Below are 57671 nucleotides of genomic sequence, written 5' to 3' on the forward strand. Positions count from 1 at the left end.
CCCCCCCCCCCCCCCCCCCCCCCCCCCCCCCCCCCCCCCCCCCCCCCCCCCCCCCCCCCCCCCCCCCCCCCCCCCACGGCCCTTGGGCTCTAGACATACATGGACATCCAACTATAGGATGGTAGACATATTCACTGCTGCCTCCTGGGCGGTCCATACGAGCAAGGAACGGGTTAGCACAATGGTTGAAAATGCGACGGTTCACGAGTTGACGCACTTCGTCGGTGGCAAGCGTGTTCCCGGGACATCTGATCGATTTGCGGACGTGTTCGATCCCAACACCGGCAAGGTGCAGGCCCGCGTCCCCCTCGCGAGCAAGGCCGAGACCGAAGCCATCATCGCCAATGCCGAAGAGGCGCAGCAGGTGTGGGCAGCATACAACCCGCAGAAGCGCGCCCGCGTGCTGATGAAGTTCCTGCAGCTCGCTCAGGCCGAGATGGATTCTCTGGCCCGCCTCCTCTCGTCCGAGCACGGCAAGACCGTCGCCGACGCCAAGGGTGACATCCAGCGTGGCCTCGAGGTCATCGAGTTCGCCGTCGGCGCTCCGCACCTGCTCAAGGGTGAATTCACCGAGAGTGCCGGCACCGGCATCGACGTGTACTCCATGCGTCAGCCGCTCGGCGTCGTCGCAGGCATCACGCCCTTCAACTTCCCCGCGATGATCCCGCTGTGGAAGGCCGGCCCCGCCCTCGCCGCCGGTAACGCCTTCATCCTCAAGCCCTCCGAGCGTGACCCCTCCGTCCCGCTGCGACTGGCCGAGCTGTTCCTCGAAGCCGGACTGCCTGCGGGTGTGTTCAACGTGGTCAACGGTGACAAGGAAGTTGTCGACGTCCTGCTCACCGACGATCGCATCAAGGCTGTCGGCTTCGTCGGCTCCACGCCGATCGCTCAGTACATCTACGAGACGGCCGCAGCTCACGGCAAGCGCGCACAGTGCTTCGGTGGCGCCAAGAACCACGCCATCGTCATGCCGGACGCCGACCTCGACGAGGTTGCCGACGCCCTGATCGGTGCAGGCTACGGCAGTGCCGGTGAGCGTTGCATGGCCATCTCGGTTGCCGTTCCCGTCGGCGAGGAGACCGCGGACGCTCTTGTCGCGAAGCTGAAGGAGCGCGTCGCGAAGCTCAAGATCGGTCGCAGTGACGACGAAGGCGTCGATTTCGGACCGCTCGTTTGCCAGGATGCCCTCGACCGCGTCAACAACTACGTGCAGATCGGCATCGACGAGGGCGCAACGGCAGTCGTCGACGGCCGCGGCTTCACCCTCGAAGGCCACGAAGGTGGATTCTTCGCCGGCGCAACCCTGTTCGACAACGTCACCTCGGACATGCGCATCTACAAGGAAGAGATCTTCGGACCTGTCCTTCAGGTGGTCCGCGCTGCCGATTACGAAGAGGCACTGCGTCTTCCGACCGAACATGAGTACGGCAACGGCGTCTCCATCTTCACCCGCGACGGCGACACCGCGCGTGACTTCACCGCTCGCGTCAACGTCGGCATGGTCGGCGTCAACGTGCCGATCCCGGTCCCGATCGCGTACCACACCTTCGGTGGCTGGAAGCGCTCCGGCTTCGGTGACCTGAACCAGCACGGTCCCGACTCCTTCCGCTTCTACACCAAGACCAAGACGGTGACGCAGCGTTGGCCTTCCGGCAAGAAGGAAGAGACCAATCACTTCGTCATCCCCACGATGAACTGATCGGACTACCTTCCATGTTTACTCTGACCGATGACGAGCGGGCGATTCGTGACACTGCCCGCGACTTCGCGGCCGAGCATCTGGCGCCCAACGCAGTGGAGTGGGATCAGACCAAGCATTTCCCGGTGGACGTCCTCCGTAAGGCGGCGTCCCTGGGAATGGGCGGTATCTACATTCGTGAAGACGTGGGCGGCAGTGAGCTGAGCCGCGTCGACGCTGCTCGGATCTTCGAAGAGCTCGCCAAGGGCGATCCGTCGATCGCCGCGTACATCTCCATCCACAACATGGTCACGTGGATGATCGACCAGTTCGGCAACGACGAACAGCGCCACAAGTGGGTACCCGGACTCTGCTCGATGGATCAGTTGGGCAGTTACTGCCTGACCGAACCCGGTGCAGGTTCCGACGCGGCCGGCTTGAGCACCAAGGCCGTTCGTGACGGCGACGACTACATCCTCAACGGCGTCAAGCAGTTCATCTCCGGCGCAGGCACTTCCGACGTGTACGTCGTGATGGCGCGCACCGGATCTGCCGGTGCCAAAGGGATCTCGGCGTTCATCGTGCCCAAGGATTCGCCCGGACTGTCGTTCGGTGCCAACGAGGTCAAGATGGGCTGGAACGCGCAGCCCACCCGTCAGGTGATCTTCGAAGACGTGCGAGTTCCTGCCGCCAACATGCTCGGTGAAGAGGGCAGCGGCTTCCGCATCGCCATGAAGGGTCTCAACGGCGGCCGGCTGAACATCGCCGCCTGCTCGGTCGGTGGGGCCCAGGCAGCGCTGGAGAAGGCAGTCGCATATCTGGTGGACCGCAAAGCTTTCGGTTCGGCACTGATCGAGTCGCAGGCCCTGCAGTTCCAGCTCGCCGACATGCGTACCGAACTCGAAGCGGCCAGGACGTTGCTGTGGCGCGCCGCCGCCGCACTCGAAGACGGAGCGTCCGACGTCGTGGAGTTGTGTGCGATGGCCAAGCGCTTTGCCACCGACACCGGGTTCGACGTAGCCAACAAGGCTCTCCAGCTTCACGGCGGGTACGGCTATCTTGCTGAGTACGGGATCGAGAAGATCGTCCGCGATCTTCGGGTTCATCAGATCCTCGAAGGCAGCAACGAGATCATGAGGGTGGTCATCGCGCGCAGCGTGGTCGCATCAGGTCAGGGAAAGCAAGGAGCAGCATGAGCGACGAGCTCGAGGTATTGATCGAAAAGCGTGACGGACTGGGGCTCATCACCCTCAACCGGCCCAAGGCGATCAACGCCCTCAACCACTCGATGGTCAAGGCGATGGCCAAGGCACTCGCGGAATGGAAGTCCGACGACGACGTCAAGGCGGTCGTACTCACGGGCGCCGGCGAGCGTGGTCTGTGCGCCGGCGGCGACATCGTCTCGATCTACCACGACGCCAAGGACGGCAAGACCGGTTCGCTCGATTTCTGGCGTGAGGAGTACATCCTCAATTCCGAGATCGCGAACTACCCGAAGCCGTACGTCGCAATCATGGACGGGATCGTCATGGGCGGCGGCGTCGGAGTGTCCGCACACGGCGACATTCGCGTCGTGACCGAGCGCTCGATGATCGGAATGCCCGAGACCGGAATCGGTTTCATCCCTGACGTGGGCGGAACTTACCTGCTCTCGCGTGCTCCCGGTGAACTCGGAACGCACATCGCGCTCACCACGGCGCGACTGAGCGCCGGCGATGCCATCGCAGCAGGCTTCGCGGATCACTTCATCCCGTCTGAGAACATCGAGACGTTCATCGCCGCACTCGCGTCGTCTTCGGTTGCCGACGCCGTGGCGCAGTACGCGGAGCCGGCTCCGGTGTCGGAACTGTTGGCCCAGCAGAGCTGGATCGACGCCGCGTACTCTGCCGACGACGTCTCCACCATCGTCGAGCGTCTTCGAGCGAGTGGAATCCCCGAGGCGGAGAAGGCGGCAGAGCAGATTCTCGGCAAGTCCCCGATCGCACTGTCGGTGACCCTGCGATCCCTGCGACACGCCAAAGAAGCGGCAGGCCTGGAGGAGGTCCTCAACGAGGAGTTCCGGGTCTCGACGGCTGCGCTCGCCTCACACGATCTGGTCGAGGGCATTCGCGCTCAGGTCGTCGAGAAGGACCGAAACCCGAAGTGGTCGCCGGCAACTCTCGACGAGGTCACGGCAGAATCCGTCGATGCCTACTTCGCCCCGCTGGGCGACAACGAGCTCGGACTCACCCCTCAACCGCAAGGCAACTGATCACCGCCGAAGGAGCATCACTAATGAGCACCATTGGATTTATCGGACTCGGTCACATGGGTGGCCCGATGGCGGCCAATCTCGTCAAGGCCGGACACAAGGTCGTCGGTTTCGATCTGGCACCCGCGGCGCTGGAGCAGGCAGTCAAAGACGGTGCAGCGGTAGCGGATTCGGCGGTCGACGCCGTTCGCGGTGCCGACGTCGTGATCACGATGCTGCCGAGCGGTAAGCATGTTCTGGGTCTGTACGAAGAGCTGCTGCCGGTGGCAACACCGGGCACGCTGTTCATCGACTGTTCCACCATCGACGTCGCAGACGCCCGCGAGGCACACGACAAGGCCGAAGCGGCCGGTCACCGCAGCGTCGACGCACCGGTCTCCGGTGGAGTCGTCGGGGCTACCGCAGGCACGCTGGCATTCATGGTCGGCGGTTCCGAAGCTGACTTCCAGGCCGCGTCACCGTTGCTGGACGTGATGGGCCGCAAGGTCGTTCACTGCGGCGACGCCGGTGTCGGCCAGGCTGCCAAGATCTGCAACAACATGATCCTCGGCATTTCGATGATCGCGATCAGCGAGGCATTCGTGCTGGGCGAGAAGCTCGGCCTGAGCAACCAGGCGCTCTTCGACGTGGCGTCCAACGCCTCGGGGCAGTGCTGGGCACTGACCACCAACTGCCCGGTACCGGGACCGGTGCCCACCAGCCCGGCCAACAACGACTACCAGCCCGGCTTTGCTGTCGCGCTGATGGACAAGGACCTCGGTCTGGCTGCAAATGCGCTGCGCAACAACGGCGTCGATGCGGAGATCGGGCTCAAGGCCGCGGAACTCTACAGTCGCTTCCACGCCGCGGGCGGTGGCGGTCAGGACTTCTCTGCCATCATCAACGACATCCGTGACCGTTCGACCGAAGGACAGTAGTGACCGACTTCAACACCATCATCCTCGAGCGTAAGGGTCGCGTCGGCGTCATCACGCTCAACCGCCCGAAGGCTCTCAACGCCCTGAACTCCGAGCTGATGAACGAGGTCGTCGCCGCGGTTGCCGACCTCGAAGCGGACAACGGCATCGGAGCCATCCTGATCACCGGTTCCGAGCGCGCCTTCGCCGCCGGCGCCGACATCAAGGAAATGCAGTCCAAGACGTACATGGACGCATACGTCGAAGATTTCTTCACCCCGTGGGACCGCGTCGCAGCCGCTCGTAAGCCGCTGATCGCCGCAGTCTCCGGGTACGCGCTCGGTGGTGGCTGCGAACTGGCGATGCTCTGCGATTTCATCATCGCTTCGGATACCGCGAAGTTCGGCCAGCCCGAGATCAAGCTCGGTGTCATTCCGGGTATCGGTGGCTCACAGCGCCTTACGCGCGCCGTGGGTAAGGCCAAGGCCATGGAGCTGTGCCTGACCGGCCGCAACATGGACGCAGAAGAGGCCGAGCGCGCAGGCCTGGTTGCCCGGATCGTTCCGGCCGCCGATCTGCTCGACGACGCATTGAAGACCGCAACCACCATCGCCGAGATGTCGCTGCCCATCGCGATGATGGCCAAGGAAGCGGTCAACCGTTCCTTCGAGACCACACTCGCCGAGGGCGTCCGCTTCGAGCGTCGGGTGTTCCATTCGACCTTCGCGACGGAGGATCAGAAGGAAGGCATGACCGCGTTCGTGGAGAAGCGGTCCGCCGAGTTCAAGCACCGCTGAAATTCGTTAGCGCTGAACTTTCGAACAGCTGAAACTGCCCTCACACTCGTCGAGAGTGTGAGGGCAGTTTCTTTGTGTGTACGGGTCGTCGGTTCACCACTTGGTGGGCGCGCCGCCGGTGTCGAAGTCGCCCGCAGTCTTGCGAAGTTCAGTGAGGATCGTCACCAATTGCTCGAGCTTGTCCTGCCGGAGTCCGGGGTGTGCGAACACTTTGCTGTTGAGCATTTCAGTGGCTTCGAGGGCCAGCGCGCGACCCGCGTCGGAGATCTCGATGAGCGTCGCACGTCGATCGCTGGGATGCGGGACCCGTCTGACCAGCTCCGCTTTCTCCAAACGGTCGACGGCATTGGTGACGCTGGTGGGGTGAACCTGGAGTCGGGCACTTGCCTTGGCCATCGGGAGGGCGCCCGACCTGGTGAAGGTGAGAAGCGTCAGCAGTTCGTAGCGGGCGAAGGTCAGCCCGAGAGGCTTGAGTACCTCTTCGACCCGCGCCATCATGATCTGTTGCGCACGCATCACCGACGTGACCGCAGCCATACCGTCGGCGACATCGCTCCAACCGTGCTTCGTCCACTGACGATGCGCCTCTTCGATGGGGTCGAGGGGGAGCGGCGCGGGGGGAGACATAAGTTCGATCATCCCATGCTGGCAAGCGGTCGGGTGCCTTGTCTGATTGTGTGTCGCAGCCGCTTACGTCTGTAGAGTCCCACGGGTGATTTCAATCCTCGTAGCGGGTGGCGTCTCGTTGTTCGTCGCGCTCTTCCTGACTCCGTTTCTCATTCGTGTGCTTTCGCGGCAGGGGCTCGGGCACGAGATTCGGATCGAGGGTCCGCAGAGTCATCAGGGCAAGCGTGGCACCCCGTCGATGGGCGGGATCGCGATCATCGCCGGCATGTGGGCGGGCTACCTGGCGGCACACATCATCGGATTCGGCTCGCGGCTACCGCGGCTGTCTGCATCCGGTTGGCTGGTTCTCGCGCTCGCCACGTCACTGGGAATCGTCGGCTTTCTCGACGACTTCATCAAGATCCGTAAGAAGCGCAATCTCGGGCTCAACAAGACAGCGAAGACCGTCGGTCAGCTCGCGAGCGCCATCATCTTCGGCATTCTCTTCCTGCAGTTCTCCAACAACAACGGAGTCACCCCCGGAAGCCAGTACCTGTCCCATGTGCGAGATATCTCGGTGTTCTCCATGGGTGCCATCGGCTTTGTGGTCTTCTTCTGCATTCTGGTGTTCGCCTGGTCCAACGCCGTCAATTTCACCGACGGTCTCGATGGTCTCGCGGCCGGTTCGATGGGCATGATCTTGGGGACCTACGTCGTCATCGCCGGTTGGCAGTACCGGAACTCGTGTGTCCTCGAGCCTGCCGCCGGTTGCTACGACGTTCGTGACCCCCTGGATCTCGCTATCGTCGCTGCCGCGGCAGGCGGGGCGTGCCTCGGCTTCCTCTGGTGGAATGCCGCCCCGGCTCAGATCTTCATGGGTGACACCGGCTCCTTGGCGCTGGGCGGCCTGGTGGTCGGCCTGTCCGTCACGACGCACACCGAGCTGCTGATGGTCATCATCGGCGCCCTGTTCGTGGCTGAGATCCTGTCGGTGATCATCCAGGTTCTGGTCTTCCGATCGTCCGGCCGACGCGTATTCAAGATGGCCCCGATCCATCATCACTTCGAGTTACTCGGCTGGCCGGAAACCGTCGTGATCGCAAGATTCTGGATCTTCGTCGCGATCTCGTGCGTCCTGGGACTTGCCACCTTCTACAGCGAGTGGTTCTCCGCTGCCGGTTAGACCGATTCACTCTTTCGGGTCGTATCACTCTTTCGGGTCGTAGCCAGAAGAGCGACCAGACCGAGCGACACACACGCCGTCATCGTGACGGCCAGGGCTGTGCTCGTGTTTCCCAGCAGGCCGACGGCCGGCGCGATGGCCGCACCGACGCCGAACTGGAATGCACCGAGCATTGCCGCGGCAGTACCGGCCGCTTCGCCGTGACGAGCGAGCGCCAGTGCCGGGGCGTTGGGAAGAACGAACCCGATGGCACCGGCCATGACCCACAGTGCGATCACGAATCCGGCGAGCCCGCCCAGTTCCAGGACCGCGACGGCAATGACGACGGCCCCGGAGACAACTGCAGCCACGAGGGCCCACTTGGTGATCTGCTGAGGAGTCCAGCGATCGAGCAGTCGGACGTTGACCTGCGAAGCACCGATCAACGCAATCGCGCCCGCACTGAAGAGCAGTGCGAACTCCTGCTGATTGAGGCCGTACTGATCTTGATAGACAAACGACGCGCCTGAGACATACGCGAACAACGACGCCATACCGACGCTGGAGACGAGCGTCAGGACCATGAACGTGCGGTCGCCGAGCAGCGAACCGTAGGTGCGGAGAACCGACTTCAATCCGCTCGGGCGACGCTTTTCCTTCGGCAGTGTTTCGGACAGTCCGAAAGCACCGATCATCGCCGTGCCGACGCCGATCAGTGCCAGGACGACGAAGATCCCGCGCCAGTCGAGGGCGACGAGGAGGGCGCCACCGATGCTGGGCGCCAGGATCGGCGCAACGCCGAGCACGAGCATCAGCCGGCTCATCACGACGGCAACGGTGTTACCGCTGTAGAGGTCGCGGACGATCGCCATGGTGACCACTGCCGCGGCCGCCGCGCCCATGCCCTGGAAAACCCGCAGGATGCCGAGGACCGCGATGCTCGGTGCGAAGACCGCCAGCAGCGAAGCCAGGATGTGCACACCGATCCCGGCGAGCAGCGGCTTCTTGCGGCCGAGAGTGTCCGAGAGCGGCCCGACCAACAGCTGTCCGAGTGCGAGGCCGATGAGAGTTCCGGTGATCGTCAGCTGAACCGTTGACGACGAGACCCCGAGATCGGCGCCGATATCCGGCAGCGCGGGCAGGTACATGTCGATGGTGAAGGGCCCGAGCGCAGTCATGGAACCGAGGGCAAGAATCTTCCCGACGCTGGGCTTACGGTCGACACTGCTCATTTCCAGCGGGGCTGCCTCTATGGGCGGGGCTGCCTTCACGGGCGGGGCAACGGCGGTGTTCTCGGCACTCATGAAACCTTCTGGGTTGTCTGGGTCTGGCGAACTGCTCGGTCGTTCGGGCGAAATTCGTATGATCTGCGCCCGCCGAGGGAGTCAGCATCGAGACTGACCGATTTGTTCCCGAAGGGCTCGCAGTTTTCCCAGAGACTGGAACGGCGGGTGGGATCGCACTCGAATCATGCTGAGCGGAACTGTGGTTCGACGCCGTGACTCAGGGCAGAGTTACTCACTGACGCGGGTGTGGCTGAGTGGCTAGGCACCGGCCTGCAAAGCCGTTCACACGGGTTCGAGTCCCGTCATCCGCTCGTGTCGGAGACCGGCAGGCATACCGCCTGCCGGTCTTCCTTGTGAGGTCCCGGTTCACGGGGTCGGCTGCGATAGTCTGGGCTGCCGGAGCGAGCGGACCATATGAGTGAGGCACTGAATTGATTTCGGGACAGGACCTGCGATCACGGCGCTTGGACGTGGGGATCAGTCAGTTCCAGTTCGCCCGTCAAGCGGGAGTCTCGTCAGCCGTCGTCTCCGCGTGGGAACTCGACAAGGCGTATCCGAAGCCACCGGCGGAACGAGCAGTTCTCACGGCCCTCTCCGCGCTGGAAGCGGCCAAGCGTGAGGGTACGTACGCGGCACCCCGGAAGCGATCGAGCGGCAGTACCCGTGCGCGTCGAGTGACACCGGTCAACGACCCCGCCTCGGTGGCCAGGCGTGCCGTCGCGGGGGCAGGAAGCGGCGGCCCCACCGTATTGACAGCGTTCTCGGGTTGTGGCGGTATGGCCGAAGGCTTTCGGATGGCGGGGTTTTCGGTGGAGGGATACATCGAAGTCGTGCCGGAGGCGCGTGCGACCTTCGATCGGAACTTCCCCGGCGCGAGGTGCCTCGGCGAGGACCTTCGGGCGATCGACGAAGCCCGGGTGAAAGATCTTCTGGCACAAGTGGACATCGATGTGTTGGCTGGGGGACCGCCGTGTCAGGGGTTCAGCCTCGCCGGCCGGCGAGACCGCGACGATCCGCGCAACCATCTCTTCCGGAACCTGCTGCAGCTCGCCGAATTGGTGAAGCCGAAGGTCTTGGTGATGGAAAACGTGCGACTGCTGCTCAGCATGAAGGACCCGGACGGTGGGATGGTCGTCGACCGGATTCTCGGCGAGATGGCTGCATGCGGTTACGACGCGTCGGTCAACACGGTCAATGCGCAGGATTACGGCGTCCCGCAGTTCCGGGAACGAGTGTTCATCGTGGCGACCCGCCGCGACAGTAGTATCGGGCCGCTGCGTTTTCCGCCGAAGACTCACGGCGTGAATGGTGTTGCGCCGCTGAGGACTTTTCGCGATGCCACCGTCGACCTGGCCCCGCTGGAATCCGGGCAGGCTTGCGAGACGGACCCGCTGCACTGGGCCGTCGAGCATCCCGAGCACGTCTTGCGGTGGCTGCGTGATGTACCAGAAGGAATGTCGGCGCACGACAACGAAGATCCGGCCATGCGACCGTCGTCCGGGTACAACACGACGTACAAGCGCCTCCGGTGGGACGAGCCGGCGTCCACGGTCGGAACCACTTTCGGGATGATCTCGGCTTCACGCAACGTGCATCCGAAACACACGCGATCGTTGACCGTTCGAGAAGCTGCTCGCCTCCAGACCTTTCCCGACGACTACGTCTTCGAGGGTAAGTGGGGAGCGGTGCGCACGATGATCGGCAATGCGGTGCCGCCGCAGCTGGCGTCGGTACTGGCAGGAGAGATCAAGAAGGCACTCGGCTGAGATAGAGCACCTACGGAAAATGGGGCCGACAATGTCGGCCCCATTTCGAGTTACGCCCTGGCAGGGGTGTGGTGCAAGCGAATCAGCTGAGGTTGAGCTTGGCGATCAACGGCTGGACGACCTTGATGATGTCGATGACGGCGCTGAGGGTGTTGATGGAACCCATGTTTCGGTCCTCCGTGTCGTATGTACAGGTTTGTATGTACAAGGTTGTGTCTGCGTGGTGTTTCTGTACGACCTTGTGTCGCAGACACAAGTTAGCAAACTGGACGCTTGTTTTGGTCGAAATGACCACTTTGCGCTGAAGTTGCTGAAAAGTTCACGGATTGTTCAGGAGCGGAAACAAAAAACAGGCCGGACTCCCCGAAGTCCGGCCTGTCGATGACGCTTTGCGATCAGCTGAATGCCGAAAGTGCGCTGATGAGGCCGATGCCCGCAACTGCGACCTTGAGGACACTCAAGACGTCTTCGAGCTTGACACCCTCGGGCAATACGTTTTCGACAGACTCCATGTTGGATCCTTCATGTGTTGGGGTCGTGGTCCAGCGCCACTGCAAGCAAGATACCCAATCGTGACCACCTGTGAAACCCCGGCGCGAAGATCACAGTTTTGTTGCGCCGGACTCACTGGCCGTCGCAGCCATGGTGGCCGCCACTATTTGTTCCACGCTGATGCCCGCCGCCGGTAGGCAGTGGTAGAAAATTCGTTCGCAGAGGTCGACCATCTCGCCTCGTTCGAGGGTCGGCTCGTCGATCCAGTTGACGACTATTTCCTCCATGAATGCCTGCCACCCGGCGATGGTCGCCTCGACGGTCGCATTCGATTCGATGCCCAGATTTGTGAGCGCGGCGACGATCCATGTGGTGAACGTTCGGCGCATCCCGCGATAGATCGTGCGCATCCGGACGTCGCCACTGCCGGCCATCCGCATCACGGCGAGGTAAATGGTGGGGTGCTCGATAACGGCATCGACGAAAGTTTCGATACCTGAACGCAGCTGGGACGTGATCGGTAGTTCGGGATCCGGTCGCATTCGATCTTCGAGATCGGCCGAGGCAGCCTCGAGGATGGCGTTCTGGAAACCCTTCTTGTTCTTGAAGTAGTGAAACAGCAGTGGCGGCGAGACACCGGCCTCGGCTGCGACGCGATCCATCGACAGTTGGTCGAAAGGCTCGGTCCGCAACATATGTACTGCTACCTCGAGGATTTGCCTCTGACGGTCTTCGGGGGAGCGGGGGACTGCGGCCATTCCGACATCTTATGTATTGGTTCGGAAGGTTCATTGACTTTTACTCAACGCTGTCTATAACGTGAGGTAACACATACGTGAGGCGAGGAGTCCGACAGTGTCTGCTTTCGACATCGTGGTCAACGACGGGTTGTGGTTCGACGGGACGGGGGCTCCTGGTCTGCGTCGAAATCTCGGAATTCGAGACGGCGTGGTCGCGGAGGTGTCCACGACGCGCCTGGAGATCGGGCCGGACACCGAGGTGATCGACGCGGCCGGCAAGTGGGTTCTCCCGGGCTTTGTCGACGTCCACACGCACTACGACGCCGAAGCCTTGGTCAGTCCAGGCCTTCCGGAATCGGTTCGCCACGGCGTCACTACGGTCGTGCTCGGCAATTGCTCGCTGTCGACGGTGTATTCGACCCCGCGTGAAATCGCTGACCTGTTCAGCCGGGTCGAAGCAGTTCCCCACGACGCGGTGCTGCGCATCCTCGAAGCGAACAAGACCTGGACCGGTCCCGCGGCCTACACCGCCGCACTCGAAGCCCTTCCCCTCGGACCCAATGTCGCGGCATTCATCGGCCACTCCGACATCCGCACGCACGTACTCGGATTGGGGCGCGGCACCGACAAGAAGGTCAAGCCGACCCGCTCGGAACTCGGCCGGATGGGCTCGATGCTCGAGGACGCCATCGATGCGGGGATGCTAGGCCTGTCGTCGATGACCAATGCCCTCGACAAGATCGACGGCGACGAATACCGTTCTCGCTCTTTGCCGTCGACGTATGCACGGTGGAAAGAGTTCCGATTCCTCAACCGCATCCTTCGCGATCGCGGAAAGATCTTGCAGAGCGCTCCGACCATCAACCTGCATCCGAACGTCGCGGCGTTCTTCGCCGAAAGCTCCGCCATCGGACGCAAGAAGCCGCTCAAGACGTCGCTGCTCTCCGGTGCGGATTCGAAGGCCTACCCGGTGATCGTGTACTTCATGCTCGCTGCGGCCCCACTGCTCAATCGCTTCGCGAAGACCGATTTCAAGTGGCAGCACCTTCCGGTTCCCTTCACCGTCTACGCGGATGGAATCGACCTCGTCGTGTTCGAGGAGTTCGGTGCCGGCGCCGCCGCTTTGCATCTCAAGGACCAGGTGGAGCGCAACGAACTGCTCCAGGACGAGTCGTACCGTCGCGCATTCCGTAAGGACTACGACAACAAGTTCTCACCCCGCATCTGGCATCGCAATTTCTACGATGCGGTCATCGTGGGATGCCCGGACGAGACGTTGATCGGCAAGAACTTCGGTCAGGTCGGTGACATCCGCGGAGTGCACCCGGTGGACGCGTACCTCGACCTGGTGGTGAAGTACGGGCGAGATCTTCGCTGGCGCACCACCATTGCCAATCACCGGCCCAAGTTCGCGAAGAAACTTGCAGCGAGTTCCGGTGTGCAGATGGGCTTCGGCGATGCCGGCGCACATCTGCGCAACATGGCGTTCTACAACTACCCGGTGCGACTCCTCAAGCGCGTCAAGGACGCTCAGAGTGACCGCAAGCCGTTCCTCACCATCGAGCGCGCAATCCACCGCCTGACCGGTGAACTGGCGGACTGGTACGGCATCGACGCCGGACATCTACGCCAGGGCGACCGCGCGGACTTCGTTGTCATCGATCCAGCCGGGCTCGACGAGTCGGTCGACGGCTTGTTCGAGGCAACCGTTCCCGAGTACGGCGGGATCAGTCGAATGGTCAACCGCAGCGACGATGCGGCCGTCGCGACAGTGATCAACGGCCGACTCGTCTACCGCGAAGGTGAATTCGCCCCGGGATTCGGCATCGAAAAGACAGGCCAGTTCCTGCGCGCAGGTGAAAAGGCTCCGATTACACGGGCCGCGAAGACTAGCGTGGCGCTATGACTACGCTGGCGGATCGCCTCACCTCGTACTCCCGGTCCGGGCTGACTTTCGAAGTACGCGACGACGGACCGGCAGACGGTCCGGTCGTGGTCCTCCTGCACGGATTTCCGCAGGATTCCCGCTCATGGGATCACCTCGCGCCGTTACTGCACGCCCGCGGCTTCCGCACCGTGGCGCCGGACCAGCGAGGATACTCACCCGGTGCCCGGCCGAAAGCGCGCTGGGCCTACCGCGGGTCCGAACTCGCCGCCGACACTGTCGCGCTGATCGACGCACTCGGTGTGGGGAAGGTGCACCTGGTCGGCCACGACTGGGGTGCCGCGGTCGCATGGCAGGTGGCTGCCGAACGGCCGGATTTGCTCGATACCGTTACCACGGTGTCGGTTCCGCACCCGCTGGCCTTCATCAAGGCGATGGTGACCAGCACTCAGGGACTGAAATCGTGGTACATGGGGGCGTTCCAATTGCCCTTCGTTCCTGAGAAGATTCTGGCCTCGACTTCGCTGGGCGAGAAGTTCCTGGTTTCGAGTGGGCAGACGCCGGAGAATGCGCGGCGCGATCTGAACGCCATGCTCGCTCCCGGCAGACTGCGCGGCGGTCTGAACTGGTATCGCGCGATGTGGATGACCAAGCCGAACCCGGCAGCTGCCCGGGTCACCGTGCCGACCCTGCACGTCTGGAGTGACGGCGACGCCGCCATCGGGCCCAAGGGTTCTGCCCTCACTCCCGCGTTTGTCGACGGTCCGTATCGGTTCGAAGTTCTCCGGGGTGTGAGCCACTGGATTCCCGACGAGGCGCCGACGGAGTTGGACCGGTTGCTCGGCGAGCATTTCAGCAGCTGACCGAGTTGCGTACTGAAGCCCCCGCCGTCCGGCGGGGGCTTCAGTCGTCAGCAAGGGCGTCAGCAAGGTCGTCGACCAACGGTGGTCAGCGAGTTCCGAATCGCTCCTCCACCTGTTCCTTCGTCAGGCCGAACTCCTCGAGCGTGTACTTGTGCGACGGTTTGCGAGCACCCGAGCGGCTTTCCTCGTGCATGGCCTCCATCGACTGCTGGGCGGTAGATGTCAACGGGATGTCGAAGTGCGTGTAGACGTTCTCGACGGTTCCCAGTGGATCGGTGACGAAGTCCTGATAGTCGACGTCGATGAACTGCGCGGGATTGTGGTGTGCGCGTGCACTGTCGAACTGCTCGAGCCCCCTGGCCCACAATTCGAGCTGACTTTCGCCGATCACCTTGTCGGTGAACGTGTTCGACCAACCCTCTGTCGCCTGGGCGGCCAGGCTGCATACCGACGGAATGATCGTCGTAGGGGAGCGGTGAGTCTGGATGACGAGAGCGTCGGGGTACGCCTCCATCAATTCGTCGAGCGCAAACAGGTGGCTCGGGTTCTTGAGGACCCACCGTCGATCCTGATCGGGCAGACCGATCAGCTGCAGGTTCTTCTTGTGTCGTGCATAGGCGTTCGACCACTCCTGGTCCTTCAGCCATGCGGAGTACGTGGGTAGATTTGCCAGGCACTCGTACGACACGGACTTGAACGTCTGACGTAAGAGTTGCCAACATTCTTCGACTTCGCTGGCCGACATGTAGTGCACGCCCATGAATTCGGGATGCTCGACGTGGTGTTGACCGAATGTCTCCTCGATCTTGGCGAAGACCGGGTTCGATTCCCACGTATCGCGAGGCGGGCGAGGCTGAGGGAACTCGGTCAGCCACATCTCGAGGCCCTGGTGAGCCGGGTCGACCGTGAGGAGGCGGTGCAAGGCAGTGGTGCCCGTGCGTGGCAATCCGGTGACGAAGATCGGCCGCTCGATCTCGACGTCGGCGTGGTCCGGATGCTCCTTCCACGCCGATTCGCTGAGGAGACGGGCCACCAGGGCGCCGCGAAGGAATACCCGAGAGATCTTGCTGCCGAAGGGCGTCAGATCCTCGTCGCGGTCGTAAGACTCGAGGAGGACCGACAGAGCCTCGGTGTAATCGTCGACGCCGAAGTCCGTCAGGCCGGTCATCCGCGTCGCCGAGGCATGGAGATCCTCGACGGTGCCGACGTGAGTGCGTTCAGTCATGGTGCTCCTAGTGATGGAATTCGCCGCAGTTGACGTCGATGCATTGGCCGGTGATCGCGCTGGCCATCGGGGACGCCAGGAAGATCGCCGCATCGGATACTTCATCCGTCGTCGGCAGGCGCTTGAGGTCGGTGTTCGACGCAGTGTGCTCGTAGATCTGCTCGACAGTCATGCCGAACTTCTCCGCCTGGTGCGCGAAGTATCCCTTGAGGGTGTCGCCCCAGATATAGCCGGGTGCAATCGAATTGACACGAATTCCCTGCGGGCCGAGTTCGGTGGCCAGGGACTGCGACATGGCGAGCAGGGCCGACTTCGCCATCTTGTAGCTGCCGTAACGCTCTTGCGAATGCCGCAACACCATCGAATTGATGTTCACCACGGAGCCGTCCGACTCGGCAAGTGCCGGCGTGAACAGCTGAGTCAGGCGCAACGCCCCGAGAACGGTCAGTTCGATGCTGTCGCGGATGTGCTGGTAATCGGTGCGAGCCAACGGTTTCATCGACGGAATCGAGAATGCATTGTTGATCAGAGTGTCGACTTTGCCGTAGGCGGCAATGGACTCGGCCACCAGATTCTCGGCGGAAGCCTGGTCGGTGATGTCGGTGGCAACGGTGACGGCGCGCCCACCGGCATCGACTATTTCTTTCGCAACGTCGTCGAGTCGCGATTGCGTACGTGCTGCGAGAACAAGACTCGCGCCGGCCGACGCACATCGAAGGGCCAGAGCGCGGCCGAGTGCCGGGCCGACTCCGGAGATGACTACTACACGGTCTTCGAGCAAGGCGGTCATGATTACCCCAGCATTCGGTTGTCGATGGCGGCCTGGCGCTGGGCAATGCGCGCTGCCCAGTCCTCGGCGGTGATGGTGTTGGTGTCGAAATGCGGCAGGTGCTTCGCAATATCTGCGACGGCGACAATTTCGACGGCGGGACCGTCCTGCGGCGTCAGCTCGCGGGACACGCGCTGCCAACGGAACTGCAGAATGCCGCGCGGATGTCCGACGGTTTCGATCCAGTTGGTGACACCGGGGTTCTTCTCGCTGACCACCATTCGGACCATCCCGTCCGGATCGACCTGTGCCTGGCCGTTGTTGAGGGAGGTCTGATGATTGACGTAGTCCAGTGAGATGTACCAGAGGCTCCCGAGTTGGAAGCCGAGATACGGTGCGTCGGAGGCGGGAACGGTGATGATCATCGCCTGCTCGTCGGTGAGTTCGTAATGTCCCACCGACGAGTACTGCGTTGCCAGCCCGCCCGGTGTCAGGCGTGGTTCGGTCATGGTGTTGACCGTGAGCTTGAGGTAGAACCACTCCGGGAACTGGAGCCACGTCTTGACCCGCGTGACCAGTGCCTTCCCAGCCCGGGCGTAACGCTTCTCGGTCTCTTCGGCGGTGAGAGGTGGCGGCGCGATCCCGATCGAATCGGTGCGCTCGATGCGGATCACGCCGCGCTGCTGACTCCAGTCGCTGTAGACCTCGCGAACGACCAGCTGCGAGGATCCAGGGGCCAGGGTGTAGTAGTTGGCTCGGCCGTCGGCGGGGCCAGGGCCGAACCAAGCGACGAAGTTGCCGTCGTCGTCTATCTCCAGCTCGCGGTCGTCGAAGGCGATTTCGCTTCCGGGAACGTTGGAGTTGGTGTAGTTCCCACTCAACACCTGGAAGCTGAGATCGGCTGTGGTGCCGCGCTTTCCGGTGACCTTGTATTCCTTGTCGTCGTTGATACGGGCGCCGAAGTAGAGGGTGTCCGGGTTGTCGAGACCCATCTTGGTGAATGGTCCGGTGCCCTGGATGAAACTCGGATGGGTCTTTTCGCTGGCCCAGGCGGCATGCGTCGTCGCGATGATTCCGCCGGCCAGATATTGGTATCCCTCCAGTAGATCCTGTTCGGATCTGATGTGCGGCGCAGTCTCGATCAATTTCTCGGCTTCGGCGATCGCCTCGGCAAACGGGTCCGTCAGCACGCTGGCTCCTCACAGTTCCGACTATGTCGCCGGTCCAGAGCGTCGTGGTACAAATATGTACCTATTTGGTAGATGTTGGGTATTTCGACAATAGAACGCGTTCTAGGGAGTGGTCAATGGGTGGACCGGAGAAGACGCCTGAAGAGGGACGCCCGCGGGGGAGGCAATCGCCTCCCACCGAACGGGTGGTTCAGGTGCTCGACTACCTCGTCGGCCGCCCTGATCAGCGGTTCGGGCTGTCGGAACTGGCCCGCGCGCTCGAGATCAGCAAGCCCACCTGCCTGGGAATCCTCACGGCGCTGGCTGATCGTGGATACCTGACTCGGGACGAGGTGTCGAAGACCTATGGGCTCGGTCCGGCCTTGATCGCGGCCGGACGTGCAGCTCAGCGAGGATTTGCCGTCGGACCCATTGCCCGCACCCATCTGGAGAAAGTGAGCACGGAGTTCGGAACGACGTGCACGGCGTCCGGTGTGATCGGTGATCAGATCAGCGTTCTCGAAGTGACCGGACCGATCGGAGCGCGTCGCGCTGCCAAGGTCGGTCAGGTGTACCCGTTCGCTCCACCGGTCGGACTGATGTACGTCCTCTGGGGTTCGGATCACGACATGGACAGTTGGCTGGGCAAAGAGCCGAGCCTGCCGGTGCGCTTGGATCGCGAGCGTCTGTGGAACGTGGTCCGCGAGTGTCGCGCTGCGGGGTATCTGGTCGAGAGTCTGGATCCAGTCGGGCAGCGACTGCACACGTTGATGGCGGGCGTTGCGACGCACGATCTTCCGCCGGAGGTGCGTGAACTGCTCGGGGAGATGGTGTCGAGCCTGGGCGAGAGGGTGTACCTCGGGCGCGACATCAGCTCTGACGACGAGCATCCCGTCAGTCTCATCGCGGCCCCGACCTACGACGCCGAAGGGCATCAGGCCCTTGTGCTGACACTTTATGTGGGCGGGGCGATTACGGGCGCCGAGATCGAGCGAAGGGCTGTGGCGCTGGTTGCGGCGGCGGATGCGGTGACGGCGGAAGTTGGTGGCCGGAGTCCGGTTCGCGGTTTGTGACGTCTGATTGCCGGTCATTGACCTTTGGGTAGAACGAGTTCTATTCTGTGATTGCGTTCAATTTAGAACCAGTCCGGTACATAAATGTACCGATGCGGAAATGGTGTTCCGCACGGAGTACGTGATGCTCAGGAGCGAAAGACATGGCAACACTCCAGACCCCGCCCGCCTACGAGTTGTCGCATTTGCGGGCACTCGAAGCGGAGGCGGTCCATATTTTCCGCGAAGTCGCAGCGACTTTCGAAAAGCCGGTCCTCCTGTTCTCCGGAGGTAAGGATTCCGTCGTGATGCTGCACGTAGCGGCCAAGGCATTCTGGCCTGCTCCATTGCCGTTCGCCGTGATGCACGTCGACACCGGTCACAATTTCGACGAGGTGATCGAGTTCCGCGACCGCACGGTCGATCGCTTCAACCTGCGTCTTGTCGTCTCCAGTGTGCAAGACGACATCGACGCCGGACGCGTCATCGAGGACACCGGAGTCGGTTCGAGTCGCAATCGCCTGCAGACGCACGCGTTGCTGCGCGGAATTCGCGACAACAAGTTCGACGCCGTGTTCGGTGGTGCTCGCCGAGACGAGGAGAAGGCGCGCGCCAAAGAGAGGGTGTTCAGCTTCCGGGACGAGTTCGGGCAGTGGGATCCCAAGGTACAGCGACCTGAACTGTGGAACCTGTACAACGGCAAACACCGTAAGGGTGAACACATTCGGATCTTCCCGCTCTCCAACTGGACAGAGCTCGACATCTGGCAGTACATCGAGAAGGAACGGATCGACCTTCCCGGCATCTACTACGCCCATCGTCGCGAAGTCGTTCCGCGCGACGGAATGTTGTTGGCACGCACCCGCTTCCTCGAGCTTCGCGCCGGCGAGGAGTCCTACGAGGCGTTGGTGCGCTTCCGTACGGTCGGCGACGCAACGTGTACCGGATGCGTCGAATCGTCGGCCGAAACACCGGCCGCTGTCGTGGAAGAAGTTGCGGCGAGCCGTATCACGGAGCGTGGCGCAACCAGAGCTGATGACCGGATTTCCGAAGCTGGCATGGAAGATCGTAAGAAAGAGGGGTACTTCTGATGCCGCAACTGCTGAGAGTCGCTACAGCGGGGAGTGTCGACGACGGGAAATCAACACTCATCGGCCGGTTGCTCTACGACTCCAAGTCGATCTTCGAGGACCAACTCGAGGCCGTGGAGCGGAGCAGTCGAGAACGCGGCGACGAGTACGCCAACCTCGCGCTACTGACCGACGGATTGCGCGCCGAGCGTGAACAGGGCATCACGATCGACGTCGCCCACCGGTATTTCGCGACCCCACACCGGAAGTTCATCATCGCGGACACACCCGGGCACGAGCAGTACACCCGCAACATGGTGACCGGCGCTTCGACGGCCGACCTTGCCCTGATCCTGGTGGACGCACGCAAAGGTGTGCTCGAACAGACGCGACGGCACGCTTTCTTGTCGACTCTCCTGGGGATACCCCACCTCGTGCTGTGTGTGAACAAAATGGACCTCGTGGGCTGGTCTCAGGAACGGTTCGAGGAGATCAAGGAAGAATTCCGGCAATTCGCGATCAAACTGGACGTCCACGATCTGACGTTCATTCCGGTGTCGGCGCTGTTGGGGGACAACATCGTTGCCCGGACCGAGAACATGTCCTGGTACGACGGGCCTTCTCTGCTGCACCATCTCGAGCAGGTACACATCGCTTCGGATCGCAACTTGATCGACGCGCGTTTCCCGGTGCAGTACGTGATCCGTCCGCAGAAGCAAACGGATGCCGACCTCCACGATTTCCGGGGATACGCCGGAACGGTTGCCAGTGGCGTCTTCAAACCCGGCGACGAAATCGTGGCTTTGCCTTCAGGATTCACCTCGACGGTGAAGGCAGTCCACGGGCCGGGCGGTGACGTGATCGACGAGGCGTTTGCGCCCTCGGCCGTCTGCATCGAGCTGGCCGACGATCTCGACGTCAGCCGAGGGGACCAATTGTGTCGGCTCAACAACCGGCCGCAGGTCGGGCAGGAAATCGATGCGATGGTCTGTTGGTTGACTGAACAGACCACCCTGTCGGAGAACAACCGCTACTCGTTGCTGCACACCACGCGCTCCACGAAAGCGCAGATCGTCAAGCTCGACTATCGCCTGGACGTCAATTCTCTGCACCGCGACGAGAAGGCAGAATCTCTGTCCCTCAATGAGATCGGTCGCATCTCGATCAAAACGCAGCAGCCGTTGATGTTCGATCCCTACCGCCGCAACCGCGTGACAGGCAGCTTCATCCTCGTGGACGAGACCACGGGCAATACCGTCGCGGCCGGAATGATCAACGGTCCGACACTCAAGGAATCGCGCGTCGTCTGGCACAGTGCGGAGGTTTCTCGCGAGGAACGTGCGACCGCCGGCGCCACCGTCTGGCTCACCGGTCTCTCGGCCTCTGGCAAGTCGACGATCGCGGTCGAACTCGAACGCCGCTTGGTGGCCGCGGGTATCCCGGCGTACCGCCTCGACGGCGACAACCTCCGGCACGGATTGAACGCGGATCTGGGATTCAGTGCCGAGGACCGAGCTGAGAACGTCCGCCGAGTCGGCTCGGTGGCGCAGTTGTTCGCTGATTCAGGTGCAGTGGCAGTGGCCTGCCTGATCAGCCCGTACCGCGAAGATCGTGATCGAGTGCGGGCGGCTCACGAGGCCGCCGGGCTGAAGTTCGTCGAGGTTTACGTCGACACCCCGATCGAGCAATGTGAAGCCCGAGACCCCAAGGGTATGTACGCCAAGGCCAGGGCCGGGGAAATCAAGGGTTTCACCGGAGTCGACGATCCGTACGAGGCTCCAGCCAGTGCCGAGCTGGTGATCAGACCCGAAGACGGAACGCCTACCGAACTTGCGCTGCGAATTATGGAAGTGTTGGACCGGTGAGCGAATCCACACACAGCAGAATCGCCGACGAGGCACTCGCGGCGGAATTGGCGCAGGCCGCTGGTGCGATCCTCCTGGGGATCCGAGCCGAGGGCCTGGGTGTCGACGACGGTCGTGAGCTGGGTCGCCGGGGCGACAAGGCCGCCGATTCCTACATCCTCGACCGGTTGGCCGCCGAGCGGCCGGAGGATTCCGTGCTCTCGGAGGAGTCTGCCGATGATCGCAATCGTCTGGACGCATCCCGGGTTTGGATCATCGATCCGCTGGACGGCTCCAAGGAATACGGCTTGCCGGATCACGCGGATTGGGCAGTGCACGTGGCGCTTTGGGAGCGCGGTAGCGGAATTACCGCAGCCGCGGTTGCTCAGCCGGCGCTCGGAGCGGTGTACTCCAGTGGCGACGAGGCCGATTCGGTTCCCGCGAATTCGCCGCTCCGCGTAGTAGTCAGCGGATCGCGACCGCCCGCATTCACCGAAGCGGTGGCCGCCGAACTCGGCGCCGACGTGGTGCACATGGGATCGGCCGGCGCCAAGGCGATGGCGGTGGTGCGAGGCGAGGTCGACGCCTACCTGCACGCCGGTGGGCAGTGGGAATGGGATTCGGCTGCACCCGTCGGCGTCGCACAGGCGGCCGGGCTGCATTGCAGCCGCATCGACGGTTCACCGCTGCTCTACAACGAATCTCATCCCTACCTTCCGGATCTCGTGATCTGCCGACCGGAGTTGGCTGAGTCGATCCTGGGTGCAATTGCCAAGCACTCCACGGAGTCTGCGGTCAGTGGGCGCGTCGCCATGGCGCGTGAATACGTGAACGCATTGCTCACTCACGACGCAACGAAGGTCCGATTCGCCGCTGACGCCTGGCGAGTCGAGAACGGTCAGCGAACCGGTGACACCGGCGCTTTCATCAGCAACGAGCTCGAACAGGGGCAGCAATATCGCGGAATCGTGGCGATACGTGAACTCGCGCTGCGTGAGTGGGGCGAGAGCGTCGTCGCGCGGTATCTGCTCGACCTCGGAACACCTGGCCAGGCACCGGCCGTCACAGTTTTCGTCACCGAGTACTTCGGGATACCGGCAGGTGAGATCGAAAGCATCCTGGCAATCATCGAACCCTACGAAAACGATTCGAAAGAGGCTGGAACACAATGACATCGGACAAGCTGATCACCGATTTCTGCGCGCTGTGGGCGGCCGCCGATGTTGCAAAGATCGTCGACTACTTCACCGATGACGTCGTTTATCACAACATTCCGATGGAGCCCGTGGTCGGTCGCGAGGCCGTCCGGGCGTTCATCGAGCAGTTTGTCGGTGCCTTCGGCAACATCGACTTTCAGATCAAGCGTCAGGTCGCGGACGGCAACACCGTCATGAACGAGCGCGTCGACGTCTTCACCATCAACGGCGCCGAGGTAGCGCTCCCGGTCATGGGGGTATTCGAAGTCGAGGACGGAAAGATCAAAGCCTGGCGCGACTATTTCGACATGGCACCGATCAACGCGGCAGCCGGCCAGGCCTGATCGGGGCGCCTATTCCGCGATGACAGCGTGCGGGTAGTCCGCCGAACGGTGCTGGAAACGCGTAATGGCGGGATTCACGATGACGCCGTCACGGATTTCGATGGCGCGGTCGACGGTCTCGTCTGCCTTCCAGGCCGTCTCTCCTGCCATCACAGTGGGCAGGTAGGGAAGAAGTGATTCGCTGATCTCCCACGACGCGGAGTTCCACAGGTACGACGGGCTGTGATCGACGCCGTAGTAAGTGATGTTGTCGCCGACGATGAAGGTCGGATCCGCGAACGAGGTGGGACGAGCCCAGCTGAACCCCATGCCTTCGTCGCACGAGACGTCGACGATGAGGCTTCCGGGTTGGAAGTCCATGAGATCTTCCTCGGTCAGGAACGTCAGCGGGGCATCCGTGTTCTGCAGTACGCAGTTGACGACGATGTCGTGCTCGGCCAGGAAGCCCGGTACCGGCACGCTGTGGTTGTCGAGCATGACATGGCTGCCGCGGACGTCGCCGTTGTTGTTGTCGAACGAGACCATTCGCGCCGAGTGGATGGGGGAGCTGACGGCGGTGACGCCGCGCTGAGTCAGTACGTCCACTTCGTGGATACCGTGCGCCTTGAGTGCAGTGACAGCGCCGCGTGCAGTGGCACCGAAACCGATCACGGCAGCAGTGAGACGGCGGCCGTAGTCTCCGGTGGAACCGATCAACTGCAGGGCGTGCAGTACCGAGCAATAGCCGGCCAACTCGTTGTTCTTGTGGAACACGTGCAGATTGAACGATCCGTCGCTGTGCCAGAAGTTCATCGCTTCGAAGGCGATGAGAGTCAGTTTCTTGTCGATCGCGATCTGTGTCAGCTCGGTGTCCTGGACACAGTGCGGCCAGCCCCAGAGAACCTGACCCGACCGTAGTTCGGCGAGGTCACGCACCAACGGCTTCGGTAGCAGAACCACATCGGTTTCCGCCAAAATCTGCTTGCGCGTGCGGATTCCGGCCACCAGACGCGAGAGGTAGTCGTCGGAGTAGCCGAAGGGGTGGCCGTAACCCTCTTCGAGGTAGATCCGAGAACGTAGTTCGGCATCGATGCGATCGAAATGCGCGGGATGGATCGGCAACCGGCGTTCTGCCGGTTTGCTCGACTGTCCGATGACTCCAAGGGTGCGTGCGTTGTTCAATTGTGTATCTCTCGATAGGAGCAGGTAGAGATGTCAGGCAGGCGCCTGAGGGACTAGCAGAAGCCGCAGGAACGCTGGCAGATTGCCTCGGCCAGGATCGCGTGAAGGCGTGCCGGCTGCGCTGCTGTCGATCGCCGACGGCAACAGAAAGGCGCGCCGGTATGTGTTCAGTCTAGTCCTGAACGGTCCTCGCCCGGCGGCCGGGCGAGGTGCGGTGCTGCTCCGACGTAGGGCTACTACTCGCGCAGGCGTGAATCCAGCACGGCCAGTTGAATTTTGCTGGCATCCGTGTGTACTTGACGACCTTTGTCGGTGACGTCGATGAAGACTCCGCGCCGGTCAGCCTCGCACAGTGCTCGCTGAACCAGTCCGGCCTTCTCGAGGCGGGCGACGCTGCGGGAGAGCGCACTGGGACTCAGGTACATCTCCGAAGCCAGATCCTGCATCCGTGGACGCTCACACGAGGTGTCCATGAGTCGGTCGAGGGCCTCGAAGTCGCTCATACTCAGGCCGTGCGCCGACTGCATCTGGCGATCGAGTTCGCACGCGATGTCGTTGTAGCTGGTCGACAACGAGCGCCAGGTGTTGCGCAATTCCGATTCCGACGTCACGACCGCATTCTAGTTGAAGACTCGATTACGTGCAATTGCATTAAATGCTTGTGCATTAAGTGCATGTGCATCTATTCTCGCTGACGTGACTTGCACAGACTCGACACTCAAACCATTCGATTCGCCGGAATCCCCGGGTTCTACGGAATCCACGGATCCGGCCACAGGAGAGGGCTGGTCCCTCAAGCTGTGGGGCATCCTCGCGGTGCTCTGCCTCGTGTTGTTCCTCGACGGTCTCGATGTGTCGATGGTGGGCGTCGCTCTACCGTCCATCGGCAACGAACTGGGCCTGTCCACTACTTCGCTGCAGTGGATCATCAACGGCTACGTCCTCGGATTCGGCGGCTTGTTGCTACTCGGTGGACGTACCGCCGATCTTCTCGGGCGCAGGAAGGTCTTCCTGATCGCGCTGACCGTGTTCGCAATCGCTTCGCTGGTCGGTGGCCTTGTCGACAACGGAACACTGCTGATCGCATCACGATTCGTGAAGGGACTGGCGGCGGCCTTCACTGCGCCGACTGCAATGTCCATTCTCACCACGACGTTCAAAGAGGGTCCGGCCCGTAACCGTGCGCTTTCGGTGTTCTCCGTGTTCGGCGCCAGTGGTTACTCGTCGGGCCTGATCCTGGGTGGGCTGTTGACCAGTGCCGGTTGGCGATTCACGTTCCTGATGCCGGTTCCGTTTGCCGTCATCGCGCTGATCGGTGGGTACTTCCTCATTCCGCGGGACCGTCCCGCGGATGCCGGGGGACACGACCTCGTCGGCGCCGTCACCCTGGTGACGGGAATGCTTCTGACGGTGTACACGATGGTTTCGGCTCCGACCCGTGGGTGGGCACACCCGATGACGCTGGGTTCGTTCGCCGTCGCTGCCGTGCTTCTGGCGACGTTCTTCTTCGTGGAGAAGAAGGTGGCGCATCCGCTTGTGCGACTTGGGCTTCTGCGCGTCGGCACCATCGTTCGTGCGAATCTGGCCATCATCGCGCTCTTCGGTTCCTACCTGAGCTTCCAGTTCATGATGACGATCTTCCTGCAGTCGGCCCTCGGCTGGTCGCCCCTGAAGATGGCGATGGCACTGCTCCCCGCGGGCATCATCGTCGCCTTCGGATCGCCGTTCGTCGGACGGCTGGTCGACTTGTACGGCAGTGCCAAGCTCATCATCGCGGCACTGACCTCGCTCAGCGTCGGGTACCTCTGGTTCCTCTTCGCGGGCAGCGATTCACCGTCGTACGTCGTGGCGATTCTGCCGAGCGTCATCCTGCTCGGACTCGGATTCGCGTTGGGCTACACCTCGATCATGGCCCAGGCCACCTCGGGTGTCGACGACTCGGAGCAGGGTTTGGCGTCCGGGCTGGTGAACACGTCCGCTCAGGTCGGTGCGGCGCTCGTACTCGCTCTCACTACCGCCCTCGTGACCGCCGGATCGCACACCGCATCCGGTGCCGGTACCGCCGGATTCGAACAGTTCCATCCCGGACTGATCCTGGTTACCGGAGTCGCGCTGGTGGGCTTGGCGATCACCGTCTCGCCGCTGGTACGTGGCAGGTCGCTGCGGGGAAGATCCGTGCGTGAAAGGCGCGCTGAGGAAGAAAAGGAACTGGCCGAGGTCAACTGAATACTTGCTTCATCCGCGAATGCGCTCGGCCGCGCAGGAGACAATCCTGCGCGGCCGAGTTGCTGTGTCTGAACTATCGGGTGGCAGATTTCGGGGCTGCGTCTTTCGGGGCTGCGTCTTTCAGGGCTGCGTCGAAACTCGTCGACGTAGCTTGCGAACCGAGAATCAAGGCAAGGCGCACCAACATGGCTTCGCGGTCGGACGGATCAGCCTGGTCGAGTGCGTTCGACAGTGCCAACCAGACGTGCTCGCGGTGGCCCTCGTCGTCGATCACCGCAGTTGTCGCCGACTGTGCCGTATCGAAGTGCGTCGGCGCAGTGCCGGCGGTGAGGTGCTTGGCCACGTCGTTCAATTGCGTGGGATCGCTGATGCGGCAGAGCGCCAATCCGTCGGGCCGAATCACGAAGATCTCGCCGACACGAGCACCGAGGGCAGATGCGAGATTGCCTTCGGCATCGGGAATCGTGGAGTCGTTAGTTCCCGCGGTGATCACCCGTACGGTTTCCGGTGCAAGGGCCTGAGCGAGAATCTCGGCTTGCGTGTCGAGTTCGAATACCAGCTCAGCTGACAGTCCGAAAGCCAGCAGGCCGAATCCAGTACCGCGCAGACTGTTCAAGGAGGTTTTCGAACCGTCCGCCGAGACCTGGACGACTCTGTCTTCCAGCGGATCCCCGGGCAGTACGCCCTCGGTGCCCGCAGCTGTGGGCCACGTCAGCGGCGAGAGACGGGCGTGCGTTGCACTCGACTGGCGCGGGTTGATGAGGTGCGCGAATTCGCTTCGCTTGGTGGCGAGTTCGAGTACGGCGTCGCGGGTGGTCCGGTATCCATGACTGCCGGGCGACATGATGAGCGTCGACTTGCCTGCATTGTCGACGTTCTGCTGCCACGCGCTACGACGTTCCTTCGAATACGCGTCGAGGATGGCGGTATCGGCAGCTCCGTTGATGACGGCCGCCAGTTGCCACACCAGGGTCTCGGCATCTTCCATGCCAGAGTTGAGGCCACGAACACCGAAGATCGGAACGAGATGCGCGGCGTCGCCGGCAAAGAGCACACGGCCGTGAGTGAAATCTTCGAGGGCGAGTGCATGGGCGCGGTAGAAGCCGAACCATTCCAGGGTCCAGGGGATGTCGCTCTCGAGCCATTCGAGGTGACGCGTGATGCGGTCACGGATGCGATCTTCTTGCGTCTCCGCCTCCGGATCGTCCGACGCGTCGAGCTGGTAGTCGATGCGCCAGATGTCCCGTGGTTGGCGGTGCATGATGATCGTGGAGCCCGGGTTGCTGGGTGCGTCGAACCACACCAGACGCTCGGCCGGGAGTTCCGATTCCCAATGAATGTCGGCAATGACGTAGTTGCCCTCGTAGCTGTTGCCCTGCAAGCGGATTCCGCTGAGTTCGCGCATCTTGCTGCGTCCACCGTCGGCAGCCACGACCCACGCCGCACGCAGTTCGCGGGTTCCGAACGCGGTGTCGACGGTCAGAGTTACCTCGTCGTCACCGCCGGAGGTGCCGGCGATCGACGACGACCAGTGGAAGTTCACCAGTGGGTGGGCGAGCAATTTGTCGGTCATGATCTGTTCGAACTCGGATTGCGAGACGTTGACCATGGGTCCGCGCGCGTCGTGCTCGGCGGATGCCATCCGGAACTGCAGTACTTCCTGATCGCGGTAGTAACTCCGACCACCCACCCACGGCAGAACGATGTCGTCGAGCTCGGCACCGAAACCAAGGCGTTCGGCAACTTCGAGGCTGTGCCGTGACACGCAGATCGCGCGACTGCCGAACGAGACCTGATCGGCCGCTTCGAGAATCGTGACGGCAATGCCGCGCTGCGCCAAGCCCATGGCTACGCCCATGCCGACTGGGCCGGCTCCGACGATCACGACGGGAAGTGCGTCGGCCGAAGGCGCCAGGGAAGCGAAGTCCTCGGGGGCGTACTTCTTCGGATGAAAGTAGGTCGACATGGTCACGAGGCTTTCTGTGCGGCAGTGTTTTTCGGGATCAGTTGAGGTTCCGGGAGTAGCAGGATGGAAACCAAGCTGATCACGGCAATGATCACGAAGTAGACGGTGATGGCGAACGAGGTGTCGAAGGCGGCGTAGAGCGCGGTGGCGATCATCGGGGCCAGACCGCCGCCGAGGATTGCGCCGATCTGGTAGCCGAGTGACGCTCCGCTGTAGCGGATGTGTGCGGGGAACAATTCGGCGAACAGCGCCGCTTGTGGGCCGGCGCAGCAGCCGAGCGTGAAGCCGAGGGCGATCATCGATACGAGCATCACCGGGACGATCGCCGTGTCGATCAGCGGAAAGAACACCGCTGCCGCCACTACCAGGGCGATCGAACTGCGGATGTAGACGGTTCGGCGTCCGAGAGTGTCCGACTTGTGAGCGCTGAAAGCCATTCCCGCCATCCAGAACGGGCAGGATGCGATGAGGAGGAAGAGCATCGTGGTCTTGCTGAAGCCGAGTTCGGTCTCGCCGTATTTGAGCACGTAAACCATGTACGCGTACGCAATTCCGTTGGTGGCGATGAAGGTTCCACCGGCGAGGAGCACTGTCTTCCAGTGTCTGGTGAGAACCTCGAGAATCGGCATGGACTCCGCCGGTGCTTCGGACTTCGAAGCGGTGAACTCGTCACTTTCCTCGAGGCCGAGACGGATCCACATCGCAACGCCCACAAGAACTGCGCTGAGCAGGAACGGGATTCGCCATCCCCAGGAGTTGAATGCATCGTCGTCCATGAAGGCGGCGAGGGGGAGATAGACGAGATTGGCCACCAGTACGCCTGCGGGAACACCGATTTGTGGTGCGCTGCCGTACAGCCCCTTCTTGCCCTCCGGTGCGTTTTCGGTTGCGACCAGAACTGCGCCGCCCCACTCGCCGCCGACACCGAGTCCCTGAACGAATCGCAAGGTCACCAGGAGTATGGGGGCGAAGACGCCGATGGCGGCGTAGTTGGGTAGCAGGCCGATGGCAACGGTGGCGCAGCCCATCAGCATCAACGAGGTGACCAACATGGATTTGCGTCCGATGCGGTCGCCGAAGTGGCCCATCACGATTCCGCCGATGGGACGCGCGACGAATCCGACGGCGAGGGTGGCGAAGGCGGCCAGGGTGCCGGCCAGATCGGACGTGCCGGGGAAGAACTGCTTGCCGAGCACGAGCGCGGCGGCGGTGCCGTAGATGAAGAAGTCGTACCACTCGATGGCGGTGCCGACAAAGCTGCCGAGGGCGGCCTTGCGCGCCTTGACCGTCGCGGCGGTGCGCGTAGCGGTCGGTGAGGCGATGGAGGTCATGAAGTGCCTTTCGAGATGAATGTGGCTTGAAGAAACAATGACGTGCGCCACAACAATTGAAAAGCGAAAGAATTGGAGGTTCTTGCACGGAAAATGCGTGGAACTAGCTCCGCTGCCTGGTAGTGGGACTATTGGGCAGGTTCCGAGGGTGAAACGAATTCTATGAAAGCGCGTGCCACGCGGCTGAGGCGAGTGTTCTGGTGCCACGCGAGAACTACGTGCACCGACGGCACGACAGGGGAAGCGATGGTCTTGACGACTACCTCGAGCCCCTCGTACGTGACGTCCATCTTGGGGCGCTGGAGTAACAGCGTCCAGCCGAGTCCGCGGCCGACAAATGCCCGCGCCGTCTCGAAGTTCGCGGTTCTGTATGCAACCTTCGGGATGAATCCGCCTGCGCGGCAGACGTCGAGCGCGTGTTTGGTGCTCGGCGGCGCGTCGAGGAGAACCATCGGGTGTTCCGCGAGGTCCGGAAGATGGATCGGTCGCTCGGACCGCGCGAGTGGGTGTTCTGCACCCAGGACGATCAAGGGTTCGCGGATGGCCAACGGAACTGTGCGCAATTGTGGAGACAGGTCCAGGTCGTAAGCGATCGCGAGGTCCAACTCGCCGTTCTCGAGATGTGTCTGGAGCCGATTCTGAGTGTCCTCGCGGAACTCCACCTGCGCGTCGGGATTCTCACGGGTGAACCCGGCGATCATCGACGGCAATACCGTCGGCCCCAGAGCAGGATAGCAACCGATCGCGATGGGCCCCGACACGCTTCCGCCGGTTCCGAGCGCATCGGATTCGAGCTCCCCGGCTTGCTGAAGTAGCGCCCGGGCGCGCACCAGAACGGATTCACCGGTGCGGGTCAGTTGAATGCCGAATGAGCGACGGCGAACGCACAGTTGAACTTTGAGCGCGCGTTCGAGTTCGGTGAGCGACGCGGACAGGGCGGAGGGGGAGAGGTGCAAGCGCTCGGCCGCGGCGCTGATCGTCCCGGTCTCGGCTACCGCGACAAACGCAGCCAGCTGACGCATCGTGTACGTGGGAGCAGGATCGATGCGAGGCATGAGATCGACAGTAGTCGGATAGATTGCCCTGAATATTTTGGTGCGGCACCGTGGAGAAGTCGACGATCAATCGCTGACCTGCGTCTTCGTGGTGCCCCCGGCAGGATTCGAACCTGCGACCTTTCGCTCCGGAGGCGAACGCTCTATCCCCTGAGCTACGGGGGCGCACCGAACTTTCGGTGTGCCGATTGGGCTGCGTTAGCGTAGCGCATCACGGGGGGCCAAGACCAAACCGGCACCCGTCTCGGCATGGCGTCGTCGCGGGAGGCAGTCGAGGATGCGGCCGGGGACCATGGTCGTCGAATCATCTGTACCGACTGACTCGGATGCTTTTTACGCCTAGGCTCGGCTCTGAGCACAGGCTCGGGCGGACTGCTCGGGCACCCTCGTGAGGTACGGGAGTCGTTGATGACCGATCACCACTATTCCGAAGACCAGCTCGCGCTCGACCTGAAGTGGTGGGCAGCGGCCAACTACCTGACCGTTGCGCAGATCTATCTGAAAGACAACACGCTTCTGCGGGAACCGTTGCGAGCCGAGCACATCAAGCCTCGACTGCTCGGACACTGGGGGACCAGCCCTGGCCTGTCGATGATCTACACGCTCCTCAATCGGCACATCGTCGCCACTGATGCTGACTGGCTGTACGTCACGGGCCCGGGGCACGGCGGCCCGGCGCTGGTCGCGTCGACGTATCTCGAGGGAACGTATTCGGAGATCTATCCGGAAGTCTCGGACGACGCCGAGGGTATCCACCGGATGTGTCGGCGATTCTCGGCTCCCGGCGGAGTGCCCAGCCATGTGAGTGTGCAGACACCCGGAAGCATCCACGAAGGCGGCGAGCTCGGCTACGCCCTTGCACATGCGGCCGGCGCTGCCTTCGATCATCCGAACCTCGTGGTGGCCTGTGTGATCGGCGACGGCGAAGCGGAGACCGGGCCGTTGTCCGGCTCGTGGAAGCTCCCGGCGTTCCTCAATCCACGACGCGACGGCGCGGTGTTGCCGATCCTGCACGTGAACGGCGCCAAGATCGCGGGCCCGACCGTGTACGGGCGCAGCAGCGACGAGGACATTCAGGCCTACCTCGGCGGCCAGGGGTGGGCGCCGATCGTCGTCTCCGGTGACGACCCCGACGTCGTGTTTCCTCAGTTGTATCAAGCGATCTCGCAGGCACACGAGAAGATCCGCGAGATGCAGGGTGCCGCACGCCGCGGCGACGAGTGGACGGGTTCGTGGCCGGCAATAGTCTTGCGGACGCCGAAAGGATGGACCGGTCCGCACACCGTCGACGGAATCTTGGTCGAGGGCACACATCGTGCGCACCAGGTGCCGTTGTCCGGCGTGCGAACCAACGAATCGCATCTGCGGCAACTCGAAGAGTGGATGCGGTCGTACCGTCCGGACGAGTTGTTCGACGCCAACGGATCACTGGCCGCGGAACTGGCGGCGCTCTCGCCGGCGGGGGACAAACGCATGGGGAGCACTCCCTACGCGAACGGTGGGCGACTTCGCGTCGATCTCCCGATGCCGCCGCTCGAAAAGTACGCGCTTCCCATCCAATCCCCGGGTTCGACCTTCCACGAGACGACACGAGTTCTCGGCGAGCTTCTGCGCGACATCTACGCCGCCACGGAAACCGAGGACAGCGGCGGGATCTTCCGACTCTTCTGTCCGGACGAGACGTCGAGCAATCGCCTCGGCGCCGTGTTCGAGACAACCGACCGCTGCTGGCAACTGCCGATCACCGACTACGACGACGGGCTGTCCGCGGACGGTCGTGTCATGGAGGTCCTCAGCGAGCACCTTTGCGAAGGTTGGCTCGAGGGCTATCTGTTGTCCGGTCGACACGGGATGTTCGCGAGCTACGAAGCATTTGCGATGGTGAGCGTGTCGATGCTCATCCAGCACGCCAAGTGGCTCCAACATGCCGTCGACCTGCCGTGGCGGGCGTCCGTCGCTTCGCTCAACGTGCTGTTGACCAGTACGTGCTGGCGCAACGATCACAACGGATTCAGTCATCAGGGCCCCGGCATGATCGACGCCGTTATTCCCTTGGCCCCCAGTGTGATCCGCGTGTGGCTACCGCCGGACTCCAACACCTTGCTCTCGATCTCGGACCACTGCCTGCGTAGTACCGACCACGTCAACCTGGTAGTCGTGGACAAGCAACCGCATCTGCAGTACCTCACGCTCGAGCAGGCGCACGAGCACTGCGCGGCGGGAGCTTCGGTGTGGGAATGGGCCGGAACCGAAGCTCGCGGACAGGAACCGGACGTGGTCCTGGCCGCCGCGGGAGATGTGCCGACGCAGGAGATCCTGGCTGCTGCACAGTTGCTGCGCGATCACACACCCGAACTGATCACCCGCGTCGTCAACGTCGTCGATCTGATGGCCCTGCTGACCCCCACCGAGCATCCACACGGATTCGGGGAGAGGGTCTTCCTCGATCTGTTCACCGCGCAGACCGACGTCGTGTTCGCATTCCACGGATACTCGCGTGCGGTGCACGAACTGATTCACGGGCGTCCGAGTCCCGAACGCTTCCACGTTCGCGGATTCAGTGAACAGGGAACAACCACAACACCGTTCGACATGGTTGTCCTCAACAAGATGAGCCGCTACCACCTGGTGATCGAGGCGCTACGACGCTCCAAGCGTCGGCCGGCCGGGGCGTCCGAGTTGGCGGAGTTCTGCCGCACACAGCTCGAAAAGCACTCGCGTTACATCGTCGAGCACCTCGAAGACATGCCGGAGGTAGAAAACTGGACCTGGTCCTGAAATTCAGGACCAGGCCCAGTTGGGTCTGAGTTCTCAGTTCAGTTCATGGGCAGCGGCGCTGCGCCGCGAGCTGCCAACATGTCGGTCATCAGCTTGGACTCGCTCTGCTGCGTGTTGACCATGGTCTGTGCCAGGCTGCGCACCGGACCCTCGGTGGCGTCGGCAGCTGCGTACTCCATCATCGGAAGCCCACCTTCGTGGTGACGAAGCATCAACTGCAGGAACAAGGTGTCGAGTTGCAGGCCTTCCGCCGCGCGGAGAGCCGCGAGGTCCTCGGGGGACGCCATGCCGGGCATGGTGTCGACCGGGCCGGAATGAGCCATGTCCATCGTGGCCGAAGTCCCGTGCGATCCGTGGCCGGAGCCCGAATCCGACGACATCCACTCCATGTACGGGCCCACCTTGGACAGCGGCTGATCCCACATGGTCAGCCACGCCTGCATTTGACCGAGCTGGTTCTGCTGCGTGGTCAAGATGTCGAACGCCAGCGTGCGCACATCGTTGTCCGTGGACTTCGTCAGGGCGATGGACGCCATGTCGACGGCCTGGCTGTGGTGCACGCTCATGTCCTGAGCGAAGCCCACGTCCACCGAATCCGAGGCCGGAACGGTCAGTGACGACTTCGCATCGGGTCCGAGGAGGTTGGTCAGTGCGCCGAGGGCAAAACCGACGGCGATCGCGCCGATCAGACCGATGATCAGCAGTGCGGTGCGCTGACTCGGCTTCGAAGGCTGATCGGTGGTCTCTGAACTATTCACCGGACTATCCACCGGCGGGAATCTGCTCGTCGGTGGCCGGGGTAGCGCCCGTGCCGTCCATCTGGATGGCGTCGGCGCCCGGAGGCGTCGGATCGAACGGCGACGTCGACGGGGTGAACAGCGGGTTGGTGCAGCTCGCTCCGACCTCGGGGTAGACGTTCGGGTTCTGGTTCAACGCGGTGATGAACTGATCGATGCGATCGTCGTCGGCCTTGTCGATCTCGAGGCGATGGCCCCACGACTGCAGAGAAATGGGGCTGCTCTGGCCGGGGAACGGCGACATCAGCATGTAGGACTTGCCGTTGACGCGTCCGGCGAGGCTGTCGATCTGGTCCTGGTCGACGAGATCGGGGTTGTACGTGATCCAGATGGCGCCGTGCTCGAGCGAGTGGACGGCGTTCTCGGTGCGAATCGGGTCGGCGTACACGGTTCCGGTGCAGTTCGCCCAGGTGGCGTCGTGCGGGCCACCGAACGGCGGGGTCTGGTCGTACGCCACGCGCTGAGTGGAATCGACGTGCTGGCCGGCCGGGTACTCGATCTTGAGGACGCCGTCGATCTTGTCGGACGGATCCTTGTTCTCGGAGCTGTACTTGTACGGCTCGAGGGCCTGCCGCTCCTCGACCTTGGGCCACAGATTGATACCGAGCACGGCGATGAGTGCGAGCACAGCCACACCGGCGCCGATCGACAGCCAGGGGATCTGGCGGGGAGCGGGGACGCCGCCCTTGCCCTTCTTGGCCGGCCGACTGTTCTTGTTGGCGGCCTTGATGGCCTTGGCTGATTTGGCCCCGGAGTTCTTGTTGGGACCGCGACTATCGGAACCGCTTGGCATCGATTGGGCTCTTTCGGTGTGTGGGCTTGAGGTGTGGCGCGCCCGCGCATGAAGGTACGCGGTGGTAGCTCGGGCATTACCACTGTACTTTCCGAGTCTGAGGGCAAACTTTGAGAGTGGCGTGCGACACGCCACAGCGGCCCCGCGCACGTTCACGGAGAGCGAGGCGTGAGGCGAGTCTCCACTTCCGGTGTGCAGGCAATAGGATGAATACCTGTGACTCCAGCTGACCTTGCCGAACTGCTCCGCGGAACCGCAGCGAGCGTCCTTGCCGATCGTGGCCTCGACGTATCCGTGCTGCCCGAAACCCTTACCGTCGAGCGACCACGCAACCCCGAGCACGGCGATTACGCCACCAACATTGCCATGCAGGTAGCCAAGAAGGTCGGCACTAATCCCCGCGAGCTGGCGGGCTGGATCGCCGAAGCCCTCACCGCTGCCGACGGAATCGAATCCGCCGAGATCGCCGGACCCGGCTTCCTCAACATTCGGTTGGACAAGGACGCCCAGGGCGCGATCGTCGTGTCGGTTCTCGAAGCCGGTGCGTCGTACGGCTCGGGTGACTCTCTCGCCGGCAAGAAGATCAACCTCGAATGCGTCTCGGCCAACCCCACCGGACCGATTCACCTCGGTGGAACCCGTTGGGCTGCAGTCGGAGACGCGCTCGGACGCATTCTGTCCGCGCAGGGTGGATTGGTCACACGTGAGTACTACTTCAACGATCACGGTGCCCAGATCGACCGCTTCTCGCGTTCACTGATCGCTGCAGCGAAGGGTGAACCTGCTCCGGAAGACGGTTACGCCGGTGCATACATCGCCGACATCGCCGCCTCGGTTCTGAAGCAGCGTCCCGACGTCATGGAGCTGCCCGCCGACGAGCAGCAGGAAACCTTCCGCGCCATCGGCGTCGAATTGATGTTCACGCACATCAAGCAGACCCTCCACGACTTCGGCGTCGACTTCGACGTCTACTTCCACGAGAACTCGCTCTTCGAATCCGGTGCGGTCGAGAAGGCCGTCGAATCCCTCAAGGGTTCGGGCAACCTCTTCCACGAAGACGGTGCGTGGTGGCTCAAGAGCACCGACTACGGCGACGACAAGGACCGCGTCGTCATCAAGAGCGACGGCAACGCCGCCTACATCGCCGGTGACATCGCCTACTTCCAGAACAAGCGCGCCCGCGGGTTCGACCTCTGCATCTACATGCTCGGTGCCGACCATCACGGATACATCGGCCGTCTCAAGGCTGCCGCGGCCGCATTCGGCGACGATCCGGACACCGTCGAGGTGCTGATCGGCCAGATGGTCAACCTCGTCAAGGACGGCACTGCCGTCAAGATGAGCAAGCGCGCAGGCACCGTCATCACCCTCGACGACCTGGTCGAGGCAATCGGCGTCGACGCCTCGCGTTACGTCATGATCCGCTCGTCGGTCGACTCGAGCATCGACATCGATCTCGACCTGTGGACCAAGACCAGCAGCGAGAACCCCGTCTACTACGTCCAGTACGCGCATGCACGCCTCTCGGCGATCGCTCGCAACGCCGCGGACCTCGGTCTGTCCGCCGACGCGAGCAACCTCGCCCTGCTCACCGTCGAGCAGGAGGGTGACCTCATCCGCACGATCGGCGAGTACTCACGCGTCGTGTCGAGCGCGGCGAATCTGCGTGAGCCGCACCGTATTGCCCGCTACCTCGAAGAACTCGCGGGTGCGTACCACCGCTTCTACGGCGCGTGCCGCATCCTTCCGCAAGGCGACGAAGACGCCACCGACGTGCACCGCGCGCGTCTGGCTCTCTGCGCCGCCACCCGACAGGTCCTGGCCAACGGCCTCGAACTGCTCGGCGTCACCGCACCGGAGCAAATGTGAACGCGCACCCCGCCGGCCCCAAGCATGCCGAGCAGTTGCAGGCCCCCGGCTTGCCCGACCGTCCTGCCAGCCCCGAAGCCTTCGGTGAACTCTCACCGCAGGTGTGGCCGCGCAACGCTTCTCGCGGCGACGACGGTGAAGTGACCCTCGCGGGTGTCAAGGTCGGTGAACTTGCCGAGAAGTACGGCACCCCGCTGTTCGTCATCGACGAGGACGACTTCCGCTCGCGTTGCCGCGACATGGCCCGCGCCTTCGGCCCGGATGCCAAGGTGCACTACGCATCCAAGGCATTCCTCTGTGGCGAGATCGCACGCTGGGTCGCCGACGAAGGCCTCTCGCTCGACGTCTGCTCCGGCGGCGAACTGGCGATCGCGTTGCACGCGGACTTCCCGGCCGAGCGAATTGCCATGCACGGCAACAACAAGTCAGTCGCCGAACTGGCCGCCGGTGTCGCCGCGGGCGTCGGACACGTCGTGCTCGACTCGGCGATCGAGATCGACCGACTCGATCGTGTCGCCGGTGAGGCCGGTGTCGTTCAGGACGTGTTGATCCGCCTGACCGTCGGCGTCGAAGCGCATACCCACGAATTCATCTCCACCGCACACGAGGACCAGAAGTTCGGTTTCTCGCTGGCCGGGGGAGCCGCGATCGACGCGGTCCGTCGCGTCTTCGCTGCCGACAACTTGCGACTGGTCGGCCTGCACAGCCACATCGGTTCGCAGATCTTCGACGTCGACGGTTTCGAGGTGGCAGCGCACCGCGTGATCGGTTTACTCCGCGACGTCGTCACCGAGTTCGGAGTCGAGAAGACCAAGCAGATTTCGATCATCGACCTCGGCGGCGGCATGGGGATCTCGTACATCCCCTCCGACGACCCGCCGCCCGTCGACGAACTGGCAGCAAAGCTCGGCCACATCGTGCGCAACGAGTCCGCACTGGCCGGATTGCCGGAGCCGACGCTTGCCGTCGAACCCGGCCGCGCCATCGCCGGACCTGGCACGGTGACGCTCTACGAGGTCGGCACCATCAAGGACGTCACGGTGGGTAGCTCGCTGACACGCCGCTACATCAGCGTCGACGGCGGGATGAGCGACAACATCCGCACGTCCCTCTACGGTGCGGAGTACGAAGCCAAGTTGGTTTCGCGAACTTCCGAGGCTGATCCCGTCGTTGCACGTATCGTCGGTAAGCACTGCGAGTCCGGTGACGTGGTCATTCGGGACACCTGGATGCCCGAGGACGTCGGGCCCGGTGATTTACTAGCGGTAGCAGCGACCGGTGCATACTGCTATTCGATGTCGAGCAGGTACAACCTGCTCACCCGCCCAGCCGTGGTGGCGGTGCGTGACGGAGTCTCACGCGTGATTCTGCGGAGGGAAACAGTGGAAGATCTGCTCAGCTTGGAGGTATCGCAGTGACGAGCGAATCGGCGCATCGCGCTATCGGTGTGGCCGTTCTCGGCCTCGGCAACGTCGGGAGCGAGGTCGTCCGGATCATTCGTGAGCAGGCCGAGGAACTCGAAGCTCGCGTCGGCGCCCCATTGGAACTGCGGGGAGTTGCCGTCCGTCGTATCGGTTCGGACCGCGGAATTCCCGAGGAACTGCAGACGACGGACGCCGAGTCCCTGGTCGGTCGTGACGACGTCGACATCGTGGTCGAGGTGATCGGTGGAATCGAGCTCCCTCGCAAGCTGATTCTCTCTTCCCTCAACTCCGGTAAGTCGGTCGTGACCGCCAACAAGGCGCTGCTCGCGGACCACACCGGTGAATTGGCGGAGGCTGCAGAGGCCAACTCTGTCGACCTGTACTTCGAGGCCGCTGTTGCCGGTGCGATCCCCGTGATCCGCCCGCTCACACAGTCGTTGGCCGGAGACCGTGTCAACAAGGTCGCCGGAATCGTGAACGGCACCACCAACTTCATCCTCTCCGCGATGGACGAGACCGGCGCCGACTACGAGGAGACCCTCGCCGAAGCCGGACGCCTCGGATACGCGGAAGCCGACCCGACCGCGGACGTCGAAGGCTACGACGCCGCGGCGAAGGCTGCGATCCTCGCGTCGATCGCGTTCCACACCCGCGTCACTGCCGCGGACGTGTACCGCGAAGGAATCTCCACGATCACCTCCGCCGACCTGGCGTCGGCGAAGGCACTCGACTGCACGATCAAGTTGCTCTCGATCTGCGAGCGCATCGTCACGCCCAAGGGCAAGGAGCGGATTTCCGCTCGCGTGTACCCGGCGCTGGTTCCGCTCAGCCATCCGCTGGCCTCGGTCAACGGCGCGTTCAACGCCGTTGTCGTGGAAGCAGAGAACGCCGGCCGGCTCATGTTCTACGGCCAGGGGGCTGGCGGCGCCCCCACCGCTTCCGCGGTGATGGGTGACCTGGTGATGGCGGCGCGCAACAAGGTTCACGGCGGCCGCGGCCCCCGCGAGTCCAAGTACGCCAAGCTCAAGGTCGCCCCGATGGGCGACATCCTCACGCGCTACTACGTGAACATGGAGGTCGCGGACAAGGAAGGTGTGCTGTCCGCAGTCGCCGCCGAGTTCGCCAAGCACGGCGTGAGCATCTCCGTCGTCCGCCAGGAGGGCGCCGGCGCCGGCGCGCGTCTGGTGGTCGTCACTCATGTAGCAACCGACGCGGCTCTCTCCGAGACCGTGGCGGCCCTCAACGAACTCGAATTCGTCACCGCTGTGACCAGCGTGCTGCGACTGGAAGGCACTGAACAATGACCGGCATCGTCAACCCCGTCCACAAGGCATGGCCGGGTCTCATCGAGGCATACCGGGACCGTCTCGCGATCGGTGACAATTGGAAGACCGTCACCCTGCGCGAAGGCGGCACCCCGCTCCTGCCGGCCGGCCACCTCTCCGAGATCACCGGCTGCGACGTCTACCTCAAGGTCGAGGGTCTCAACCCCACCGGTTCCTTCAAGGACCGCGGTATGACGATGGCCGTCACAGACGCCTTGGCCCGTGGCCAGCGCGCAGTTCTGTGCGCGTCCACCGGCAACACCTCCGCCTCGGCCGCTGCGTATGCAGCCAAGGCAGGCATGACCTGCGCCGTACTCATCCCGCAGGGCAAGATCGCCATGGGCAAGCTTGCACAGGCAGTCATGCACGGCGCCAAGATCATTCAGGTCCAGGGCAACTTCGACGACTGCCTCGAGCTGGCACGCAAGACCACGGCGGAATTCCCCACCATCGGTCTCGTCAACTCCGTCAACCCGGTGCGCATCGAGGGTCAGAAGACCGCGGCATTCGAGATCATGGACGTGCTCGGCAAGGCTCCCGACGTGCACGCTCTCCCGGTCGGAAACGCAGGAAACATCACCGCGTACTGGCGCGGATACTCCGAGTACTACGCGGACGGTCTGACCACGGTCAAGCCCCGCATGCTCGGCGTCCAGGCAGCCGGTGCGGCTCCGCTGGTCAACGGCGCACCCGTCAAGGACCCCGAAACCATCGCTACTGCAATCCGAATCGGTTCCCCCGCTTCCTGGAACGGCGCTGTCGCCGCGAAGGAAGAGTCGAACGGTGCATTCCGTGCCGCCACCGACGAGAAGATCCTCGAGGCTTACCGTCTGATCGCCGCCACCGAGGGCGTCTTCGTCGAACCGGCGTCGGCAGCCAGTGTCGCCGGCCTGCTCGCCGCACGCGCAGAGGGCTGGCTCGAGCCGGGCCTGACCGTCGTGTGCACGGTGACCGGTAACGGTCTCAAGGATCCTGACACGGCTTTGAAGGGTATGCCGAACGTCGAGCCGATCGGTGTCGATCCCGTTGCCGTCGCGGCTGCCCTCGAGCTTGCATAGTGTCCGTGGATTCATCGACCACTCCGCGGAATCCGGTGTCTGACATGACTATAACCCTGCCTATCGGCCTTTCGGTGACTGCTCGCGTCCCGGCCTCGAGTGCAAACTTGGGGCCGGGGTTCGACACCCTCGGTCTGGCGTTGGGGTTGTACGACGAAATCGTGGTCACCACAACGGATTCGGGGTTGCAGATTCGCGTCGAAGGCGAAGGTGCTGCCGACGTGCCTTGGGGTCCTTCGCATCTCGTGGTTCGCGCCATCGAGCGTGGCCTCGAAGCTGCGGGAGTGTGGGCAAGTGGCCTGGACGTGTTGTGCCGCAACGCGATCCCGCATTCGCGCGGGTTGGGTTCCTCGGCTTCCGCGGCCGTCGGTGGACTGGCAGCAGCCAACGGTCTAGCACGCGCGCTCGATGCCGAGATCGGTTTGACGCAAGAGCAGTTGGTTCAACTCTCGTCCGAGTTCGAAGGTCACCCGGACAATGCGTCCGCCAGTGTTCTCGGTGGCGCAGTCGTCTCGTGGAGTTGCCCGCCGGCCGTCGAAGGAGACGAGCCGATCTACTCCGCGGCGAAACTCGACGTGCATCCCGACATCCGTGCCGTGGCACTGGTTCCCGAGGAGCGCTCGTCCACCGCGCACACCCGCGGGCTTCTGCCCGAATTGGTTCCGCACCAGGATGCCTCGTTCAACGCGAGCCGCAGCGCGCTGGCCGTCGTTGCGCTCACTGCTCGGCCCGATCTGTTGATGGCAGCCACCGAGGATCGCCTGCATCAGGCACAGCGCGCACCCGCACTTCCGCTCACGACGCGATGGATCGGGATCCTGCGCGAGGCGGGCATTGCTGCGACCGTTTCGGGAGCAGGCCCCACCGTGTTGGCGCTCAGCACAGAACCTTTCCCCGTCGAGCTCGCCGAAGCGGCGCGGGCAGACGGACTACGTGTGCTCGAATTGGACATCGCCGACGGCGTCGAAGTATCCACGACGACTGTCTGATTACTGCCTTGGTCCTGGTGATCGCCCACTACCGATCGGTAGTGAACTGACACACCCAGTCGTCCAAATTCTTGCCGGACTCAGGTTTGGACGCTATCCTGGGCTATGTCCGTACATCGTGCGCGTCAGTCGCCGGTGCATCACCAGGGGGCAAAACTCCTTCCCAATCGGGGTCCACAGTCCTTGGCATGATTCTCGCAGGCATGATCCTCACGCTTGTACCTTCTCCGAAGGTTTGAATCCTCCGCGGATCGAACACTCAGAGGTTCCATATCTCTGGGGTTCAACACACGGGGGAGTGAATCGTCGACGAAGGCGCGTTGGGCAGGTTTGCGAGCGCATGAAAAGTTTGAGGCGAGAGTTTCCGACAATCATGTGACGGCGGACAAGCCGGCAGTTCTGGACAGCAACCACGTACGGCACCACCGAGTTCGGTATTCAATCGAACTGCGGGACGAACCCTCGACTTTGCGCAGTGCGAGTGAGGGAAGGAAAGGACCTCCGTGACCGATACGGACCTCATCGCCACTTCTGCACCCGCCGGGTCGGAATCAGGCGACAATTCTCAGGCGTCATCTTCAGCATCGAACGGTGCGGTGGCGACCTCCACGAAGCGTGCCGAGACGCGCCGTGGTGCCGGACTCTCCGGCATGGTGCTCACCGAACTCCGCACTCTTGCGGGTGAACTGGGCATCAAAGGCACTTCCGGCATGCGCAAGGGCGACCTGATCGCAGCCATCAAGGAGCGCCAGGGCGGCAGCGCAAAGGCTGCACCCGCACAGAGCGAACTCACTCTCGACGACGCACCCGTTGCGCGCACTCGTGCCAAGAGCGCCCGCGCCGCACGCACCGAAACCCCCGCAGCCGAAACGGCTCCCGCGGCAGAATCCGCTCCTGCCGAGGCAGCGCCTGCGCGTACCGAATCCGCCGAGGATTCCGATCAGAGCGCACCCCGTCGTGGACGTCAGCGTCGCGGCGCCGCTCGTCGTGCAGGTTCACCCGACCAGGGTGAACTGAGCATCGAGCAGGACACTCCTTCGGCAAAGTCCGACGCGGACACCTCGAAGGCTGTCGATACCTCTAAGGTCACCGAGACCGCCAAGGCTGAGGCTCCGGTCGAGCGTCCTGCGCGCACCGAGGGCAAGTCCGACGCTGATCAGGCTCCCGCCGAGCAGGGCAACGAGCGTCCCCGCCGCGAGCGCAACCGGGACAATCAGGGCCAGCGAGATAACCAGGGCCAGCGCGAGAACCAGGGCAACCGGGGTAACCAGGATCGCCAGGATCGCCAGGACCGTCAGGATCGCGGCAATCAGAACAACGCCGGCCAGAACAACGCCGGTCCGCGTACGGACAACCGCAACAACGGACCGGACGACGACGAAGAGGGTGGACGCGGACGCCGCGGACGCCGTTTCCGCGAGCGCCGTGGCCGTGGTCGCGACCGCGGTGAGGGTGGCGCACCCAACGATTCGCGTGAGACCGAAATCCGCGAGGACGACGTCCTTCAGCCGGTCGCCGGCATCCTCGACGTGCTCGACAATTACGCCTTCGTGCGTACGTCCGGGTACCTCGCCGGTCCCAACGACGTCTACGTCTCCATGAACCTGATCCGCAAGAACGGCCTTCGCCGTGGCGACGCCATCACCGGTGCCGTCCGCGTCTCGCGTGACGGTGAGCAGGGCAGCCAGCGTCAGAAGTTCAACCCGCTGGTCCGCATCGACACGGTCAACGGCGGCGACGTCGAGGCCGCGAAGAAGCGCCCCGAGTTCAACAAGCTCACGCCGCTGTACCCGAACCAGCGTCTGCGCCTCGAGACCGAGCAGCACATTCTCACCACGCGTGTCATCGACCTGGTGATGCCCATCGGTAAGGGCCAGCGCGCCCTCATCGTGAGCCCGCCCAAGGCCGGTAAGACCAGCGTGTTGCAGGCGATCGCGAATGCCGTCGCCACCAACAATCCTGAGTGCTACCTGATGGTCATCCTCGTGGACGAGCGTCCCGAGGAAGTGACCGACATGCAGCGCAGCGTGAAGGGTGAGGTCATTTCCTCCACCTTCGACCGCCCGCCGGGAGATCACACCGCAGTTGCCGAGCTGGCAATCGAGCGTGCGAAGCGCCTGGTCGAGATGGGTAAGGACGTCGTCGTACTGCTCGACTCCATCACGCGTCTGGGTCGTGCGTACAACAACTCCTCGCCTGCGTCCGGACGCATCCTCTCCGGTGGTGTCGACTCGACGGCGCTCTACCCGCCGAAGCGTTTCCTCGGCGCTGCCCGCAACATCGAGAACGGCGGATCGCTCACCATCATCGCCACCGCGATGGTCGAGACCGGATCCACCGGCGACACCGTGATCTTCGAAGAGTTCAAGGGCACCGGCAACGCCGAGCTCAAGCTCGATCGCAAGATCGCCGAACGCCGCGTGTTCCCGGCCGTGGACGTCAACCCGTCCAGCACGCGTAAGGACGAGCTGCTCCTGAGCCCGGACGAAGCTGCGGTGCTGCACAAGCTCCGACGCGTCCTGTCCGGTCTGGACTCGCATCAGGCCATCGATCTGCTGATCGATCGACTGAAGAAGAGCAAGAACAACCTCGAGTTCCTGATGCAGGTCTCCAAGACCGCACCGGGTGCGATCGACGACTGATCGACTCGACGTCAAAAGGCCCACAACCAGCTGGTTGTGGGCCTTTTGCGTGGGCGGAACAAAACCGAGGGGCAGTGCGTTGACAACTTCGTACAGCCACCCCGAGGCGTGCGAGACGCGGATTATCTGGTGAGGTACCGCATCTGGCATACTGAACGGCCGAGTCCGGTTCCGGTTCACGATGTCGATTGGCGACGTCGACCCGGCGACCATTGAAAGGGACACCATGAAGGCAGGAATCCACCCAACCTACGTAGCGACCACCGTCGTCTGCGGTTGCGGTAACACGTTCGAGACCCACAGCACCAAGGAGTCCGGACGCATCAACGTCGAGGTTTGCTCGCAGTGCCACCCGTTCTACACGGGCAAGCAGAAGATTCTCGACACCGGTGGACGCGTCGCTCGCTTCGAGGCTCGCTACGGCAAGCGCGCAGACAGCAAGGTCCCGGCCACCGAGTCCTAGCTGTTCCGCCGACGCCCGATCTGCCATGCGCAGATCGGGCGTCGGCTTTTTTGTGCCTGCACTCGGTTTGCGCGTTTCCCGGGTCCCGGCGTCGAAATACCTTCAAGCGCGCACCGTAGGAATCGAAACTCAGAGCGGAGCGAACCATGGCAGGCGCAACCCAGCCCTCGGCCATCGACGACATCTTGGCGGAGCACGCCGGTCTCGAAGCGCAGATGTCCGATCCGGCGCTGCACAACGACCCTGCCGCTGCCAGGCGCGTCGGTAAGAGGTTCTCCGAGCTCTCGCCGATCATGTCGACGTACAACAAGCTCACGGCTGCGCAGGACGATCTGGAAGCTGCGCGCGAACTCGCCGCCGACGATTCCAGCTTCGCCGCCGAGATCCCCGATCTCGAAGCCGAGGTCGCGCAGCTCGAGCAGACGCTGACCGATCAGTTGGCGCCGCGTGATCCGCATGACGGCGACGACATCGTCCTCGAAGTGAAGTCCGGTGAGGGCGGCGAAGAATCCGCGCTCTTCGCCTCGGACCTGGCCCGCATGTACGTCCGCTACGCGGAACGGCACGGCTGGCGCGTCGAGATCCTCGACGCGACGGTCTCCGATCTCGGCGGATACAAGGAAGCCACGCTGTCGATCAAGAGCAAGTCAGATACCCCGGACGGAGTGTGGGCGAGGCTCAAGTTCGAGGGCGGGGTTCACCGCGTCCAGCGAGTGCCCGTCACCGAATCCCAGGGACGCGTTCACACTTCGGCCGCCGGCGTTCTGGTCTACCCGGAGCCCGAAGAGGTCGAGCAGGTCCAGATCGACGAGAGTGACCTGCGTATCGACGTCTACCGTTCGTCCGGCAAGGGCGGTCAGGGCGTCAACACCACCGACTCCGCGGTTCGAATCACGCACCTTCCGACCGGCATCGTCGTCACCTGCCAGAACGAGCGCTCGCAGCTCCAGAACAAGGCGCGTGCCATGCAGGTGCTTGCAGCCCGTTTGCAGGTAGTCGCCGAGGAAGCCGCGGACGCAGAAGCGTCGGCAGGTCGCCAGAGTCAGGTTCGGACGGTGGACCGTTCGGAGCGCATCCGCACCTACAACTTCCCCGAGAACCGCATCACCGATCACCGCATCGGATTCAAGTCGCACAACCTCGACGCAGTGCTCGACGGTGAGCTCGACGCACTTCTCGACGCATTGGGCAAGGCGGACCGAGAGGCGCGTCTCGCGGCCGAGTAGATGCAGACCATGACTGACCTCCGTCCCGCCGGGAACTCGGTGAACCGCGTGTCGGTCGAGCGTGGCAGGCTGTACCCGTGAGTCGACTTCCACTTCGTTTGGCGCTGATCGAAGCTGCAAAACAGCTCGACGCCGCAGGTGTGCCCAGCCCACGCACCGACGCCGAGTTGTTGGCATCCCACCTGCTCGGCGTCGAACGCACGCGTCTCGGGCTGATTCCGTTGGTCGATCCCGAGGTCATCGCGGCGTTCGACGAGTTGGTGGCGCAACGCGTGAAGCGGATTCCGTTGCAGCACATCATCGGAGTCGCATCGATGGGCAACATCGACGTCGCTGTCGGTCCGGGTGTCTTCATTCCGCGGCCCGAAACCGAATTGCTCATGGGTTGGGCGCTCTCGTTCCTCGAAGGTTGCGGAAGCAAGCCGCCGGTAGTTCTGGACCTGTGCACGGGATCGGGTGTACTCGCGCTGTCCATCGCCGAGGCCCGTCCAGACGCCGTCGTTCACGCCGTGGAGAAAGAGCCCGCCGCGTTGGCGTGGGCGCGTCGTAATGCTGCCGACCGCGAGGCCGCCGGTGATACACCGATCCATCTGCATCAGGGCGATGTCACCGATCGGAACCTGTTGCCAGGGCTCGAGGGCGGCGTCGATCTGGTCGTGTCCAATCCGCCGTACATCCCCGAAGGCGCGCAATTGCAGCCTGAGGTCATGGATTACGACCCGCACACCGCGTTGTTCGGTGGCGCCGACGGTCTGTCCGTCATCAAACCCATGATCAGCAACATCGCGCGGTGGCTTCGAATCGGCGGCGCGGCAGGCATCGAGCACGACGACACCAACGGCGACGGCGTCGCTGCGCTGTTCTCGGCGCGCCGGGTGTTCGGCGACGTTGCGCAGCATCCCGATCTTGCCGGTCGTCCGCGTTTCGTCGTCGCCAGACGTGTCGCCACCGACGTCGAAGCGCAGCGGAATCGAACGCCCGAAGTGCAGAGTGAAAGGATGGCTGAGTGAGCACCGTGTACGACTGCAGTCAGACAGATTCCCGAACCGCAGGCTTGGCCGCCGCGAAGAACGCGCTCAAGGCCGGCCGACTCGTAGTTCTCCCTACCGACACCCTTTACGGACTCGCCGCGGACGCGTTCGACAGCGAAGCTGTCACGAGTCTGTTGCGTGCCAAGGGACGCGGGCGAGACATGCCCGTCCCGGTACTGGTCGGATCGTGGAACACCATCGACGGGCTCGTCTACAGCGTGCGCCCCCAGGCCCGGGATCTGATCCGCGCGTTCTGGCCCGGCGGACTGAGCTTGGTCGTCGAGCAGGCGCCTTCACTTGCCTGGGACCTCGGTGATACCCGCGGAACCGTCATGCTCCGCATGCCCCTGCACCCGGTTGCCCTCGAACTGTTGCGCGATGTCGGACCGCTTGCCGTCTCGAGCGCCAACATTTCGGGGCGTCCGCCGGCAACTACCGTCGAGGAAGCCCGAGATCAGCTCGGCGGATCTGCCAGCGTGTACCTCGACGGAGGCAAGGCCGAACACGCCGTTGCTTCCACGATCGTCGACCTGACCGGCAATTCACCGCGTATCTTGCGAGTGGGTGCCGTCTCGGCAGAATCCATCGCCGAGGTATTGGGCACCAGTCCGGAAAGCCTCGTAGAGGGAGTTTCGTAACGATGGTCGGCGCCGGCGGCGAGCGCGCGGGGGAATCCACGTATTGGGGACCGGATTTCGGTGAGCTTGCCACGGCGGACCCCGAGATCGCGGCTGTTGCGCTGGCCGAACTCGAGCGTCAGCGCGGCGGGCTTCAACTCATCGCAAGCGAGAACTTCACCAGCCCCTCGGTACTGGCTGCCTTGGGTTCGACCCTGAGCAACAAGTACGCCGAGGGCTATCCGGGTCGGCGTTACTACGGCGGGTGCGAGTACGTCGACGTAGCCGAGAATCTGGCGATCGACCGGGCAAAGGCACTGTTCGGCGCCGAGCACGTCAACGTCCAGCCGCATTCGGGGGCCACCGCGAATCTCGCGGTGTACGCCGCATTCGCCAAGCCCGGCGACACCGTATTGGCGATGAGTCTGCCGCACGGTGGGCATCTGACTCACGGGTCTCGGGTCAGCTTTTCGGGGCAGTGGTTCACCACCGTTCCCTATCACGTCGATTCGGCCATCGAATTGATCGACTACGACGAGGTTCGCACCCTGGCTCTGGCGCACAAGCCGAAAATCATCGTCGCCGGCGCGACCGCGTACTCCCGAACCATCGACTTCGCAGCCTTCCGGTCGATCGCGGACGAGGTTGGTGCGATCCTGTGGGTCGATGCCGCCCACTTCATCGGACTCGTGGCAGGCCGGGCGATACCGTCGTGTGTTCCGTATGCCGACGTGGTCTCCGCGACGACGCACAAGGTCCTCAGAGGTCCGCGCGGCGGAATGATCTTGTGCCGCAGCGAGCATGCCTCGGCTGTCGATCGCGCGGTGTTCCCCTTCATTCAAGGCGGCCCGATGATGCATGCGATCGCTGCGAAGGCGGTTGCCTTCAAAGAAGCGTCGACGCCGGAATATCGTTGGTATGCACAGGAAGTGGTTGCCAATGCGTCGGCGCTCGCGCAGTCGTTGGAAGCTCGCGGCCTGCGCACCGTGTCCGGTGGAACCGACACGCATCTGGCGCTTCTCGATCTGCGCGCAAGCGGTGTCACCGGCGTCGACGCCGAGCGTAGGTGCGGACTGGCTTCGATCACGCTCAACAAGAACGCGATTCCGTTCGATCCGCAGTCGCCGGCCGTCACGTCCGGAATCCGCGTCGGATCCGCGGCCGTGACGACCCAGGGGTTCAACACGTCCGACATGAGCGTCGTGGGGGAGTTGATCGCGCGTGCAGTCGTAGCGGATCCAGCCACCACGTCAGGGGAGGCCGAGTTGGCATCGGTTGCCGACGGCGTTCGCGAACTGGTACGGGCAAAACCTGCCTATCCCCGCCGGACGGGTGATCTCGCGCAGTGATCACTTCGTACGAGGCGACCACATATCTGGCACAGGGTGGCGGGGGAGCGGGTGTGCCCATCCGTGAACTGTTGCTCGTGCTGTGTACGGCGGCGGTAGTGACATACCTGGCGACTGGCGCAGTCCGGTTGTTGGCGCTGCGGTTCGGCGCAGTCGCGATTCCTCGTGATCGGGACGTTCACGTCGAGCCGATTCCGCGCCTCGGTGGCGTCGGAATGTATATCGGCATGGTTGTCGGTCTGCTGTTTGCGCAGCAATTGCCGGCGCTCACAAGAGGTTTCGGCTTCGGTAGTCCAGATGTACACGCTGCGCTCGTAGCGGGCGCCGTCATCGTCCTCGTGGGCGTGATCGACGACAGGTGGGGCCTCGACGCTCTCACCAAGTTCGTGGGTCAGGTGACTGCTGCCGGAGTGCTTGTGGTGATGGGCGTCAGTTGGTTCATCATCTACAACCCTTTCGGTGGTGACGGTGGGTCCACGATCATCCTCGATCAGATTCAATCGGGACTGTTCACGGTGGCTATCGCCGTGGCGACCATCAACGCGATGAACTTCGTCGACGGTCTCGACGGATTGGCCGCCGGTTTGGGCCTCATCGCGGCCTTGGCGATCCTCATCTTCTCGATCGGTCTGCTCCACGATCAGGGCGGCGACGCGAGTGTCTACCCGCCGGCGATGATCGCGGCGGCCTTGGCAGGCGCTTGTCTCGGTTTTCTTCCGCATAACTTCAATCCAGCGCGCATTTTCATGGGCGATTCCGGGTCGATGTTGATCGGTCTCATGCTTGCCGCGATCTCCACCAGTGCATCCGGTCGTATTCCGCTCACTGCTTACGGAACCCGCGACCTGGTCGGCCTCCTCGCGCCGTTGTTGCTGGTCGGTGCTGTGATGTTCATCCCGATGCTGGACATGCTCCTGGCCGTGATCCGCCGGACTAAAGCGGGCGTCAGTCCGTTCAGTCCGGACAAGATGCACCTGCATCATCGCCTCCTGCAAATCGGACACACGCACCGACGGGTTGTGCTGGTCATCTACCTGTGGGTCAGCGTTCTGGCTTTCGGTGCCGTCGGATCCTCGCTGCTCAATCGACAGCTGGTTGTCGTACTGGTTGCGGCCGGGTTGGTCATTGCCTTGTTCTTCACGGCGGTGCCGTCCCTGATCGATCGCAAGCAACAGCGTCGCTAGCCAAGTTTCCCGATCCATTACCCTTGGGCATCGTGACGAACACGCCGCAGCCTGTACCTGCCTCGCAACCCATCCCTGATTCGACCGCCGCCATGAAGTCGGCCGTGAAGTGGGGTGTGATGGGGCTGATCGCGCTGGCCGTGGTCGGCGCGCTCCTGGGCGGGCTCTTCGCCGGCAAGGAAGGCGTCTACGGAGCCCTGATAGGCGCAGCCGTCGGCGGCGGGTTCATCCTGTTCACGGCGCTGGGCGTGCTACTCACAGCGAAGTTGCCTGCGCTCACGGCCGGCGCAGTTCTTCTCGGCACGTGGCTGCTGAAGATGATTCTCGCGATGGTTGTTCTCTTTGTCCTCTCGGACATGGATTTCTACAACAAGACCGCTCTCGTCCTGGTCATCATCATGTCGCTGGTCGTCGTGCTCGGCGCGGAGACATACGGCGTTCTCGGAACCAAAACTCCGTACGTCGATCCCACTCCCAGCAGCAACGTCGACGACGACGAGTAGTACTACAAGAGGTAACTAATCGGACTTCCAGGTACCCCATCTACACAATGTCGTAGATGACTTGATAAGGTTCGGTTCAAGCGAGAGCAATGGTGGGCCGAGTAACACTCAGCCGACGATGCCATGTGCTCGCAGGTGGTCGAAATTCTGACCACTGAGTCGACGAGAGTCGCCGACACCGACAGACGCCAGGCCCCTCTAGGGTTCTCCAGCTGCTGACGAATGCGCGAGTCGAACTTGTCGACTTGTAGATCGTCAATGTCCGATCGAACCGCAGTCAATGATGGCTGCGGACCGACTACGGGAGAGAACGCTGAGCGTCACCACCCTGGCCGCGGATGAATTCCATGCGCCGTCACTAGACGATTTTTTCCCGCCCTCCGTGTTGATTCACGCGGGCCCCTTCGAGCTCGACCGTCTGATGCTGATTCGTCTGCTGATGTCGGTGCTGGTCGCAGCCTTCTTCGTGATCGCGATGCGCAGCCCTCGATTGGTTCCCCGTGGGATGCAGAACGCCGCTGAGCTTGCGCTCGACTTCGTTCGTATCAACATCGCCGAGGAGATCCTGGGCAAGGAACAGGGCAAGCGCTTCCTGCCGGTCATCACGACGATCTTCTTCATCGTGGTCGCCAGCAACATGGCCAGCATCATTCCTTTCCTGAACATCTCGCCGAACGCACGAATCGGTATGCCCCTGGTACTCGCGGCGCTCGCCTACATCGTGTTCAACTACGTCGGAATCAAGAAGTACGGCTTCTTCAAGTACGTCAAGAGCAGCATCGTCGTTCCCGGCGTTCCGCTGCCCCTGCACTTCTTGTTGGTGCCCATCGAGTTCATCTCGACCTTCATCCTGCGCCCGTTCACGCTGATGGTTCGTCTCATGGCCAACATGTTGGCCGGCCACATCCTGCTGGTGCTGTTCTTCAGCGCGACGAACTACTTCTTCTTCGTGTCCGGCGGATTCCAGGCGATCTTCGGCGTTCCGTCGATCATCGCCGGTATCGCATTCACGTTCTTCGAGCTGCTGGTCATCTTCCTGCAGGCTTACGTGTTCGCGTTGCTGACCGCGGTGTACATCGAATTGGCGCTCCACGCCGACGAGCACTGACCTTTTACCTCCTCACCAGCTACACCAAGAACTGAGCCTCTTGCCGAATCCGGCAGAGGTCAACAGAAAGGGAATGGAACACCATGAGCATCGCTTACCTCGCTCAGGAAGTTGTCGAGACCAAGTCGCGCGGCTACGGAGCCATCGGCTACGGCCTCGCAGCAATCGGCCCCGGCATCGGCGTGGGCATCGTTGTGGGCAAGGCAATCGAAGGCATGGTCCGCCAGCCCGAGATGGCCGGCCAGGTTCGTACCACCATGTTCCTCGGTATTGCATTCACCGAGGCCCTCGCATTGATCGGCCTTGTCGCCGGTTTCATTTTCTAAGACAGACATGGGAGCCACCTTCGCAGTGCTCGCGGCAACAGAGGAGACACACAATCCTCTCTTGCCCGAGACATACGACATCGTGTGGTCCGCGGTTGCGCTCGTCGTAGTCGGTTTTGTCTTCTGGAAGCTCGTTCTTCCGAAGTTCCAGAAGGTCTTGGCCGAACGCACCGAGCAGATCGAGGGCGGCATCAAGAAGGCCGAAGACGCACAGGCAGAGGCAGCGGCCGCGCTCGAGCAGTACCGCGCGCAGCTCGCCGAAGCTCGTACCGAGGCAGCGCAGATCCGTGAGGAAGCGCGTACCCAGGGTCAGCAGATCATCGCTGACATGAAGGTTCAGGCGCAGGACGAGAGCGACCGCATCGTGGCCGCAGGCCACAGCCAGCTCGTCGCCCAGCGTCAGCAGATCGTCGCTGAGCTCCGCTCGGATCTCGGCAAGACCGCTGTAGACCTGGCCGAGAAGGTCATCGGGGAGTCTCTCGCCGACGACGTGAAGCGCGCCGGAACGGTTGATCGTTTCCTCAACGAGCTCGACACCGTCAGCGCTGATTCAGCCAGGAAGTGAGCAACATGTACGCAGCGAGCCGTGAAGCCTTGGCGCAGACTCGTTCTGCGCTGAGCAGTGCCCTGGGCGCCGTCTCTGCAGGAGCCGCAACTGCTGCTTCTGCTCAGGCTGGGTCCGAGCTCTTCTCGGTGGTCGAGGTACTCGACGGCCAGCGCGCTCTTCGCAGCGCGCTGGCTGACGCTTCGGCACCGGCCGCTGGTCGCCAGGCTTTGGCAGAGCAGTTGTTCTCCGGAAAGGTCGGCGCCGAGGCGCTCGCCACCGTGAAGGCAGCTGCAGGCCAGGACTGGTCTGCGGCCCGCGACTTGGTCAACTCGCTCGAACTGCTCGGACGCGAAGCTCTGCTCCGCGCCGCAGCCGATCAGAGCCAGTTGGACACCGTTGAGGACGAGCTCTTCCGTCTCGGTCGCATCGTGGCAGGGGATCCCAGCCTGGAGCAGACGCTCTCGGATCTGTCGGTTCCCGCAGCCCGCAAGCGTGAGTTCCTCTCCCGCTTGCTCTACGGCAAGGTCACTGCGGTCACCGAGGCACTCGCCGGACAGGCCGTCGGCCGGTTGAAGTCTGCACCCGCAGACACTTTCGATCAGCTGTCGAATCTTGCCGCAGCGCAGCGCGATACCACCGTTGCTCACGTTCGCAGCGCCTCGGCGTTGAGCTCGGAGCAGTCGGATCGCTTGGCCAGCACTCTTACCCGCACCTACGGGAAGCCGGTAGCAGTACACGTCGAGGTTGATCCAGAACTCCTCAGCGGCTTGGTCGTCCGGGTGGGCGACGAGGTTATCGACGGCAGCGCAGCGGGTCGACTCGCAGCACTGCGGAAGAACCTCAAGTAGTCCTTCAGCCGAACACATACTCCAGATCTTTTCGAAGACCAGACACCGAGAGCAGGAAAAACATGGCGGAGCTGACGATCTCCTCCGACGAGATCCGTAGCGCGATCGACAACTACACCGCGAGCTACTCCCCGGAGGCCTCCCGTGAGGAGGTCGGCACAGTGACCGACACCAGTGACGGCATTGCGCACGTCTCTGGCCTGCCTTCGGCTATGTCCAACGAGCTGTTGGAGTTCCCCGGTGGAATCGTCGGCGTCGCGCTCAACCTGGATGCCACCGAAATCGGTGCCGTCATCCTTGGCGATTACCAGAACATTCAAGAAGGCCAGGAAGTAAAGCGCACGGGCGACGTTCTGTCGGTTCCCGTCGGCGATGCTTTCCTCGGCCGCGTCATCGACCCGCTGGGTGCGCCTATCGACGGCCTCGGCGAGATCGAGAGCACCGAGAATCGTGCACTCGAGCTCCAGGCCGCTTCGGTGCTCGAGCGCCAGCCGGTCGAAGAGCCGCTCCAGACCGGTATCAAGGCTATCGACGCCATGACCCCGATCGGCCGCGGCCAGCGCCAGCTCATCATCGGCGACCGCAAGACCGGCAAGACCGCGGTCTGCATCGACGCCATCCTGAACCAGAAGGCCAACTGGGATTCCGGCGATGTCAACAAGCAGGTGCGCTGCATCTACGTTGCCATCGGTCAGAAGGGTTCCACCATCGCGGGCGTCAAGGCTGCCCTCGAGGAGAAGGGCGCGATGGAGTACACCACCATCGTTGCTGCTCCGGCCTCTGATTCCGCAGGCTTCAAGTGGCTCGCACCGTACACCGGCTCGGCCATCGGCCAGCACTGGATGTACCAGGGCAAGCACGTTCTGGTCGTGTTCGACGACCTGACCAAGCAGGCAGAGGCGTACCGCGCCATCTCGCTGCTGCTGCGTCGCCCGCCGGGACGCGAGGCTTACCCCGGTGACGTCTTCTACTTGCACTCCCGTCTGCTGGAGCGTTCGGCGAAGCTGTCCGACGCACTCGGCGGCGGCTCGCTGACGGCTCTGCCGATCATCGAGACCAAGGCGAATGACGTCTCGGCGTACATCCCGACCAACGTCATCTCCATCACCGACGGTCAGGTGTTCCTCGAGTCCGACCTGTTCAACAAGGGCGTTCGCCCCGCGATCAACGTCGGTATCTCGGTCTCCCGCGTCGGTGGCGCTGCACAGACCAAGGGTATGAAGAAGGTTTCCGGTTCGCTGCGTCTGGAACTGGCTCAGTTCCGTGAGCTCGAAGCGTTCTCCGCTTTCGCATCCGACCTCGACGCTGCCTCCAAGGCTCAGCTCGAGCGCGGTGCCCGTCTGGTCGAGCTGCTCAAGCAGGATCAGTACAGCCCGATCCCTGTCGAGGACCAGATCGTCTCGATCTACCTCGCCGGCGAAGGCATCTTCGACAGCGTTCCGATCGGTGACGTCCGTCGCTTCGAGAAGGAACTGCTCGAAGACCTCAAGCACTCGGCTGCTGGCGTCTACTCCAGCATCAACGGCGGTAAGGCACTCGATGCCGACAACGCTGCTGCGCTGATCGCTGCAACGAACAAGTTCAAGGAAGGCTTCATCGCATCCGACGGAAGCCGGGTCGTGAACGAGGCCGAGGCTGACGCTTTGGGCGCCGACGAGGTCGAGAACGAGCAGATCAACGTCAAGCGCAAGACCGTCAGCAAGTGACGTACGCGCCCATGACACTGCGAATTCCGAAGGGAGAGTGATTGATCGATGGCGAGCATTCTCGAATTGCGGTCTCGTATCAAGTCGGTCAACTCGACCAAGAAGATCACCAAGGCACAGGAACTGATCGCGACTTCGCGTATCACCAAGGCTCAGATTCGCGTCGCCGCGTCCAAGCCGTATGCCGAGGAGATCACGAAGGTACTCACCGAATTGGCGAGTGCGTCTGCTTCGCTCGATCACCCGTTGCTCAACGAGCGCCCGGAGCCCAAGCGGGCAGCGGTCCTCGTTGTCACCAGTGACCGCGGCATGTGTGGTGGCTACAACTCCAACGTCCTCAAGCAGGCAGAAGAGCTCATGGCTCTCCTCCGCAGCGAGGGCAAGGAGCCGGTCGTGTACGTGCTCGGTTCCAAGGGACTCGGCTACTACACGTTCCGCGGCCGCGACATCGGTGCTGCGTGGACGGGCTTCTCGCAGGATCCGGGTTACTCGGATGCAGCGAAGGCCAGCCGCCACCTGGTGGAGCTGTTCATGGCTGGTTCGGGTAACCAGGTTGCCGCTCCGAACGGTGAAGGCACGATCGAGGGCGTCGACGAACTCCATATCGTCTACACCCGCTTCGTGTCGATGCTGACGCAGACTCCCGAGGTTCGCCGTATGGCTCCTCTCGAGGTCTTCGTGTCGGAAGAGCGCATCGAACTCGGTGACGACATGCTGACCAACGGCCACGACGACGACCATGACAATGGACCCGTCGCGGACTTCAGCTTCGAGCCAGAGCCCGAGAAGCTTCTCGGTGCTCTTCTCCCGAAGTACGTCAGCACTCGTATCTTCTCGTCGCTTCTCGATGCTGCGGCATCGGAGTCGGCAGCCCGTCGTACCGCCATGAAGGCCGCGACGGACAACGCAAACGAACTGGTGAACACGTTGAGCCGTCAGGCCAACCAGGCTCGCCAGGCCCAGATCACCCAGGAAATCAGCGAGATCGTCGGCGGCGCCAACGCGCTCGCCTCGAGCGCAGGAAGTGACTAGCACATGACCGCAGCAGTAACCGAAAACAACGGGGCAGGTTCGGCTTCGGCCGTAGCCGGCCGCGTCGTGCGGGTCATCGGTCCCGTCGTGGACGTTGAATTCCCGCGTGGCGCTGTTCCTGAACTGTTCAACGCCCTGAACGCCGAGATCACGCTTCCCTCGGTCGCCAAGACGCTGACGCTCGAGGTTGCACAGCACCTCGGTGACAACCTGGTCCGCACCGTCTCCATGCAGCCCACCGACGGCCTCGTCCGCGGCACTGCAGTGACCGACTCGGGCAAGCCGATCTCGGTTCCCGTCGGTGACGTCGTCAAGGGCCACGTGTTCAACGCCCTGGGCGATTGCCTCGACACCCCCGGCCTCGGCCGCGACGGCGAGCAGTGGGGCATCCACCGCAAGCCACCAGCCTTCGATCAGCTCGAAGGTAAGACCGAGATCCTCGAGACCGGCATCAAGGTCATCGACCTTCTCACCCCGTACGTCAAGGGTGGAAAGATTGGCCTGTTCGGTGGCGCCGGCGTCGGCAAGACCGTTCTGATCCAGGAAATGATCACGCGTATCGCTCGCGAGTTCTCGGGCACCTCGGTGTTCGCAGGCGTCGGTGAGCGTACCCGTGAGGGCACCGACCTCCACCTGGAAATGGAAGAGATGGGCGTCCTCCAGGACACCGCCCTTGTCTTCGGCCAGATGGATGAGCCGCCCGGAACGCGTATGCGCGTCGCCCTGTCCGCACTGACGATGGCGGAGTACTTCCGCGACGTTCAGGGCCAGGACGTCCTGCTGTTCATCGACAACATCTTCCGCTTCACGCAGGCAGGTTCCGAGGTTTCCACCCTCCTCGGCCGTATGCCTTCGGCAGTGGGCTACCAGCCCACGCTGGCGGACGAGATGGGTGAGCTCCAGGAGCGCATCACCTCGACCCGCGGTCGCTCGATCACCTCGCTGCAGGCTATTTACGTGCCCGCCGACGACTACACCGACCCCGCGCCGGCTACGACGTTCGCGCACCTCGATGCCACCACCGAGCTCTCGCGCCCGATTTCGCAGATGGGTATCTACCCCGCTGTGGATCCGCTGAGCTCGACCTCCCGTATCCTGGAGCCCGGCATCGTCGGTGCCGAGCACTTCCGCGTTGCCAACGAGGTCAAGCGCATCCTGCAGAAGTACAAGGAACTGCAGGACATCATCGCCATCCTCGGTATGGACGAGCTTCAGGAAGAGGACAA

General features: G+C 63.0%; 50 protein-coding genes and 2 tRNA genes (1 of these 52 running past the window's edge). 37 read left to right on the forward strand and 15 right to left on the reverse strand.

What is annotated here, in order from left to right:
- Positions 1 to 181 precede the first annotated feature (181 nt).
- Genes AC3WQS_RS30730 through AC3WQS_RS30750 form a run of 5 tightly spaced genes read left to right on the forward strand, consistent with a single transcriptional unit; the run spans position 182 to position 5622 of the window.
- Positions 182 to 1699: a CoA-acylating methylmalonate-semialdehyde dehydrogenase gene (locus tag AC3WQS_RS30730; RefSeq protein WP_019749207.1), complete on the forward strand. Its 1518-nt coding sequence runs from the start codon at positions 182 to 184 to the stop codon at positions 1697 to 1699.
- A 14-nt stretch (positions 1700 to 1713) separates the two neighbouring features.
- The gene (locus tag AC3WQS_RS30735; RefSeq protein WP_007726145.1) at positions 1714 to 2874 is read left to right on the forward strand and encodes an isobutyryl-CoA dehydrogenase; all 1161 of its coding nucleotides are present in this window, start codon (positions 1714 to 1716) and stop codon (positions 2872 to 2874) included.
- Positions 2871 to 3929 (forward strand): enoyl-CoA hydratase/isomerase family protein, encoded by a 1059-nt coding sequence (locus AC3WQS_RS30740; protein WP_397510559.1) that lies wholly within the window; start codon positions 2871 to 2873, stop codon positions 3927 to 3929. The genes AC3WQS_RS30735 and AC3WQS_RS30740 overlap by 4 nt, the downstream gene beginning before the upstream one ends.
- Positions 3930 to 3952: 23 nt before the next feature.
- Positions 3953 to 4846, forward strand: coding sequence for a 3-hydroxyisobutyrate dehydrogenase (gene mmsB / locus AC3WQS_RS30745; RefSeq protein WP_182262379.1), 894 nt, complete (start codon positions 3953 to 3955; stop codon positions 4844 to 4846).
- Complete coding sequence (locus AC3WQS_RS30750; RefSeq protein WP_003941374.1) at positions 4846 to 5622, forward strand: enoyl-CoA hydratase; 777 nt, start codon at positions 4846 to 4848, stop codon at positions 5620 to 5622. Before mmsB ends, AC3WQS_RS30750 begins: the two co-directional genes overlap by 1 nt.
- A 93-nt stretch (positions 5623 to 5715) precedes the next feature.
- Here the strand turns inward: AC3WQS_RS30750 and AC3WQS_RS30755 are convergent, their stop codons facing one another.
- Positions 5716 to 6249, reverse strand: coding sequence for a MarR family winged helix-turn-helix transcriptional regulator (locus AC3WQS_RS30755; protein WP_492712860.1), 534 nt, complete (start codon positions 6247 to 6249; stop codon positions 5716 to 5718).
- A gap of 85 nt (positions 6250 to 6334) precedes the next feature.
- Here AC3WQS_RS30755 and mraY point away from each other — a divergent pair, with 85 nt between their 5' ends.
- Positions 6335 to 7411 (forward strand): phospho-N-acetylmuramoyl-pentapeptide-transferase, encoded by a 1077-nt coding sequence (gene mraY / locus AC3WQS_RS30760; RefSeq protein ID WP_003941316.1) that lies wholly within the window; start codon positions 6335 to 6337, stop codon positions 7409 to 7411.
- On the opposite strand, the gene AC3WQS_RS30765 is transcribed toward mraY, so the two are convergent.
- Positions 7408 to 8694 carry a multidrug effflux MFS transporter gene (locus AC3WQS_RS30765; RefSeq protein WP_378669909.1) on the reverse strand — a complete coding sequence of 429 codons (1287 nt, stop codon included), beginning with the start codon at positions 8692 to 8694 and terminating at the stop codon, positions 7408 to 7410. The genes mraY and AC3WQS_RS30765 overlap by 4 nt on opposite strands.
- Before the next feature lie 222 nt (positions 8695 to 8916).
- Here AC3WQS_RS30765 and AC3WQS_RS30770 point away from each other — a divergent pair.
- Positions 8917 to 8987: transfer RNA gene (locus AC3WQS_RS30770), tRNA-Cys, on the forward strand.
- Between the two features lie 159 nt (positions 8988 to 9146).
- On the forward strand, positions 9147 to 10442 hold the full coding sequence (locus AC3WQS_RS30775) for a DNA cytosine methyltransferase (protein ID WP_060939008.1): 1296 nt from the start codon (positions 9147 to 9149) through the stop codon (positions 10440 to 10442).
- 82 nt (positions 10443 to 10524) lie between these two features.
- Here the strand turns inward: AC3WQS_RS30775 and AC3WQS_RS30780 are convergent, their stop codons facing one another.
- Both AC3WQS_RS30780 and AC3WQS_RS30785 read right to left on the reverse strand, forming a co-directional pair.
- Entirely contained in the window at positions 10525 to 10650 is a 126-nt protein-coding gene (locus tag AC3WQS_RS30780) for a hypothetical protein (protein ID WP_255246884.1), read from the reverse strand.
- 394 nt (positions 10651 to 11044) lie between these two features.
- Positions 11045 to 11692: a TetR/AcrR family transcriptional regulator gene (locus AC3WQS_RS30785; protein ID WP_019749202.1), complete on the reverse strand. Its 648-nt coding sequence runs from the start codon at positions 11690 to 11692 to the stop codon at positions 11045 to 11047.
- 97 nt (positions 11693 to 11789) lie between these two features.
- Here AC3WQS_RS30785 and AC3WQS_RS30790 point away from each other — a divergent pair, with 97 nt between their 5' ends.
- Positions 11790 to 13580, forward strand: a complete 1791-nt coding sequence (locus AC3WQS_RS30790) for an N-acyl-D-amino-acid deacylase family protein (protein ID WP_020970060.1) — start codon at positions 11790 to 11792, stop codon at positions 13578 to 13580.
- The gene (locus tag AC3WQS_RS30795) at positions 13577 to 14422 is read left to right on the forward strand and encodes an alpha/beta fold hydrolase (protein ID WP_492712861.1); all 846 of its coding nucleotides are present in this window, start codon (positions 13577 to 13579) and stop codon (positions 14420 to 14422) included. Before AC3WQS_RS30790 ends, AC3WQS_RS30795 begins: the two co-directional genes overlap by 4 nt.
- 85 nt (positions 14423 to 14507) lie before the next feature.
- On the opposite strand, the gene AC3WQS_RS30800 is transcribed toward AC3WQS_RS30795, so the two are convergent.
- The 3 genes from AC3WQS_RS30800 to AC3WQS_RS30810 are packed head-to-tail and all read right to left on the reverse strand — an operon-like array spanning position 14508 to position 17606.
- Entirely contained in the window at positions 14508 to 15647 is a 1140-nt protein-coding gene (locus AC3WQS_RS30800) for a sulfotransferase family protein (protein WP_492712862.1), read from the reverse strand.
- A gap of 7 nt (positions 15648 to 15654) precedes the next feature.
- Positions 15655 to 16437, reverse strand: coding sequence for an SDR family oxidoreductase (locus AC3WQS_RS30805; RefSeq protein ID WP_007726165.1), 783 nt, complete (start codon positions 16435 to 16437; stop codon positions 15655 to 15657).
- A 2-nt stretch (positions 16438 to 16439) separates the two neighbouring features.
- Positions 16440 to 17606, reverse strand: coding sequence for a hypothetical protein (locus AC3WQS_RS30810; RefSeq protein WP_021344867.1), 1167 nt, complete (start codon positions 17604 to 17606; stop codon positions 16440 to 16442).
- 116 nt (positions 17607 to 17722) lie between these two features.
- Between AC3WQS_RS30810 and AC3WQS_RS30815 the strand changes: the two genes are divergently transcribed.
- The 5 genes from AC3WQS_RS30815 (at position 17723) to AC3WQS_RS30835 (ending at position 23091) form a co-directional block, all read left to right on the forward strand.
- A complete protein-coding gene (locus tag AC3WQS_RS30815; protein ID WP_256065374.1) occupies positions 17723 to 18658 on the forward strand; it encodes a helix-turn-helix domain-containing protein in 936 nt (311 codons plus the stop codon).
- A 143-nt stretch (positions 18659 to 18801) separates the two neighbouring features.
- Entirely contained in the window at positions 18802 to 19728 is a 927-nt protein-coding gene (cysD, locus tag AC3WQS_RS30820) for a sulfate adenylyltransferase subunit CysD (protein ID WP_019749195.1), read from the forward strand.
- Positions 19728 to 21572 carry an adenylyl-sulfate kinase gene (gene cysC, locus AC3WQS_RS30825; protein ID WP_019749194.1) on the forward strand — a complete coding sequence of 615 codons (1845 nt, stop codon included), beginning with the start codon at positions 19728 to 19730 and terminating at the stop codon, positions 21570 to 21572. The genes cysD and cysC overlap by 1 nt, the downstream gene beginning before the upstream one ends.
- The gene (locus AC3WQS_RS30830; protein ID WP_019749193.1) at positions 21569 to 22723 is read left to right on the forward strand and encodes a 3'(2'),5'-bisphosphate nucleotidase CysQ; all 1155 of its coding nucleotides are present in this window, start codon (positions 21569 to 21571) and stop codon (positions 22721 to 22723) included. The genes cysC and AC3WQS_RS30830 overlap by 4 nt, the downstream gene beginning before the upstream one ends.
- On the forward strand, positions 22720 to 23091 hold the full coding sequence (locus AC3WQS_RS30835) for a nuclear transport factor 2 family protein (protein WP_042952314.1): 372 nt from the start codon (positions 22720 to 22722) through the stop codon (positions 23089 to 23091). Before AC3WQS_RS30830 ends, AC3WQS_RS30835 begins: the two co-directional genes overlap by 4 nt.
- 9 nt (positions 23092 to 23100) lie before the next feature.
- Here AC3WQS_RS30835 and AC3WQS_RS30840 read toward each other — a convergent pair whose 3' ends face one another.
- Positions 23101 to 24252, reverse strand: coding sequence for a N(5)-(carboxyethyl)ornithine synthase (locus AC3WQS_RS30840; protein WP_019749192.1), 1152 nt, complete (start codon positions 24250 to 24252; stop codon positions 23101 to 23103).
- 236 nt (positions 24253 to 24488) lie between these two features.
- Complete coding sequence (locus AC3WQS_RS30845; protein ID WP_133729323.1) at positions 24489 to 24863, reverse strand: MarR family winged helix-turn-helix transcriptional regulator; 375 nt, start codon at positions 24861 to 24863, stop codon at positions 24489 to 24491.
- A gap of 85 nt (positions 24864 to 24948) precedes the next feature.
- On the opposite strand from AC3WQS_RS30845, the gene AC3WQS_RS30850 reads away from it, so the two are divergent.
- Positions 24949 to 26478 (forward strand): MFS transporter, encoded by a 1530-nt coding sequence (locus AC3WQS_RS30850; protein WP_020908302.1) that lies wholly within the window; start codon positions 24949 to 24951, stop codon positions 26476 to 26478.
- Between the two features lie 73 nt (positions 26479 to 26551).
- On the opposite strand, the gene AC3WQS_RS30855 is transcribed toward AC3WQS_RS30850, so the two are convergent.
- From AC3WQS_RS30855 to AC3WQS_RS30870, 4 genes are all read right to left on the reverse strand, one after another.
- Positions 26552 to 28444 (reverse strand): FAD-dependent monooxygenase, encoded by a 1893-nt coding sequence (locus AC3WQS_RS30855; protein ID WP_492712869.1) that lies wholly within the window; start codon positions 28442 to 28444, stop codon positions 26552 to 26554.
- A 2-nt stretch (positions 28445 to 28446) separates the two neighbouring features.
- Positions 28447 to 29775, reverse strand: coding sequence for an MFS transporter (locus AC3WQS_RS30860; RefSeq protein ID WP_355335497.1), 1329 nt, complete (start codon positions 29773 to 29775; stop codon positions 28447 to 28449).
- A 128-nt stretch (positions 29776 to 29903) separates the two neighbouring features.
- Positions 29904 to 30830 (reverse strand): LysR substrate-binding domain-containing protein, encoded by a 927-nt coding sequence (locus AC3WQS_RS30865; protein WP_020908299.1) that lies wholly within the window; start codon positions 30828 to 30830, stop codon positions 29904 to 29906.
- Positions 30831 to 30919: 89 nt separating this feature from the next.
- A tRNA-Arg gene (locus AC3WQS_RS30870) sits at positions 30920 to 30995 on the reverse strand.
- A gap of 243 nt (positions 30996 to 31238) precedes the next feature.
- Between AC3WQS_RS30870 and AC3WQS_RS30875 the strand changes: the two genes are divergently transcribed.
- A complete protein-coding gene (locus AC3WQS_RS30875) occupies positions 31239 to 33608 on the forward strand; it encodes a phosphoketolase family protein (RefSeq protein WP_264613040.1) in 2370 nt (789 codons plus the stop codon).
- 38 nt (positions 33609 to 33646) lie between these two features.
- Here the strand turns inward: AC3WQS_RS30875 and AC3WQS_RS30880 are convergent, their stop codons facing one another.
- Together AC3WQS_RS30880 and AC3WQS_RS30885 are read right to left on the reverse strand one after the other, a co-directional pair.
- On the reverse strand, positions 33647 to 34366 hold the full coding sequence (locus AC3WQS_RS30880) for a DUF305 domain-containing protein (protein WP_020908298.1): 720 nt from the start codon (positions 34364 to 34366) through the stop codon (positions 33647 to 33649).
- A gap of 4 nt (positions 34367 to 34370) precedes the next feature.
- The gene (locus AC3WQS_RS30885; RefSeq protein ID WP_021334274.1) at positions 34371 to 35198 is read right to left on the reverse strand and encodes a thioredoxin-like domain-containing protein; all 828 of its coding nucleotides are present in this window, start codon (positions 35196 to 35198) and stop codon (positions 34371 to 34373) included.
- A 216-nt stretch (positions 35199 to 35414) separates the two neighbouring features.
- On the opposite strand from AC3WQS_RS30885, the gene argS reads away from it, so the two are divergent.
- The 20 genes from argS to atpD all read left to right on the forward strand — a co-directional run.
- On the forward strand, positions 35415 to 37067 hold the full coding sequence (argS, locus tag AC3WQS_RS30890; RefSeq protein ID WP_492712865.1) for an arginine--tRNA ligase: 1653 nt from the start codon (positions 35415 to 35417) through the stop codon (positions 37065 to 37067).
- On the forward strand, positions 37064 to 38485 hold the full coding sequence (gene lysA, locus AC3WQS_RS30895; RefSeq protein WP_019749182.1) for a diaminopimelate decarboxylase: 1422 nt from the start codon (positions 37064 to 37066) through the stop codon (positions 38483 to 38485). Before argS ends, lysA begins: the two co-directional genes overlap by 4 nt.
- Positions 38482 to 39795 (forward strand): homoserine dehydrogenase, encoded by a 1314-nt coding sequence (locus AC3WQS_RS30900; protein WP_007726192.1) that lies wholly within the window; start codon positions 38482 to 38484, stop codon positions 39793 to 39795. The genes lysA and AC3WQS_RS30900 overlap by 4 nt, the downstream gene beginning before the upstream one ends.
- Entirely contained in the window at positions 39792 to 40874 is a 1083-nt protein-coding gene (thrC, locus tag AC3WQS_RS30905; protein ID WP_003941280.1) for a threonine synthase, read from the forward strand. Before AC3WQS_RS30900 ends, thrC begins: the two co-directional genes overlap by 4 nt.
- Before the next feature lie 44 nt (positions 40875 to 40918).
- A complete protein-coding gene (gene thrB / locus AC3WQS_RS30910) occupies positions 40919 to 41863 on the forward strand; it encodes a homoserine kinase (protein WP_042952312.1) in 945 nt (314 codons plus the stop codon).
- A 503-nt stretch (positions 41864 to 42366) separates the two neighbouring features.
- On the forward strand, positions 42367 to 44505 hold the full coding sequence (gene rho, locus AC3WQS_RS30915; RefSeq protein WP_047889191.1) for a transcription termination factor Rho: 2139 nt from the start codon (positions 42367 to 42369) through the stop codon (positions 44503 to 44505).
- Between the two features lie 226 nt (positions 44506 to 44731).
- Positions 44732 to 44968 (forward strand): 50S ribosomal protein L31, encoded by a 237-nt coding sequence (gene rpmE, locus AC3WQS_RS30920; protein ID WP_003941310.1) that lies wholly within the window; start codon positions 44732 to 44734, stop codon positions 44966 to 44968.
- A gap of 146 nt (positions 44969 to 45114) precedes the next feature.
- Positions 45115 to 46194, forward strand: a complete 1080-nt coding sequence (gene prfA / locus AC3WQS_RS30925) for a peptide chain release factor 1 (RefSeq protein WP_003941341.1) — start codon at positions 45115 to 45117, stop codon at positions 46192 to 46194.
- Between the two features lie 77 nt (positions 46195 to 46271).
- The gene (gene prmC / locus AC3WQS_RS30930) at positions 46272 to 47204 is read left to right on the forward strand and encodes a peptide chain release factor N(5)-glutamine methyltransferase (RefSeq protein ID WP_019749178.1); all 933 of its coding nucleotides are present in this window, start codon (positions 46272 to 46274) and stop codon (positions 47202 to 47204) included.
- A complete protein-coding gene (locus AC3WQS_RS30935) occupies positions 47201 to 47863 on the forward strand; it encodes an L-threonylcarbamoyladenylate synthase (RefSeq protein ID WP_003941345.1) in 663 nt (220 codons plus the stop codon). The genes prmC and AC3WQS_RS30935 overlap by 4 nt, the downstream gene beginning before the upstream one ends.
- A gap of 2 nt (positions 47864 to 47865) precedes the next feature.
- Entirely contained in the window at positions 47866 to 49191 is a 1326-nt protein-coding gene (glyA, locus tag AC3WQS_RS30940; protein ID WP_492712866.1) for a serine hydroxymethyltransferase, read from the forward strand.
- Complete coding sequence (locus AC3WQS_RS30945; RefSeq protein WP_019749176.1) at positions 49188 to 50375, forward strand: glycosyltransferase family 4 protein; 1188 nt, start codon at positions 49188 to 49190, stop codon at positions 50373 to 50375. Before glyA ends, AC3WQS_RS30945 begins: the two co-directional genes overlap by 4 nt.
- 32 nt (positions 50376 to 50407) lie before the next feature.
- Positions 50408 to 50878, forward strand: a complete 471-nt coding sequence (locus AC3WQS_RS30950) for a Cg1360 family ATP-synthase-associated protein (protein WP_019749175.1) — start codon at positions 50408 to 50410, stop codon at positions 50876 to 50878.
- A gap of 280 nt (positions 50879 to 51158) precedes the next feature.
- A complete protein-coding gene (gene atpB / locus AC3WQS_RS30955; protein ID WP_019749174.1) occupies positions 51159 to 51986 on the forward strand; it encodes a F0F1 ATP synthase subunit A in 828 nt (275 codons plus the stop codon).
- An 83-nt stretch (positions 51987 to 52069) separates the two neighbouring features.
- A complete protein-coding gene (locus tag AC3WQS_RS30960) occupies positions 52070 to 52312 on the forward strand; it encodes an ATP synthase F0 subunit C (RefSeq protein WP_003941327.1) in 243 nt (80 codons plus the stop codon).
- A gap of 7 nt (positions 52313 to 52319) precedes the next feature.
- Complete coding sequence (locus AC3WQS_RS30965; protein WP_019749173.1) at positions 52320 to 52877, forward strand: F0F1 ATP synthase subunit B; 558 nt, start codon at positions 52320 to 52322, stop codon at positions 52875 to 52877.
- A 5-nt stretch (positions 52878 to 52882) separates the two neighbouring features.
- Complete coding sequence (locus AC3WQS_RS30970) at positions 52883 to 53707, forward strand: F0F1 ATP synthase subunit delta (protein ID WP_003941304.1); 825 nt, start codon at positions 52883 to 52885, stop codon at positions 53705 to 53707.
- A gap of 62 nt (positions 53708 to 53769) precedes the next feature.
- A complete protein-coding gene (atpA, locus tag AC3WQS_RS30975) occupies positions 53770 to 55413 on the forward strand; it encodes a F0F1 ATP synthase subunit alpha (RefSeq protein ID WP_019749171.1) in 1644 nt (547 codons plus the stop codon).
- Between the two features lie 48 nt (positions 55414 to 55461).
- Complete coding sequence (locus AC3WQS_RS30980) at positions 55462 to 56445, forward strand: F0F1 ATP synthase subunit gamma (protein ID WP_003941320.1); 984 nt, start codon at positions 55462 to 55464, stop codon at positions 56443 to 56445.
- 3 nt (positions 56446 to 56448) lie between these two features.
- Positions 56449 to 57671 carry the 5' portion of a F0F1 ATP synthase subunit beta gene (atpD, locus tag AC3WQS_RS30985; protein WP_003941349.1) on the forward strand. It continues 229 nt past the right edge of the window, so the window shows 1223 of its 1452 coding nt (coding positions 1–1223); its start codon is at positions 56449 to 56451; the stop codon falls past the right edge of the window.

It is taken from the genome of Rhodococcus sp. FW305-130 (assembly GCF_058788335.1).

Bases quoted from the DNA above. Each gene is read 5' to 3' on its own strand.
- AC3WQS_RS30730 (WP_019749207.1), top strand. From the start codon at position 182: ATGGTTGAAAATGCGACGGTTCACGAGTTGACGCACTTCGTCGGTGGC.
- AC3WQS_RS30735 (WP_007726145.1), top strand. From the start codon at position 1,714: ATGTTTACTCTGACCGATGACGAGCGGGCGATTCGTGACACTGCCCGC.
- AC3WQS_RS30740 (WP_397510559.1), top strand. From the start codon at position 2,871: ATGAGCGACGAGCTCGAGGTATTGATCGAAAAGCGTGACGGACTGGGG.
- mmsB (WP_182262379.1), top strand. From the start codon at position 3,953: ATGAGCACCATTGGATTTATCGGACTCGGTCACATGGGTGGCCCGATG.
- AC3WQS_RS30755 (WP_492712860.1), bottom strand. From the start codon at position 6,249: ATGTCTCCCCCCGCGCCGCTCCCCCTCGACCCCATCGAAGAGGCGCAT.
- AC3WQS_RS30765 (WP_378669909.1), bottom strand. From the start codon at position 8,694: ATGAGTGCCGAGAACACCGCCGTTGCCCCGCCCGTGAAGGCAGCCCCG.
- AC3WQS_RS30785 (WP_019749202.1), bottom strand. From the start codon at position 11,692: ATGGCCGCAGTCCCCCGCTCCCCCGAAGACCGTCAGAGGCAAATCCTC.
- AC3WQS_RS30795 (WP_492712861.1), top strand. From the start codon at position 13,577: ATGACTACGCTGGCGGATCGCCTCACCTCGTACTCCCGGTCCGGGCTG.
- AC3WQS_RS30800 (WP_492712862.1), bottom strand. From the start codon at position 15,647: ATGACTGAACGCACTCACGTCGGCACCGTCGAGGATCTCCATGCCTCG.
- AC3WQS_RS30805 (WP_007726165.1), bottom strand. From the start codon at position 16,437: ATGACCGCCTTGCTCGAAGACCGTGTAGTAGTCATCTCCGGAGTCGGC.
- AC3WQS_RS30815 (WP_256065374.1), top strand. From the start codon at position 17,723: ATGGGTGGACCGGAGAAGACGCCTGAAGAGGGACGCCCGCGGGGGAGG.
- cysD (WP_019749195.1), top strand. From the start codon at position 18,802: ATGGCAACACTCCAGACCCCGCCCGCCTACGAGTTGTCGCATTTGCGG.
- cysC (WP_019749194.1), top strand. From the start codon at position 19,728: ATGCCGCAACTGCTGAGAGTCGCTACAGCGGGGAGTGTCGACGACGGG.
- AC3WQS_RS30835 (WP_042952314.1), top strand. From the start codon at position 22,720: ATGACATCGGACAAGCTGATCACCGATTTCTGCGCGCTGTGGGCGGCC.
- AC3WQS_RS30855 (WP_492712869.1), bottom strand. From the start codon at position 28,444: ATGTCGACCTACTTTCATCCGAAGAAGTACGCCCCCGAGGACTTCGCT.
- AC3WQS_RS30860 (WP_355335497.1), bottom strand. From the start codon at position 29,775: ATGACCTCCATCGCCTCACCGACCGCTACGCGCACCGCCGCGACGGTC.
- AC3WQS_RS30865 (WP_020908299.1), bottom strand. From the start codon at position 30,830: ATGCCTCGCATCGATCCTGCTCCCACGTACACGATGCGTCAGCTGGCT.
- AC3WQS_RS30875 (WP_264613040.1), top strand. From the start codon at position 31,239: ATGACCGATCACCACTATTCCGAAGACCAGCTCGCGCTCGACCTGAAG.
- AC3WQS_RS30885 (WP_021334274.1), bottom strand. From the start codon at position 35,198: ATGCCAAGCGGTTCCGATAGTCGCGGTCCCAACAAGAACTCCGGGGCC.
- thrC (WP_003941280.1), top strand. From the start codon at position 39,792: ATGACCGGCATCGTCAACCCCGTCCACAAGGCATGGCCGGGTCTCATC.
- thrB (WP_042952312.1), top strand. From the start codon at position 40,919: ATGACTATAACCCTGCCTATCGGCCTTTCGGTGACTGCTCGCGTCCCG.
- rpmE (WP_003941310.1), top strand. From the start codon at position 44,732: ATGAAGGCAGGAATCCACCCAACCTACGTAGCGACCACCGTCGTCTGC.
- prfA (WP_003941341.1), top strand. From the start codon at position 45,115: ATGGCAGGCGCAACCCAGCCCTCGGCCATCGACGACATCTTGGCGGAG.
- glyA (WP_492712866.1), top strand. From the start codon at position 47,866: ATGGTCGGCGCCGGCGGCGAGCGCGCGGGGGAATCCACGTATTGGGGA.
- atpB (WP_019749174.1), top strand. From the start codon at position 51,159: ATGATGGCTGCGGACCGACTACGGGAGAGAACGCTGAGCGTCACCACC.
- AC3WQS_RS30960 (WP_003941327.1), top strand. From the start codon at position 52,070: ATGAGCATCGCTTACCTCGCTCAGGAAGTTGTCGAGACCAAGTCGCGC.
- AC3WQS_RS30965 (WP_019749173.1), top strand. From the start codon at position 52,320: ATGGGAGCCACCTTCGCAGTGCTCGCGGCAACAGAGGAGACACACAAT.
- AC3WQS_RS30970 (WP_003941304.1), top strand. From the start codon at position 52,883: ATGTACGCAGCGAGCCGTGAAGCCTTGGCGCAGACTCGTTCTGCGCTG.
- atpA (WP_019749171.1), top strand. From the start codon at position 53,770: ATGGCGGAGCTGACGATCTCCTCCGACGAGATCCGTAGCGCGATCGAC.
- AC3WQS_RS30980 (WP_003941320.1), top strand. From the start codon at position 55,462: ATGGCGAGCATTCTCGAATTGCGGTCTCGTATCAAGTCGGTCAACTCG.